The organism is Leucobacter albus, assembly GCF_039528015.1.
Lineage (GTDB): Bacteria > Actinomycetota > Actinomycetes > Actinomycetales > Microbacteriaceae > Leucobacter > Leucobacter albus.
This window is the reverse complement of the sequence record NZ_BAAAKZ010000003.1, coordinates 814,702-871,588: the sequence shown is the minus strand read 5'-3', so window position 1 is coordinate 871,588 and position 56,887 is coordinate 814,702. Positions and strand designations below refer to the sequence as shown.

General features: G+C 67.0%; 52 protein-coding genes and 1 pseudogene (2 of these 53 running past the window's edge). 35 read left to right on the top strand and 18 right to left on the bottom strand.

The genetic code is table 11. The features are described 5' to 3' along the window. The 5 genes from ABD115_RS07620 to ABD115_RS07600 form a co-directional block, all read left to right on the top strand. Positions 1–4,958: the 3' portion of a DUF5979 domain-containing protein gene (locus ABD115_RS07620; RefSeq protein ID WP_343959816.1), read on the top strand. The gene continues 2,476 nt to the left of window position 1, outside the view; the window shows 4,958 of its 7,434 coding nt (coding positions 2,477–7,434); its start codon lies off the left edge, out of view; its stop codon occupies positions 4,956–4,958. 200 nt (positions 4,959–5,158) lie between these two features. Continuing rightward, positions 5,159–7,432, top strand: coding sequence for a preprotein translocase subunit SecA (locus ABD115_RS07615; protein WP_343959814.1), 2,274 nt, complete (start codon positions 5,159–5,161; stop codon positions 7,430–7,432). A gap of 70 nt (positions 7,433–7,502) precedes the next feature. Continuing rightward, positions 7,503–7,796, top strand: coding sequence for a helix-turn-helix domain-containing protein (locus ABD115_RS07610; RefSeq protein WP_343959812.1), 294 nt, complete (start codon positions 7,503–7,505; stop codon positions 7,794–7,796). 32 nt (positions 7,797–7,828) lie between these two features. Then, a complete protein-coding gene (locus ABD115_RS07605) occupies positions 7,829–9,259 on the top strand; it encodes a type II toxin-antitoxin system HipA family toxin (RefSeq protein WP_343959810.1) in 1,431 nt (476 codons plus the stop codon). 255 nt (positions 9,260–9,514) lie between these two features. Beyond that, complete coding sequence (locus ABD115_RS07600) at positions 9,515–10,945, top strand: APC family permease (protein WP_343959808.1); 1,431 nt, start codon at positions 9,515–9,517, stop codon at positions 10,943–10,945. A gap of 9 nt (positions 10,946–10,954) precedes the next feature. On the opposite strand, the gene ABD115_RS07595 is transcribed toward ABD115_RS07600, so the two are convergent. Continuing rightward, positions 10,955–11,599 (bottom strand): TetR/AcrR family transcriptional regulator, encoded by a 645-nt coding sequence (locus tag ABD115_RS07595; protein WP_343959806.1) that lies wholly within the window; start codon positions 11,597–11,599, stop codon positions 10,955–10,957. Positions 11,600–11,676: 77 nt separating this feature from the next. On the opposite strand from ABD115_RS07595, the gene hisD reads away from it, so the two are divergent. The 7 genes from hisD to ABD115_RS07560 all read left to right on the top strand — a co-directional run bounded on the left by hisD (position 11,677) and on the right by ABD115_RS07560 (position 19,961). Next, complete coding sequence (hisD, locus tag ABD115_RS07590) at positions 11,677–12,987, top strand: histidinol dehydrogenase (protein WP_343959804.1); 1,311 nt, start codon at positions 11,677–11,679, stop codon at positions 12,985–12,987. A 298-nt stretch (positions 12,988–13,285) separates the two neighbouring features. Further along, positions 13,286–14,233, top strand: a complete 948-nt coding sequence (locus ABD115_RS07585; protein WP_343959802.1) for an NUDIX hydrolase — start codon at positions 13,286–13,288, stop codon at positions 14,231–14,233. A 76-nt stretch (positions 14,234–14,309) separates the two neighbouring features. Continuing rightward, a complete protein-coding gene (nadA, locus tag ABD115_RS07580) occupies positions 14,310–15,680 on the top strand; it encodes a quinolinate synthase NadA (RefSeq protein WP_343959800.1) in 1,371 nt (456 codons plus the stop codon). Further along, positions 15,677–17,446 (top strand): L-aspartate oxidase, encoded by a 1,770-nt coding sequence (locus ABD115_RS07575; protein WP_343959798.1) that lies wholly within the window; start codon positions 15,677–15,679, stop codon positions 17,444–17,446. Before nadA ends, ABD115_RS07575 begins: the two co-directional genes overlap by 4 nt. Next, the gene (gene nadC, locus ABD115_RS07570; protein ID WP_343959796.1) at positions 17,440–18,288 is read left to right on the top strand and encodes a carboxylating nicotinate-nucleotide diphosphorylase; all 849 of its coding nucleotides are present in this window, start codon (positions 17,440–17,442) and stop codon (positions 18,286–18,288) included. The genes ABD115_RS07575 and nadC overlap by 7 nt, the downstream gene beginning before the upstream one ends. Beyond that, positions 18,285–19,520 (top strand): cysteine desulfurase family protein, encoded by a 1,236-nt coding sequence (locus ABD115_RS07565; RefSeq protein WP_343959794.1) that lies wholly within the window; start codon positions 18,285–18,287, stop codon positions 19,518–19,520. The genes nadC and ABD115_RS07565 overlap by 4 nt, the downstream gene beginning before the upstream one ends. A gap of 81 nt (positions 19,521–19,601) precedes the next feature. Continuing rightward, complete coding sequence (locus ABD115_RS07560) at positions 19,602–19,961, top strand: helix-turn-helix domain-containing protein (RefSeq protein ID WP_343959792.1); 360 nt, start codon at positions 19,602–19,604, stop codon at positions 19,959–19,961. Positions 19,962–19,986: 25 nt separating this feature from the next. Here ABD115_RS07560 and ABD115_RS07555 read toward each other — a convergent pair whose 3' ends face one another. Continuing rightward, a complete protein-coding gene (locus ABD115_RS07555) occupies positions 19,987–21,018 on the bottom strand; it encodes an EamA family transporter (RefSeq protein ID WP_343959790.1) in 1,032 nt (343 codons plus the stop codon). A gap of 78 nt (positions 21,019–21,096) precedes the next feature. On the opposite strand from ABD115_RS07555, the gene ABD115_RS07550 reads away from it, so the two are divergent. Beyond that, entirely contained in the window at positions 21,097–22,002 is a 906-nt protein-coding gene (locus ABD115_RS07550; RefSeq protein ID WP_343959788.1) for a LysR family transcriptional regulator, read from the top strand. 28 nt (positions 22,003–22,030) lie between these two features. Here the strand turns inward: ABD115_RS07550 and ABD115_RS07545 are convergent, their stop codons facing one another. Both ABD115_RS07545 and ABD115_RS07540 read right to left on the bottom strand, forming a co-directional pair. Next, positions 22,031–23,662, bottom strand: coding sequence for an ABC-F family ATP-binding cassette domain-containing protein (locus tag ABD115_RS07545; protein WP_343959786.1), 1,632 nt, complete (start codon positions 23,660–23,662; stop codon positions 22,031–22,033). 401 nt (positions 23,663–24,063) lie between these two features. Then, on the bottom strand, positions 24,064–24,717 hold the full coding sequence (locus ABD115_RS07540; protein ID WP_343959784.1) for a TetR/AcrR family transcriptional regulator: 654 nt from the start codon (positions 24,715–24,717) through the stop codon (positions 24,064–24,066). Between the two features lie 85 nt (positions 24,718–24,802). Here ABD115_RS07540 and ABD115_RS07535 point away from each other — a divergent pair, with 85 nt between their 5' ends. Continuing rightward, positions 24,803–25,588, top strand: a complete 786-nt coding sequence (locus ABD115_RS07535) for an SDR family NAD(P)-dependent oxidoreductase (RefSeq protein ID WP_343959782.1) — start codon at positions 24,803–24,805, stop codon at positions 25,586–25,588. A gap of 76 nt (positions 25,589–25,664) precedes the next feature. Here the strand turns inward: ABD115_RS07535 and ABD115_RS07530 are convergent, their stop codons facing one another. Further along, complete coding sequence (locus tag ABD115_RS07530; protein ID WP_343959780.1) at positions 25,665–27,413, bottom strand: FAD-binding protein; 1,749 nt, start codon at positions 27,411–27,413, stop codon at positions 25,665–25,667. Between the two features lie 77 nt (positions 27,414–27,490). Between ABD115_RS07530 and ABD115_RS07525 the strand changes: the two genes are divergently transcribed. From ABD115_RS07525 to ABD115_RS07515, 3 genes are all read left to right on the top strand, one after another. After that, positions 27,491–28,444, top strand: coding sequence for a LysR family transcriptional regulator (locus tag ABD115_RS07525; RefSeq protein ID WP_343959778.1), 954 nt, complete (start codon positions 27,491–27,493; stop codon positions 28,442–28,444). A 91-nt stretch (positions 28,445–28,535) separates the two neighbouring features. Beyond that, positions 28,536–29,252, top strand: coding sequence for an SOS response-associated peptidase family protein (locus ABD115_RS07520; protein ID WP_343959776.1), 717 nt, complete (start codon positions 28,536–28,538; stop codon positions 29,250–29,252). 220 nt (positions 29,253–29,472) lie between these two features. Beyond that, complete coding sequence (locus ABD115_RS07515; protein WP_343959774.1) at positions 29,473–30,660, top strand: low temperature requirement protein A; 1,188 nt, start codon at positions 29,473–29,475, stop codon at positions 30,658–30,660. A gap of 37 nt (positions 30,661–30,697) precedes the next feature. Here the strand turns inward: ABD115_RS07515 and ABD115_RS07510 are convergent, their stop codons facing one another. Further along, positions 30,698–31,915 carry an aminotransferase class I/II-fold pyridoxal phosphate-dependent enzyme gene (locus ABD115_RS07510; protein ID WP_343959772.1) on the bottom strand — a complete coding sequence of 406 codons (1,218 nt, stop codon included), beginning with the start codon at positions 31,913–31,915 and terminating at the stop codon, positions 30,698–30,700. Between the two features lie 62 nt (positions 31,916–31,977). Here ABD115_RS07510 and ABD115_RS07505 point away from each other — a divergent pair, with 62 nt between their 5' ends. Then, positions 31,978–32,892, top strand: coding sequence for a GNAT family N-acetyltransferase (locus tag ABD115_RS07505; protein ID WP_343959770.1), 915 nt, complete (start codon positions 31,978–31,980; stop codon positions 32,890–32,892). A 46-nt stretch (positions 32,893–32,938) separates the two neighbouring features. Here the strand turns inward: ABD115_RS07505 and ABD115_RS07500 are convergent, their stop codons facing one another. Continuing rightward, the gene (locus ABD115_RS07500) at positions 32,939–34,195 is read right to left on the bottom strand and encodes an ATP-binding protein (protein WP_343959768.1); all 1,257 of its coding nucleotides are present in this window, start codon (positions 34,193–34,195) and stop codon (positions 32,939–32,941) included. Between the two features lie 379 nt (positions 34,196–34,574). Here ABD115_RS07500 and ABD115_RS07495 point away from each other — a divergent pair, with 379 nt between their 5' ends. The 3 genes from ABD115_RS07495 to ABD115_RS07485 all read left to right on the top strand — a co-directional run bounded on the left by ABD115_RS07495 (position 34,575) and on the right by ABD115_RS07485 (position 36,328). Next, entirely contained in the window at positions 34,575–35,318 is a 744-nt protein-coding gene (locus ABD115_RS07495) for an SDR family NAD(P)-dependent oxidoreductase (protein ID WP_343959766.1), read from the top strand. 118 nt (positions 35,319–35,436) lie between these two features. After that, on the top strand, positions 35,437–35,898 hold the full coding sequence (locus ABD115_RS07490; RefSeq protein ID WP_343959764.1) for a fluoride efflux transporter FluC: 462 nt from the start codon (positions 35,437–35,439) through the stop codon (positions 35,896–35,898). After that, positions 35,891–36,328: a CrcB family protein gene (locus tag ABD115_RS07485; RefSeq protein WP_343959762.1), complete on the top strand. Its 438-nt coding sequence runs from the start codon at positions 35,891–35,893 to the stop codon at positions 36,326–36,328. Before ABD115_RS07490 ends, ABD115_RS07485 begins: the two co-directional genes overlap by 8 nt. 19 nt (positions 36,329–36,347) lie before the next feature. Here ABD115_RS07485 and ABD115_RS07480 read toward each other — a convergent pair whose 3' ends face one another. Then, the gene (locus ABD115_RS07480; protein ID WP_343959760.1) at positions 36,348–36,635 is read right to left on the bottom strand and encodes a helix-turn-helix domain-containing protein; all 288 of its coding nucleotides are present in this window, start codon (positions 36,633–36,635) and stop codon (positions 36,348–36,350) included. Positions 36,636–36,743: 108 nt separating this feature from the next. After that, entirely contained in the window at positions 36,744–37,604 is an 861-nt protein-coding gene (locus ABD115_RS07475) for an NmrA family NAD(P)-binding protein (RefSeq protein WP_343959758.1), read from the bottom strand. A 63-nt stretch (positions 37,605–37,667) separates the two neighbouring features. Here ABD115_RS07475 and ABD115_RS07470 point away from each other — a divergent pair, with 63 nt between their 5' ends. From ABD115_RS07470 to ABD115_RS07445, 6 genes are all read left to right on the top strand, one after another. Further along, positions 37,668–38,003, top strand: a complete 336-nt coding sequence (locus ABD115_RS07470) for a winged helix-turn-helix transcriptional regulator (RefSeq protein WP_343959756.1) — start codon at positions 37,668–37,670, stop codon at positions 38,001–38,003. A 122-nt stretch (positions 38,004–38,125) separates the two neighbouring features. Then, positions 38,126–39,130 (top strand): hypothetical protein, encoded by a 1,005-nt coding sequence (locus ABD115_RS07465; protein WP_343959753.1) that lies wholly within the window; start codon positions 38,126–38,128, stop codon positions 39,128–39,130. A gap of 18 nt (positions 39,131–39,148) precedes the next feature. Continuing rightward, the gene (locus ABD115_RS07460; RefSeq protein ID WP_343959751.1) at positions 39,149–39,421 is read left to right on the top strand and encodes a hypothetical protein; all 273 of its coding nucleotides are present in this window, start codon (positions 39,149–39,151) and stop codon (positions 39,419–39,421) included. A gap of 170 nt (positions 39,422–39,591) precedes the next feature. Then, a complete protein-coding gene (locus ABD115_RS07455; protein ID WP_343959749.1) occupies positions 39,592–40,734 on the top strand; it encodes an RsbRD N-terminal domain-containing protein in 1,143 nt (380 codons plus the stop codon). A 210-nt stretch (positions 40,735–40,944) separates the two neighbouring features. Further along, on the top strand, positions 40,945–42,279 hold the full coding sequence (locus ABD115_RS07450; RefSeq protein ID WP_343959746.1) for an ArgE/DapE family deacylase: 1,335 nt from the start codon (positions 40,945–40,947) through the stop codon (positions 42,277–42,279). A gap of 99 nt (positions 42,280–42,378) precedes the next feature. Next, a complete protein-coding gene (locus ABD115_RS07445) occupies positions 42,379–43,023 on the top strand; it encodes a hypothetical protein (RefSeq protein ID WP_343959744.1) in 645 nt (214 codons plus the stop codon). 13 nt (positions 43,024–43,036) lie between these two features. Here the strand turns inward: ABD115_RS07445 and ABD115_RS07440 are convergent, their stop codons facing one another. Continuing rightward, positions 43,037–43,513 (bottom strand): SRPBCC domain-containing protein, encoded by a 477-nt coding sequence (locus ABD115_RS07440; RefSeq protein WP_343959742.1) that lies wholly within the window; start codon positions 43,511–43,513, stop codon positions 43,037–43,039. 16 nt (positions 43,514–43,529) lie between these two features. On the opposite strand from ABD115_RS07440, the gene ABD115_RS07435 reads away from it, so the two are divergent. Continuing rightward, a complete protein-coding gene (locus tag ABD115_RS07435; protein WP_343959740.1) occupies positions 43,530–43,865 on the top strand; it encodes an ArsR/SmtB family transcription factor in 336 nt (111 codons plus the stop codon). 56 nt (positions 43,866–43,921) lie between these two features. On the opposite strand, the gene ABD115_RS16610 is transcribed toward ABD115_RS07435, so the two are convergent. From ABD115_RS16610 to ABD115_RS16605, 3 genes and pseudogenes are all read right to left on the bottom strand, one after another. Then, positions 43,922–44,122, bottom strand: a complete 201-nt coding sequence (locus ABD115_RS16610; RefSeq protein ID WP_382389075.1) for a helix-turn-helix domain-containing protein — start codon at positions 44,120–44,122, stop codon at positions 43,922–43,924. Beyond that, positions 44,064–44,522 (bottom strand): AraC family ligand binding domain-containing protein, encoded by a 459-nt coding sequence (locus ABD115_RS07430; protein WP_343959738.1) that lies wholly within the window; start codon positions 44,520–44,522, stop codon positions 44,064–44,066. The genes ABD115_RS16610 and ABD115_RS07430 overlap by 59 nt, the downstream gene beginning before the upstream one ends. An 84-nt stretch (positions 44,523–44,606) precedes the next feature. Continuing rightward, positions 44,607–45,779, bottom strand: a pseudogene (locus tag ABD115_RS16605) (IS30 family transposase). A 190-nt stretch (positions 45,780–45,969) separates the two neighbouring features. Between ABD115_RS16605 and ABD115_RS07420 the strand changes: the two are divergent. Together ABD115_RS07420 and ABD115_RS07415 are read left to right on the top strand one after the other, a co-directional pair. Further along, positions 45,970–46,551 (top strand): type IV toxin-antitoxin system AbiEi family antitoxin domain-containing protein, encoded by a 582-nt coding sequence (locus tag ABD115_RS07420; RefSeq protein WP_343959734.1) that lies wholly within the window; start codon positions 45,970–45,972, stop codon positions 46,549–46,551. Then, positions 46,548–47,483 (top strand): nucleotidyl transferase AbiEii/AbiGii toxin family protein, encoded by a 936-nt coding sequence (locus tag ABD115_RS07415; protein WP_343959732.1) that lies wholly within the window; start codon positions 46,548–46,550, stop codon positions 47,481–47,483. Before ABD115_RS07420 ends, ABD115_RS07415 begins: the two co-directional genes overlap by 4 nt. 302 nt (positions 47,484–47,785) lie before the next feature. Here ABD115_RS07415 and ABD115_RS07410 read toward each other — a convergent pair whose 3' ends face one another. The 5 genes from ABD115_RS07410 to ABD115_RS07390 form a co-directional block, all read right to left on the bottom strand. Beyond that, entirely contained in the window at positions 47,786–48,202 is a 417-nt protein-coding gene (locus ABD115_RS07410) for a hypothetical protein (protein WP_343959729.1), read from the bottom strand. A gap of 116 nt (positions 48,203–48,318) precedes the next feature. After that, positions 48,319–48,483, bottom strand: coding sequence for a hypothetical protein (locus ABD115_RS07405; protein ID WP_343959727.1), 165 nt, complete (start codon positions 48,481–48,483; stop codon positions 48,319–48,321). After that, a complete protein-coding gene (locus tag ABD115_RS07400) occupies positions 48,484–49,743 on the bottom strand; it encodes an MFS transporter (RefSeq protein WP_343959725.1) in 1,260 nt (419 codons plus the stop codon). It abuts the gene before it with no gap. A 1,096-nt stretch (positions 49,744–50,839) separates the two neighbouring features. Further along, a complete protein-coding gene (locus ABD115_RS07395) occupies positions 50,840–51,214 on the bottom strand; it encodes a hypothetical protein (protein WP_343959723.1) in 375 nt (124 codons plus the stop codon). Beyond that, positions 51,207–51,755 (bottom strand): hypothetical protein, encoded by a 549-nt coding sequence (locus tag ABD115_RS07390; RefSeq protein WP_343959722.1) that lies wholly within the window; start codon positions 51,753–51,755, stop codon positions 51,207–51,209. Before ABD115_RS07390 ends, ABD115_RS07395 begins: the two co-directional genes overlap by 8 nt. A 102-nt stretch (positions 51,756–51,857) precedes the next feature. Here ABD115_RS07390 and ABD115_RS07385 point away from each other — a divergent pair, with 102 nt between their 5' ends. The 5 genes from ABD115_RS07385 to ABD115_RS07365 all read left to right on the top strand — a co-directional run. Then, positions 51,858–52,697 (top strand): helix-turn-helix domain-containing protein, encoded by an 840-nt coding sequence (locus tag ABD115_RS07385; protein ID WP_343959720.1) that lies wholly within the window; start codon positions 51,858–51,860, stop codon positions 52,695–52,697. A gap of 415 nt (positions 52,698–53,112) precedes the next feature. Beyond that, positions 53,113–53,727: a hypothetical protein gene (locus ABD115_RS07380; protein ID WP_343959718.1), complete on the top strand. Its 615-nt coding sequence runs from the start codon at positions 53,113–53,115 to the stop codon at positions 53,725–53,727. Then, positions 53,724–54,509: a hypothetical protein gene (locus tag ABD115_RS07375; RefSeq protein WP_343959716.1), complete on the top strand. Its 786-nt coding sequence runs from the start codon at positions 53,724–53,726 to the stop codon at positions 54,507–54,509. The genes ABD115_RS07380 and ABD115_RS07375 overlap by 4 nt, the downstream gene beginning before the upstream one ends. Before the next feature lie 108 nt (positions 54,510–54,617). After that, positions 54,618–55,811: a DUF4303 domain-containing protein gene (locus tag ABD115_RS07370; RefSeq protein ID WP_343959714.1), complete on the top strand. Its 1,194-nt coding sequence runs from the start codon at positions 54,618–54,620 to the stop codon at positions 55,809–55,811. 62 nt (positions 55,812–55,873) lie between these two features. After that, positions 55,874–56,887, top strand: partial view of a DUF3375 domain-containing protein gene (locus ABD115_RS07365; RefSeq protein WP_343959712.1) — the 5' portion only. The gene runs 528 nt beyond the window's last position; only the first 1,014 of its 1,542 coding nucleotides appear in the window; it begins with the start codon at positions 55,874–55,876; its stop codon lies beyond the right edge, outside the window.

The window sequence follows — 56,887 nt, the reverse complement described above, 5'->3', positions numbered from 1 at the left end:
TCACCTCGATTGATCTCTGGATCGGTGGCCAGTGGGTCCGCGCGACCAACGCGACCGAGCCGTTCTATACGAAGACCATGAGCGATATCGAGCTCACCGCAGACGAGCAGCGTGACGCGACCGCCGTGCGCATCGTGTTCGAGGAGAACCGAGACGGGCGCATTGGTGCCGGTGCTGACGCGCCAGCGCCAGGCTCGGGCCTCTGGAAGTCGATGGGCCGCGACCGCAAGGTCGACCTCGAGTGGGAGCTGCGCGACGTGCGCCGCAGCGACCCGGGCAAGGCCGTGATCGCGAGCGAGATCTTCAACGTCGCCGGCAAGCCCGGCCTCGTGAAGAACTGGGGCAGCGCGACCGGCGAGCAGCCGGGCGGCGGCACCGAGCACGATCAGGATGACGACGACATCACTATCGTGCCGCGCCCGCTCGGCGTGACGGTCTCCAAGGGCTGGAGCGGCGGCCCGCTCGGCGTTCCGCCGGGAGACGTGCCGGCAGAGTCGTACCCGACGAGCCGCGTCACCATCAAGGCGACGAACACCTCGCAGCAGAAGGTCGACCAGCTCTCGATCATCGATCCGGGTGATGGCAAGGAAAGCCCGTTCGAGATCTTCAACCTGTACGCGATCGTCGACGCACCGCACCCGGTGACGGGCGGCGACCCGAACAAGACCCTCGTGATACTGACGAAGGCCGACGGCTCGATCATCGACCCAGCTGGCATCGGCGGCCTCACGCCGGGCCAGGCAAAGGCGCTGACACCCGCAGAGCTCAAGGATGTCGTGAAGGTTGAGCTGCGCCACCAGGGGCGCATCGCGACCAAGGCGACGGCGACGCTGCAGCTCGACTTCCAGCTGCGCAAGACGCACCGTAGCGACCCGAATAAGCCTGTCACCACAGTCGACTCGCCCGTGAAGAACGGCACCGTCGGCAGCGTCACAGACCTGCTCGGGCTCGAGCAGGAGCACTCGGTCGAGGCGGCAGACGAGGCGCAGATTCGCCTCGACACGTTCGACCTCGCCGTGCAGACGACGAAGAAGTTCACGCCAGACAACCAGCGCGTTATCTGGGACGAGTCGGAGCCGGGGTACGAGCAACGCCTGTGGGACCCGATTCGCATGGATCTCACCGCACGCCCGTCGGGCACCGGGCGCACCGACAAGCTGGTCGTGACCGATTCCGGTGAGAACCGCGTGCCAGGCACACCGTCGGCGAAGAGCTTCTGGAACGCATTCAGCTTCGAGGGCTTCACGGGCGACACGCTCGAGGTGCCGACGCCCGTCACACACGTGCAGGCCGAGGTGCTGTACGGCGACTTCGAAACTGACATTCAGGGGTTTGGGCGTGCGCTGAACTTCACCCCCGATAACACGCCGCCGGCGGTTGACGGCTGGGTCAAGGGGAGCGACGCGCCCGTGAAGGCGGTCGATCGCAAGATCGAGGGTGCCGCTGCTGCGCTGCTCGCGAATATTCCCAACACCGACTACGACAAGATTCGCGGCATTCGCCTCACCTACACCAGGCTGAACGACGCGGGCGAGCGGCTCGCGTTCGAGAACCCGGCAAACCCCGAGGCGAAGATCGCTCTCGAGGTGAAGCGCCGCGCCTACCTGGTCTCCAACCCTGCCGAGCCGGTGCCCGACTCCGACGCGCAGATTAGCGCGCCCGGCGAGCCAGTGAAGAACCACGGCGGCGAGCTGCACAACACCGTTGACGCCGACGCCGAGAGCTACCTCAAGGGACCCGACTCAGGCAGCGGTGAGCCGGAGCCGCTGCTGACGGCGTCTGACGACGACACCGTGCGCTACACGTACCTCTCGGAGGGCATCGAGGTTGCGGTCGAGAAGACCCCGGTCGGTGCGCAGGCACCCGGCTCGGTGATCCCGTTCAAGCTGAAGACGACGAACACGGCAGAGCGCGTCGCCGACGCTGAAACGAACGAGAGTGCAGGCATCCTCGATCCGATCATCGTGGATCTGTTCCCGGTCGATGACAACCCGGTTGAGGCCGATCGGAAGCCGCTGCTGATCTTCGATCCCGACATGGAGGAGTCCAAGCGCTTTAGCTTCGCCCTCGAGAACGTCTACAGCGACGGGCCAAATGAGATTCCGGTAGACCCGAGCAAGGTGAAGGTCACCTATCTGGGCAAGAACCAGCAGCCCGTTGCTCCGGGCGGCGAGATCTTCGGCGTGAAGTTCGAGTTCCCCGAGGGCACCGTGCTCTACCCCGAAGAGGTGTACACGGTGACCGTGAACATGATGTTCCGGCCGGGAGTTGAGGCCGGGTCAGAGCACTCGCTCGAGAACCGCTTCTATGTCCAGTCACCGCACCAGGAGTTCGATAGCTGTAACTTCACGTCTTCAGATCACGGCAGCAAGGAGTGCTGGGCGGCGACCGAGGTCTACCCGACCGAGGCCGGGGCGCTGCGCGGCAAGAAGTACGTGCGCGCGAACGACCCCGAGCTCGGCACCGCGATTGTTGCGAACCCGAACTCGGTCGCAGAGTGCAAGCCGGCAATCGGCTCGGAGCCTGACGGCTTCTACGTAGGCAGCTGCGTTCCGATCACGAAGCCGCTCGGCATCGAGACGTGGCGCGAGGAACTGCAGAACACCGGCACGACGGCGATGGAGAAGGTCGTGACGATCGACTCGCTGCCGAAGGTCGGAGACCAGGGCGCGCTCGTGCTGTTGCCGCGTAACTCGGAGTGGCAGCCGACCTGGGTGGGTAACGTTGAGGTTGTCGAAGGCGCCGCGCCCGACGGCGTTGACTACCGCCACGACGTGACCCCCGAGCTGTTCTACTCCGATTCCGACAGCACGGCGTGCACGGCAGATTTGAAGCCGACCGAGACGCCGCAGTGCGACGGGTTCTGGAGGGCGCTCACGCCTGACGTCGACCCGACCACGGTGCGCCACGTGAAGAGCGTGTTCACCTTCCCAGCCGACAAGCGCTTCGCTCCAGGCGACCGCCTCGCGTACACCTTCGAAACTCGCACCCCGGCGCAGGCCCCGAAGATGACGGCAGACACTGTCGCGTGGAACTCGGTCGCAGTCGGCGCGCAGACGATCGGATCAGACGGAACCACGAAGGCGAGCGTGCTGCCCACCGAGGGCCTGCGCGTCGGCGTCGCACTCGCGAGCGGCCCGCTTGCCATCGAGAAGACCGTGACGGGCAACGGCGCGCACTTCGCCCCTGAGACCTTCGAGGTCGACGTGGTGTGCGAGGTGCCCGCCCGTGAGGGGTCTGAGGAGGGCCCCGTGAAGCTTGAGCCCGTCCGCGTGACGGTGACGGCCGGGGAGCCGGTGACGCTCGACGAGCAGTTCCCGTACGGCGCGAAGTGCCGTGTCGCAGAGGTGCCGGGCGCGAACGGCGAGACCTCCTCGGAGATTCCCGATGACACCGTGACGATCGGCCGAGACAAGGCCAACGTGCCCGTGCTGAAGCTCACGAACCGCTACGAGCTCGGCTCCTTCCAGGTCGCCAAGCGCGTTGATGGTGCCGAGAACCAGGCCGGCGACCCGATCGACTACGGGGCCTTCGAGGTCGCGGCGGAGTGCACGTTCCTCGGCGAGGAGATCGCGCTTGACCCAGCGTCGGCGGAGCTCACCGCTGGCGGTACCGCGTGGCTCGTCGACCAGCTGCCGATTGGCGCTCAGTGCAAGCTCACCGAGGTCGACGCGAAGGGCGGCTCAGCCGAGCTGAAGCAGGGGGACACGACCATTCCGCAGAACGAGGATGGCTCGTGGACGATCACGGTCACCGAAGACGCTGCGTCTGTGCCGGCGAACAACGCCGAGCTCGTGCTCACGAACACGATGCCGGTCGGCGCCATCGAGCTCTCCAAGGAGCTCGCCGGTGCCGGGGCCGGCGCGGTGTCTGACGCGACGAAGTTCTCGTTCGACGTGCTCTGCACGTTCGAGGGCAACGAGGTCTACTCCGCGACGCTCGAGCTCACGAAGGCCGAGGCCTTAGCAGGCAAGAAGCTCTCGATCGGGAAGCTGCCGGTAGGCGCCGAGTGCGGCATCGCCGAAACCGGTGCCGGCGGCGCGACCGCGACCGAGCTCGTCGACGGCGCGGGGGCGCCCGTCACCGGGCCCATCACCATCGGCGACACCGAGACCGTGAAACTCACAGCCGTGAACTTCTTCGACGCGGGCGTGTTGCACGTAGCGAAGGAGATCACGGGTGCCGGTGCCGAGCTCTGGGGTGCAGGCCCGTTCGAGGTCTCGCTCGCTTGCACGCTCGACGGTTCTGACGTGTCGATCCCCGGTGGTGCCGAGCGCGAGCTCACCGCGGAGAACGGCTTCGCAGGCGACTACTCCGACCTTCTTGTCGGAGCTGAGTGTGGTCTCACCGAGACCAACACCGGTGGCGCGACCACGAGCGAGATCGTCGATGCCGAGGGCGCGCCGATCACCGAGCCGATCGTTATCGGAGTGGACGAGGTCGCGCAGCTGCGCGTGATCAACACCTTCGACCTCGGTGGCCTCACCGTAAAGAAGGAGCTCACCGGGGCGGGCGCAAGCCTCGCTGGTGACAAGGTGTTCACCGTATCGCTTGAGTGCACCGTCGATCGCGGCGGCGTCGCCGCAGCGATCGAGATCCCGGGCGGCGCAGACCGCGAGCTGTCGAAGCAGAACGGTCTGACCGCGAGCTACGAGCAGCTGCCGGTCGGCGCGAAGTGTGAGCTGCGCGAAACCGGCACCGGCGGTGGAACCACGGTGTCGATCACGCCGAACGCCGGCGACATCAGGGTCGGCGCCGTGACCGTTGCCGCCGGGGCTGCGACGCAGCTCACCGTCGTGAACGAGTTTCCGGCGGTGCCGCCGACGCCGGGCGAGCCCGGGCTTCCCGGCACCGGTGGCTCGGCCCAGACTGGGTTGATCGTCGGTGGGGTCGCGCTGCTGCTGCTCGGCGCAACGCTCGTGGTGCTGCGAGTGCGCCGGTCGAGGAAAGACCAGTAGGGCTCGATAGCCCCGCCTTGCGCGGAACGTCAGCGGGCGGTGCTCCTTCGGGAGTGCCGCCCGTTTTTCGTTGGCGAGAACTCGCTGCGATTGCCGCGGCGACCCCGCTGGGCGCTGCCTCGACCGAGTGCGGCGCGAGGGCGCAGCACTCCGTGTCGCAGCGTTGCTGCACGCCCAGCCGCAGCGTATACAGTGCCGGTATGGCTTTCCTCACGCTCACCGATCGGCTCCCAGTCTGGCTGCGCCGCGTGATCGCTGCGCCCGGGGCGGTGAGCTTTTCTCGGCTAGCCGGCGGGGAACACCGTGAGCTGCTCACCGCGATCGCTGACGCGAGCAGCGATGCCCTCGGGCTCACGCCGACGCCCCAGCAGCTCACGGCGGCGGCAGCGCTGCTGGCTGGGCACGGCGTCGAGATGGATACCGGCGAGGGCAAGACCCTCGTGGGAGCGATGGCCGCAGCCGGGCTCGCGCTCCTCGGCCGACGTGCCCACGTGCTATCGGTGAACGACTATCTCGCACGGCGCGACGCGGCGTGGATGGGGCCGCTGTTCGACGCGCTCGGTGTCTCCGTCGCCGCGATCGGCCAGGGCACGGCCCACGTGGATCGACGCGAGGCGTACTGCGCCGACGTGCTCTACGCCCCGGTGAGCGAGGTGGGATACGACGTGCTCCGCAACGGGATCGCCTGGGCAGCGTCCGAGCGCCTCGACATCGACTTCGACGCGGTGATCGTCGACGAGGCCGACGCCGTGATGATCGACGAGGCGGTGTCGCCGCTCGTGCTCGCGGGCGAGACCGAGCGCACCGGCCAAGACTTCGGTGAAGAAGTCGCGATTGTGATGGCGCTCACCCCCGGGGTGGACTACGAGTGTGACGAGCACCGATCCACCGCCTTTCTCACCGACCGGGGCCTCGAAGCAGTCGAACGCTCGCTCGGCGGCGAAGACCTGTACGGGAGCTCTGACGGCGCGCGGCTCTCGCGCATCAACGTCGCGCTCATGGCCGTCGCGATCGCCGAGCGCGACGTTGACTACGTGGTGATGGATCGCGCGGTCAAGCTCGTGAGTGCAAGCAGGGGGCGGATCGCCCGAATGCAGCGCTGGCCCGACGGCTTGCACGCCGCGGTCGAAGCGAAGGAGGGTCTCGCCGCGTCGCGCCCCGGAACGATCCTCGACAGCTTGACCGTGCAGGAGCTACTGGGTCGGTATGCGCATCGCTCTGGCATGAGCGGCACGCTGGTTGCCGTGGCGCGCGAACTCGAGGAGTTCTACGGGATTCGAACGGGCCGGGTGGAGCGATCCGCGGCGAACGCGCGCGTGGATCACCCGCCGGTCGGCCTGCTCACTCGCGCAGAAAAACTCAGCGCCATCGTGGGTGAGGTCGGTGCGTGCCATTCGACGGGCCGGCCGGTGCTTGTCGGTACGCAGTCCGTTGACGAGTCGGAGGAGATCGCCTCGCTGCTTGCGGCGGCTGGCGTCAGCGCGCGGGTACTCAACGCCCGAAACGACGAAGCCGAGGCGGAGGTGATTTCTCGGGCCGGAGAACCGGGCGCGGTCACAATCTCGACCCAAATCTCTGGGCGCGGCACCGACATTCGGCTGGGTGGGGCGGCGGAGGAGCACCGGCGTGAAGTGGTCGCAGCCGGCGGGCTGAGCGTGCTTGCCAGCGGGATGTACCCGTCGCGCCGGCTCGACGCCCAGCTGCGGGGCAGGGCCGGCCGGCAGGGAGACCCGGGTTCGACACGGGTGTTTCTGTCGATGGACGATGATCTGGTCGCCGAGAATGCGCCGGGGTACCTGCGGCAGAGGTTCGCGCGATCCGGAAGCAGGCTCGGCAGCGGTGCGCTCGGCACCGCCCCGCTCGGCTCCGACGCGCTCGCGAAGATCGCGGCGACCTCGCAGGAGATCGCTGAGGCGATTCGCCTCGATCAGCATCGGGCGACCTGGGAATACAGTCTCGCGATCTCGCGGCAGCGTCGCACGGTACTCGAATACCGGGAAGAGATTCTTCTGAGCGGCGCAGGCGCAACCGGTGCCCGCGCCGCCGCTGCAGCAGTCGGGCGGCACGACGCCGACTTGCTCGCCGGTCTCGTGCGCGGATCGGGCGAGGCGGCGGCGCAGGCGGCCTGCCGCGACGTGACGCTGTGGCAACTCGACGAGCTCTGGAGCGAGCACCTCGAGCTGCTGAGCGAGCTCCGCGACGGCATTCACCTGCGGGTGCTCGGCGGCGAGCACCCGACCGATGCATTCCACCTGCAGGCGCTCAAAGAATTCGACGGCTTCTTCGCCACCCTCGACGAGCGGGTTGTGAGTGAGCTTCGCTTGCTCGACCCCGACGATCTTGGCGCTTCGGTAGCTGCGGCCGTGCGGCGACCGTCATCGACGTGGACGTACATGCTCATCGACAATCCGCTCGGGTCCAAGAGCGATCGGGCCGTGCGGGGGATGCAGCGGCTGCTGAAGATCAAACCATAGTAATTGCTAGCTATAGGTAGCAACTCTGGGGTATTTTGGTATCTATAGATAGCAACTACTAGGAGGCGTGATGGTCACCCGGTCATCGCTGTCGCGCGACAGGCAACTTGCCCAGTTCGGCGAGCACATTCGTGCGTGGCGGCAATTGCAGGGGCTCAGTGCCTCGGAGCTTGCGCGTCGGGCCAATGTCACGCGGGCGACCCTTCGCTCCGTGGAAGACGGCGTGGGGTCGCCGCGCTTTGACTCTGTCATGGCCGTGGTCGCAGCCCTCGGTTTCGCTGAGCATCTCGTCGCCTCCGCCGACCCACTGGGCACTGATGCCGGGCGGGCGCTCGCCTACCGAATGGCCAGTGGATCGTCATGATCGCCCTGCAGAACGACCTCGAGGTGGGGGTGGTGCTCGGCGACAACACGGTGGTCGCAGGGCGTCTGAGTGCGAGCTTCTACGGGGGACGTTCGCTCGGGGGCACGCGCTTTGCGTACGACCGCGATTATTTGCTGAACCCGGGGGCCTATGCCCTGGATCCGAAGCTCCCGCTCCGCGCTGGAACGTTTCAGTCCGGGGAAGACCGAAAGATTTTTGGTGCGTTCGAAGATCTCATGCCTGACGACTGGGGGCGACGGCTAATCCAAGCCGATTTGGCGCGCGAGGCAGGAACTCGAGCTCCAATCGGGGAGTTTGATTACCTCGCGCTGGCGAGCGATGCGACGCGACTGGGATCGGTGAGGTTTCGCACCATACCTGCCGGCCCGTGGCTTGGGGTAGCGAAACTCACTGAGCGCGGAATATCTGACATTGACGAGATCGCTGCGGCTGCTGCGCGTTTCGAACAGCACCAGGCGACAGATCGAGATTTGGAGCTCCTCGGCGCTCCCGGATCCTCGATCGGGGGCGCACGACCAAAGGTGTCAGTTTCCCTCGGGGGCCGACTTCGCATCATCAAGCTCCCGTCGGAGCGTGATTTCGGGATCGATGCGGAGGCTTGGGAGTACGTCGCAATGCGGCTCGCCTCGTTCGCTGGGATCAACGTGCAGCGCGGGAAGCTCGTCCGTGTCGGTGAGCAAAAGTCGAGTCTGGTTCTCGACCGGTTTGATCGCGGGTCTGAGGGTCAGCGACTTGGGTACATTTCCGCGCGCACTGCGATGGAACTTGGCGAGCAAGATCACGGCAGCGTGACCTATGAGCACCTTGCCGACACCGTGGGGGTGCTGGTCCCGGGTCGCCGGGAGCAGGGGGCGGACTTGTTCAAACGGGTCGCGCTCACCGTGCTGATCAACAACGTCGATGATCATTGGAAAAATCACGGGTTCCTGCGCGACTCGGTCGGCTGGGGATTGAGCCCAGCGTTTGATATCAACCCTTCACCTTCGCGCGGGGTCGTGTATTCGCGCCCGATCACGGCGGGTGACGATCCGCGCGCCCGCGATATTCGCAACCTGTTCAACAGCGCGGCAGCGTACGGGCTGCGGGCCGACGAAGGCGCCGGGCTCATCGGGCAGGTCGTTGCCGCGGTGAAGCAGTGGCCGGTCGTCGCCACCGACACGGGGATCAGCGTTGCTGAAATCGCGCGCATGTCGGTCGCGTTCGACGAGGATCAACTGGGTCATGCGGCCCGGATCGCAGGCAAAACGGGGCTCAACCGGGCAATTGTCGATCTCGGCGGCGCCCGACCTTCACATCTGGAGTCGGGGCGAGTGTCAGGCCCGGAGCGTGACAGCTCTGGCGCCCCCGACTCTCTGGGATCTCACGCTGCGCCGACCGTCTGGGTGCGCCCCCATGCCCGTGGAGGGAAGCGGGTGGAGGGGTTCCGGCGGAAGAAGCGCTGAGTGCCACGAAGGCACCGGCTAGGCGCCTGTCCGTAATCCCGGACGCGACTTAACAAATGATCAGGATATGCTTGAGCTCGCAGCTTATTGTGAGATGAGAAGGTCCGGGGGACACGCTCATCGCTGAGTTTTGGGTTGCGATGACCGCAGGCTGTCGGTTCGCCAGGCCTTCACTCATCATCAGCGCGGATGGCGGCAGCGATGCCAGCCTGACGCGTTCACCACGCATGTTCTCGTCATCACAAAGGAGGCGCTTTGAGTGCCACGCTGAACCGTCGACTCGGAGTCACCGGGATCGTCTTCATGGTCATTGCGGCGGCTGCGCCGATCACGGTCGTCGCAGCCAACTTCCCGCTCATCATCTCCGTTTCGGGCTCCGTCGGCGCGCCGACGATGATCCTCGTCGCGACGGCGATCCTGCTGCTGTTCTCGGTCGGATACGCCTGGATGACGCCGCGCGTGCCTGATGCGGGCGCCTTCTACTCCTACGTGCACCGTGGGCTCGGCCGCCGCGCTGGCCTCGGCACCGCCTCGATCGCGATGCTCTCGTACGTGCTGCTCACTGTCTCGATGACCTGCTACCTCGGCGTGCAGACGGTGAATCTGCTCGATCGCTCGGTTGGCTTCGCGCCGCCGTGGTGGATCGTCTCAGCAGTGATGCTCGTCATCGTCGGCCTGCTCGGCTACCGCGACATTGAGCTTTCGGCAAAGGTGCTCGGCGTCGTGCTCGTGCTCGAAGTGATCGCGGTGCTCGCGATCGACCTCGGCGTGCTGTTCTCAGGTAGCGAGCTCTCGGTGACGCCGCTTATTCCCTCGGAAGCACTCGTCGGCGCACCGGGCCTGGGGCTGCTCTTCGCGTTCCTTGGATTCTTTGGCTTTGAAGCGACCGCCGTGTTCCGCAACGAGGCGAAAGACCCAAACCGCACGATCCCACGAGCGACGTACATCGCCGTGTTCTCGGTCGGTGCACTTTACTTCTTCTCCGCGTGGCTCGTCATCGCTGGGCTCGGGGTTGACAACGCGGTCGCCGCGTCGACCGCAGCGCCCGACCAGGTCGTGATCGATCTTGCGGGGGCCGTCGTCGCGCCGATCGTCGCGGACATCGTGCAGGTGCTCGTCGTGACGAGCATGTTCGCGTGCATGCTCTCGTTCCACAACATCGTCACCCGCTACCTGTTCACCCTCGGCCAGCGCGGCGTGCTCCCCGCAAACCTCGCGACCGTGCACGAGAAGCATCGCGCGCCGTCGCGGGCATCGCTCTGGGTGAGCATCATCACCTCGGTCGTTGTCGTCGTCTCCGCCCTCGCCCAGCTCGACCCTGTGACCCAGATCTACACCTGGTACTCGGGCGCTGGTGCCGTAGGCGTGATCTGGATGATGACGCTCACGAGCGTCGCCGTGATCGCCTTTGGTCGCGCCCACCGCGGCACAGACGCCCCGTCCACCTGGGTCACGGTCTCGGCCGTGCTCGGCGGCATCGGCCTGCTGCTCGTGCTCGGGATCTCGGTGTGGAACCTGCCGTTCCTCGTCGGCGGGATTGTGCCGGCGTTCATCTGGGGCGGGATTCTCGTGCTCGCTTTCGTTGCGGGCCTGTTCTTGCCGAACCGACCGGGCACGCTCACGACCGAGGTCGATGCGATCGCCAGCGAAACCGCCGATTCCAGCGAAACCGCCGACGCACACTAGCCGCGAGCGCTAGCGGCGCGAACCGTCGTGCTCGAGCTCGGGGCAACTGAGCTCGAGCGCGGCGGTATGCAGCAGGGTGCTGAGCGCCCACTCGCCGCTCATCGACGCGTTGTCGCCGACGAGGTGAAGGGCGAGCCCGTCCTCAAGCGCGAGCAGCGTTCCCGCGACATCTGCGGCAGGCCGGGAGAGCGTGAACAACTGTTCGCGCACCCCATCCTCGATGATCCCGAGATACAGTGCGTGCTCGCTGTGCCACAGCCCGCTCATCGCCTCGGCGTGTGCGCTGTTGCGGCGGGCGAGTCCGTGCAGCTCGAACAGCGGGGCTACGAGGGCCGGATCAACGGCGGGCGGCAGCCCCGCCCTCGCGCAGGCGCGAAGCTTCTCGATGGGCCCAGACGCCGCGCGGGCGGCGCCCTCGCGATAGGCGAAGTAGTCGAGCACGAGTTCCCTGTGCACGCTCGCGATCAGCGTCGCCTGATCGGGGTAGTGATACGAAACCAGCGGGGGTGAGACGCCGGCCGCCGCGGCGAGCCTGCGGACACGCAAGCCCTCGACCCCAAACTCTGAGATCACCTCTCGGGCCGCAGCGAGCAGCCGCTCGCGACCCAACCCAGATCGTTTCCCAGCAGCCGGGAAGCTCGCGTCAGAATCCATGAGCCTCCAAGCTCTGTGCAACCGTCTTTTTCCACCCCAGCTTACGACCCGCACGCGCGGCCCCTGAAAGGAACACCATGAGCATCATGCAGATCACCGACCTTCGCGGAGCCGCGGACGCGGCCGCGTTCGCGATTCCCCGAGCCGCGGCCAGCGTCGCGAGCGCGAGCAAGGCCGTCGCCGAGATCATTGCCGACGTGCGTGCGCGCGGCACCGCAGCCGTACTCGACCTCACCGAGCGCTTCGACGGCGTGCGCACGGCGGCGCTGCGGGTGCCAGCCGAGGAGCTTGAGCGGGCCTGGGCCGAGGCGCCCGTGTCGCTGCGCGACGCGATCGAACTGTCTATCGCGCGTGTCACCGCCGGACACCGCGCGCAGTTGCCTGTCGCCGTAGCGACCGAGCTGGCTGCCGGCGCGGTGATCCGCCAAGAGTACCTTCCGGTGCAGCGCGTCGGCCTGTACGCGCCGGGCGGCCTCGCGGCCTACGCGTCGAGCGTGGTGATGAACGTCGTGCCGGCGCAGGTCGCAGGCGTCGAATCGATCGCGGTGGTCTCGCCGCCGAGCCGCGAGACCGGGCTCCCGGCGAACTCGGTACTCGCGGCCTGTGCCGCGCTCGGCGTGACCGAGGTGTACGCGATGGGCGGGGCGCAGGCGATCGCGGCGCTCGCGTACGGGCTTCCCGAGAGCGCCGATGGTGCCGCGCTCTCGCCCGTCGATGTCATCACCGGGCCGGGGAACGTCTTCGTAGCCGCAGCGAAGAACCTTGTACGCGGCGACGTCGGCATCGATGCGGTGGCAGGTCCCACCGAGATCATGGTGATCGCTGACGAGAGTGCGAACCCGGCGCACGTCGCGGCCGACCTGCTGAGCCAGGCCGAGCACGACCCGAACGCCGCGAGCGTGCTGCTTGCGACCTCGGAACGGCTTGCGGCGGCCGTGCAGCAGGAGCTGAGCGCCCGCGTTCTCGCCACCCAGAACTCGGAGCGAGCGCGCGCCGCCCTCAGCGCCGACCACTCGCAGATCGTGCTCGTCGACGATCTCGACACCGCGCTGCGCATCTCCGACCGGTACGGGGCCGAGCACCTGGAAATCATGACGGCGAACCCGCGCGAGGTAGCGTCGCGCGTGCGAAACGCTGGGGCTGTGTTTGTTGGCGCGTGGTCGCCGGTGTCGCTGGGGGACTACTGCGCCGGATCAAACCACGTGCTGCCCACCTCGGGCACCTCGCGCTTTGCCTCGGGGCTGAACACTCTGACGTTCCTGCGCCCCGTGCAGTTCATCGACTACTCGGAGGCGGCGCTGCGGGAGGTGTCGCCCCACGCGATCGCACTTGCGGGTGCCGAGGGGCTGCCCGCCCACGGGGACGCGATCGCGGCTCGGTTCGCGTAGCGATCGCGAGCGGGCCGGCGCGGCCACGTGCCGGCCCTGCTGCGGCCACGTGCCGGCCCTGCGCAATCCTCACGGAGCCAAGTAATCCATTCAGCCCCTGGTTGTGCGGATATTTGGCTCTCACTGGAGAACAAGGCTCATAACGGTTTGGTGCTGTCGAGTTTGACAGCGCGGCGCAGCGGCGTATGCTGAGTTAAAGTCACAATGACTTTAAGTCGCCGAGCGGTGCGGATTAAGTTCCCGAGGGATGCAAATCAGCCCCGAGCGGCCCAACCCCACAGCAGAAATCGGAGCGAGGATGCACTACCAGCGTGCAAGTGTCGCCGAGCGGCGCTACCTGCCACCCGCCGTCGCGGTCTCTGTCGTCGCATTTGCGCTGCGGCCCCCGTTTGATGCTGAACGCGGTGGCGTCGAGCGAGCCGAGCTCCGGGCCAATCCGAGCTCCGATCGCGAATCAGCTGAATCTGCCGTGCCAACGATCTGGCTGCCGCTTGTGCGCCGCACCCGGGCGCCGTTCCTTGGTGACTGGGCCCTGCCGGGTGGTCCGACCGAGTGGGACGAGACCCTCGCCGACACTGCGCTGCGCACGCTCCGGGCCGCGGCTGAGCGCGACCCGGGATACCTTGAACAGCTGTATTCCTTCGGCGGGGTCGAGCGGTCTGCGGAAGCGCAACGCCTCGTCACGATCGCCTACTGGGCGATGTACGGTGAGCATGAAATCGACGGCCCGCCTCACACCGCCACACCGATGCCTGCCGAACCAGCGCCCGATGATGCCAGTACGCCCACCACCACTGTGGCGCCAGGCAGGCCCCGCCGCTGGGACGATCCGCTCCCACCGCTCGCCGCACGCGAACGCGGCGACGCGGCCGCCGGTCAGACCGAGGCCGCGCTCGAGCAGCCTGCTGGCGAGAACGTCGCCTGGTTCTCGATCGACGCCCTCCCGCCGCTCGCGTTCGACCACGCAGAGATCATCGCCCACGCGGTTGCGCGGCTCCGCGCAAAGACCGAGTACGCCGCCGTCGCCCACCGCTTCCTCGGCCCCGAGTTCACGCTCGGGCAGCTCCGAGCGGTCACCGAGGCGGTGCTTGGCCAGCGCGTCGACCCCGCGAACTTCCGCCGCCAGGCCCTCGCCCGCGGCGGCCTCGTCGACACCGGCAGGCTCGAGCAGGGCGGGGCGCACCGCCCGGCGCGGCTCTACCGGCTGAGCGACACCGGCGCGCAGACACCGCAGCCGCCGCAGTAGCCCAAGCGCTGAACCGCGCGCCCCCAGACACCCCCTACTTCACATACCCACTTCACGAAACACAGAGGACGAACTCATGAGCAGCGTGCACGAACTCATCAGGGGCGCGGCCGCCCGCGAGACCGCGGCGGGCGACACGGCTGGCGGATCCGCCCGCGCGAATCGCACCGGCCCGGCGGGGCGACCGGCGACCGCGCCGCACCGCCGCCCGATCGCGCTGCGCGCCACGGGCGTGACGAGCTGCGACACCGAGCTCGCCGACGACCCGTGGGCGATCGACACGAAGCCCGGCTACGGCCCGGGCGCATCGGTCGGCGACGTGATTCCGGGGTCGGCGCCGCGACAGGGCCCGCTGCCCGCGCGCTACACGAACGCGAGCGACGAAGAACTCGACGAGTGGATCACCGCGGCGAAGACCGAGCTCGGCGAGCGCGTGCGCATCCTCGGGCACTTCTACCAGCGCGACGAGATCGTGAAGTACGCGGACTTCGTCGGTGACTCCTTCATGCTTGCGCAGGCCGCGAAGCAGCACCCTGAGGCAGAGTCGTTCGTCTTCTGCGGCGTGCACTTTATGGCGGAGACCGCCGACATTCTTTCGGGCCCCGAGCAGTCGGTGATCCTCCCGAATCTCGCCGCGGGCTGCTCCATGGCTGACATGGCGACGATCGAGCAGGTCGAGACCTGCTGGCAGGAGCTCACCGCGGCGCTCGGCCCGGCCGTCGAGGGTGAACTGCAGCCGGTGATCCCGGTCACCTACATGAACTCGTCTGCGGCGATCAAGGCGTTCTGCGGACGCAACGGCGGCATCGTCTGCACCTCCTCGAACGCCCGCACCGTGCTCGAGTGGGCGTTCGAGCGCGGCCAGCGCGTCGTGTTCTTCCCCGACCAGCACCTCGGCCGCAACACCGCGAAGGCGATGGGCATCACCGAAGACGTCATGCCGCTCTGGCGGCCGCACCTGCCGCTCGGCGGCAACACCGTCGAGCAGCTGCACGACTCGAAGGTGATCCTCTGGAACGGGTTCTGCTCGGTGCACAAGCGCTTCACGGTCGCGCAGATAGAGCAGGCGCGCGCCGACTACCCGGGCGTCAAGGTCATCGTGCACCCGGAGTGCCCGGCGCCCGTCGTCGAGGCGGCAGACGGTGCGGGGTCGACCGAGTATATTCGCAAGGAGATCGAGGCCGCGGCGCCCGGCACCGTCATCGCGGTCGGCACCGAGATCAACCTCGTGAACCGGCTGCAGCAGCAGCGCCCGGATCTCACGATCTTCTGCCTCGACCCCGTGGTGTGCCCGTGCTCGACGATGTATCGGATCCACCCCGCGTACCTCGCCTGGACCCTCGAGTCGCTGCTCGTCGGCCAGGTGCCGAACCAGATCAGCGTTGACGCGAACGTCGCAGACGACTCGCGCATCGCGCTCGAGCGGATGCTTGCGGCGAAGCCGTGATCCTCGTCATCGGGGCGGGCGTCGCGGGCCTGTCGTGCGCGCTCGCGGCGGTCGCTGCGGGGGCTGAGGTCGAGCTCGTGACACCCGGCAGGCTGCGGGGTGCGGCCGACGCCCTCGCCGGCGGCAATACCGCGATGGCGCAGGGCGGTGTTGCCGCCGCAGTTGGTGCGGGAGACACCGTCGACGCGCACCTCGCCGATACCCTCGCCGCGGGTGCGGGGCTCGTAAGCGAGGCAGCCGCGCGCGTGCTCGTGACCGACGGCGCGCGCAGCGTGCGCGGGTTGCTTGACGCCGGGCTCCCGGCGGATCGTGGCCCAGACGGCGAGCCGCTCCTCGGCCTCGAGGGCGCGCACGGCCGCCCGCGCATCTTGCACTCGGGCGGCGACCGCACGGGCGCAGCGCTGCACGTCTTCCTCACCGAGCGGGTGCTCGCGGCGGTCGCCGCCGGCGCGATCGTGCTGACGGAGTCGACGCGGGTTGAGTCGCTGCTTGTCGGCTCGGGGGCAGTGATCGGCGCCGCGCTCCGCTCCGGCAGTGGGATGCTCGAGCATCGCTCCGCCGACGCGGTCGTGCTCGCCACGGGCGGCTACGCTGGGATGTTTCCGCGCAACACGAACCACGTGGGGGCGCAGGGCGAGGGGATCCTCGTCGCCGCCCGCGCGGGCGCGATGGTCGCAGACCTCGAATTTGTGCAGTTCCACCCGACGGCGCTGGCGACGGGCGAGCTCGTCTCCGAGGCCGTGCGCGGCGCGGGTGCCGTGCTGCGTGACGCCGCCGGCCGGAGCATCATGGATGGCCGCCACCCGCTCGGCGACCTCGCGCCGCGCGACGTCGTCGCCCGCGAGCTACACCGGGTGCTGAGCGATGGCGCCGACGCCGTCTTTCTCGACGCCACCGGCATCGAACGCGAACGCGGCGCGGGCGCGCTCGGCCGCATGTTCCCCGGCATCTCCGCGGCCGTGGCGGCTGCGGGCCTCGACTGGGTGCGCGATCCGATTCCGGTGACGCCGGCCGCGCACTACACGATGGGCGGCGTCGCGAGCGATCTCGACGGACGCAGCACGTTGCCGGGCCTGTTCGTCGCCGGCGAGGTCGCGTCGACCGGCGTGCACGGAGCCAACCGGCTCGCCTCGAACTCGCTGCTCGAAGGGCTCGTGTTCGGGGAGCGCGCGGGCGTGGCGGCCACCGAGTTCGTTGCCGCCGGTGCGTCTCGGTGGGGGATCGGTGCCACGCTCGCCGAGCTGGCGCAGGGCGCTGAAACGCTCACGCCGCTGGCGGCGCGCGCCCCCGACGACAACGCGGTCGCACGTGCATCGGCCATCGGCGCCGATGAAGACGCCGCCGACGAAGGCGCCGCCGACGAAGACGCCTCCGTCGGCGAGGCCATCACCGCGCACCTCGGCATCGAGCGCGACGCCGCTGGCCTCGCCGCCGCGGCGGCCGTGTTTGACCAAGCCTCGGGCCCCCGAGCAGAGCTCGCCGCGCTGGTTTGTGCGTCGGCGCTCGCGCGCGAGGAGTCGCGCGGGGCGCACCAGCGCGCCGACTTCCCATCACCTGACCCGGCGCAGGCGCGGCGGCTCGGGTTCGTGGCGAGCCGCGTTGCCTCGCGACGCGCGCCCCAGCACACGCCACCCGACCCCGGCGCGCACCGCGGCGCACACCGTGGCGCGCACCGCGCCGACCCGCACGACGCGTCTCGCGACGCCTCCCGCGACGCCCCGCCAACCAACGCCGACACGCTCACGAAGGAGCCCGCAGCATGCTGACCCCGCAGATCATCACAGACGTCGTCGCCCGCGCTCTCGCCGAGGATGCGCCGTGGGGTGACCTCACCGTCACGCTCGCGATTCCCGAAGACGCAACTGTGTCGACCCGCGTCGTCGCGCGTGAGTCCGGTGTGTTTGCGGGCGGGCCGCTTATCGCCGAAACGTTCCGTCAGGTCGACCAGCGGATCGACGTCACGGAGCTTGCGCCAGAGGGAACCGCGTTCATCGCCGGCGACGTGCTCGCCCGCGTCGCGGGCCCGGCCCGCGGCGTGCTCACGGGGGAGCGCGTCGCGCTGAACTTCAGCCAGCGGATGAGTGGCATTGCGACGCTCACGTCGACGTTCGTCGCGCTCGTCGCGCACACGGGGGCCCGCATCGCCGACACCCGCAAGACCACCCCCGGGCTGCGCCCGCTTGAGAAGCACGCGGTCGCCGCTGGTGGTGGATCAAATCACCGCTTCGGTCTCTCCGACGCCATCATGGTGAAGGACAATCACCTCGCGGCGCTTGGCGCGGTCGATGCCGCGACGACGACCGCGGCGCTCGCGACCCTCAGGGAGCGCGCGGGCCACACGACCTCGATTGTCGTGGAGGTGGATCGCCTCGACCAGATCGAGCCCGTGCTCGCTGCGAACCCCACCGGGGTGCTACTCGATAACTTCACGCTCGATGAGCTGCGCGCGGGCGTCGAGATCATCGGCGACCGCGCGATCGCCGAGGCGAGCGGAGGCGTGAACCTCGACACCGTCGCGGGCATTGCCGAGACCGGCGTCGACGTGATCTCCGTCGGCCTGCTCACGCACGGTGCACGGGCGCTTGACCTCGGGCTCGACGCGGAATGAGCGGAGCAAGCTCGCCTGACGCCGCTTACCTCGACGTCGGCTACCTCGACGCCGCGGCAACCGCGCCGCTGCGGCCCGAGGCGCTGCGGGCGATGCTCGACGTCTGGGAGTCTGGCCAGGCGAACGCCTCGAGCGTGCACTCGCCGGGGTTTCGGGCGCGTGAACTCGTCGAGGGCGCACGCACACGCATCGCCCGGGCGCTTGGCGCTATGCCAGGCGAGGTGATCTTCACCTCGGGCGGCACCGAGGCCAACTCCCTCGCGATCGTCGGGCTCGCGCTCGCGCGCCCGCGCGGCAGACACATCGTGACGACGGCGATCGAACACTCCTCGGTGCTCGAATCGTGCCGCTACCTCGAGCGGGTGTTCGGCTTCGAACTCACCGTGCTTCCGGTTGACGCAGACGGGCTCGTCGATCAGGCGGCAGCCGCCCAGGCATTGCGGCCAGACACGACGCTCGTCTCGGTCGGGCTCGCGAACGGCGAGATCGGCACGGTCCAGTCACTTGGGGAGCTTGCGGACAGCGCCCGCGAGCTCGGGGTGACCGTGCACTCGGATGCGGTGCAGGCGGCGGCCTCGCTCCCCGTGTCGTTCGGCTCGAGCACGGCACCCAGCGCTGCGCCTGGTGCGCCCGCGGGCGTGGCTCCCGACCCCTCGGCCTGGCCAGGCCGCTCCGTCGACGCCATCACCGTTGCGTCACACAAGTTCGGCGGCCCGCAGGGCGTCGGGGCGCTCATTGTGCGCGGCCACCTGCAGCTCGAGTCGATCATTCACGGCGGCGGTCAGGAACGCGGGGCGCGATCCGGCACCGAAAACGTCGCGGGCATCGCGGGCTTCGCCGCCGCGGTGGCGGTCGCGACGGGGCAGATCGGATCCGCCGCGCTCGCGCTCATGGACAGCCGAGACGAGCTCATCGCGCGCGTGCTCGCCGAGGTGCCGGGCGCCGCGCTCACCGGCCACCCGAGCGAGCGGCTGCCCGGCCACGCCTCGTTCACGATCTCAGGCGTGAGCGGGGAGTCGCTGCTCGTCGCGCTCGACACGGCAGGCGTCGCGGTCTCGTCAGGGTCGGCGTGCGCCGCGGGCAAGTCGGAGCCGTCGCCGGTGCTGCTCGCACTCGGCCTGAGGGACGAGCTCGCGCAGACTGCGGTGCGGTTCAGCCTCGCCGATCCGCTCGCGCCCGAGACCCTCGACCGCATCATTCGAGTGCTCCGCTCCGAGGTGCTGCGGGGGTAATCATCAGTCTGGGCAGGTCGTGGAAGATTCCCCCGCCAAGACTCACAACAACCTTTAGGTTGTCGTCTTTAGTATTGCTGCATGGCAACGCTCACAGAACTCCTCGACGCAGCGGGCCCACACCCTGCTTCCCAGCGGGCAGAGTTCCTTGCTGCGCGGGACTTGCAGTTTCGCAAGCAGCTCGTGAGCTGGCGAATTGCGCGAGGCATTTCGCAGCAGGAACTGGGGGAGAGGATGGGCATCTCCCAACAGGCCGTCAACAAGTTTGAGCGTTACGACTCCGATCCAAAGCTCTCGTCGGTACGGCGCTATGCGAATGCGCTCGGGCTGCTGATTCAATACGAGATTATTGACGATAACCATCAGGGAGCGCAGGCGCCCGAGGATAACTCGGTAGCGCGGGGCACCGAGTCTGAACCCGTCGCTACGCATCGTGTGTAGGTGCGCTTCACCCCGGGGCCACGCCTCAGCGCCCCGGCCCGCGCTGAACTGGCCGGCGCTGAACCGACTCACGCTGAGCGGACTCCCGCCGACCCAGCCGCCGCGGCGGCGCAAGCTGACCCGCAAGCATCGCGGCGAGCGCGACTGCGAAGCCCGCGATCTGGATCGGTTCGAGCGCCTCTCCCGCCACGAGCACCCCGAGCGCGGCCGCGACAAGTGGCGACAGTAGCCCGAGCAGCGCCGTCGATGTGACGGGGAGCTGGCGAATGCCCGAGAACCAGATCGTGTAGCTCGCGAGCGCGCCGAAGAGCGCGAGCCAGGCGTAGCCGGCTAAGGCCTTCCCGTCGATGCCCTGCGGGATGCCGTCAATGAGCAGCGTCGGCACGAGCAGTACGAGCCCGGCCGCGGTGAGCTGCCAGCCCGCGAGCGCCATCGCAGAGACGCCGGCGGGCCTGCCCCAACGCTTGGTGAGTACGACGCCGAACGCCATCGATACCGCTCCGGCGAGACCGGCGAGGATGCCGACGGGAGAGAACCCCGCGCCGGGGCCGAGCACGACGAGCCCGACGCTAACGACGCCGACGATGCCCCACGCGAGCCGCCAGCCCGAGAGCTTCTCACCGAGGATAGCGACCGCGAGAAACGCGACAACGATGGGTTGGCCTGCCCCGAGGGTCGCCGCGACGCCACCAGGGAGGTGCTGTGCAGAGAGAAAGAGCAGCGGGAAGAAAGCCGCCATGTTCAGGGTGCCGAGCACGAGGCTCTTCCACCACCACGACCCGCGCGGCAGCGTGCGCGTGATGAGCAGCGCGATGATACCTGCGGGGAGCGATCGCATGAGCGCCGCGAACAGCGGATGCCCTTCGGGGAGCAGGTGCGTGGTGACGAGGTACGTGGTGCCCCAGATCGCGGGGGCGAGCGCCGTGAGCGCGATCAGGCCGAGGCGGCGAGGTGCCGGCGTGCTTGGCGCGTTCGCCGTGCCGGGGCGGTGCTGCGCGCCGTGGTGGATCGATGAGCCGGCAGATGCGGCCGGTGGGAGAGTTGGTGCTGTGTTCACTCGTTCATCGTCGCGTGACCTGTGACATGAGTCCAACGCATAGTTGTCATTGTTTCAATGAACTGAAATCATGAATGCATGGAGCTGCAGCAGATGCGATACGTCGTGGCGGTCGCCGAGGAGCGGAACTTCACCCGGGCGGCCGAGCGCTGCCGGGTCGTGCAGTCGGCGCTCAGTCACCAGATCAAAGCGCTCGAGCGCGAGCTCGGTGTTGAGCTCTTCGCCCGCACGAGCAGGCGCGTCGAGCTGACGGCAGCGGGCGAGGCGTTCCTGCCGCACGCCCGCGCGAGCTTGGAGTCGGCCGAGCGCGCCCACGCCGACGCCGCGGCCGCCGAGGGGGAGGTGCGAGGCTCCTTGACGATCGGCCTCATTCCGACGGTGACGGCCGTCGACGCCCCGGCAGCCCTCGCCGCGTTTCACCGCGCCCATCCGGCGGTGAAGATCGGGCTGCGCGGCGGCGGCAGCAACGAGTTCATCTCAGAGATCCTCGCCGGTCACATGGACGTCGCGGTGCTCGGGCTGCCTGAACATGTTGCGCCCGAGGGTGTTGCGAGCCGCGAGCTCGTGCGCGAGAAGTTCGTCGCCGTGGTGGCTGAGTCGCACCCGCTCGCGGGCCGCCGCGGCCTGAGCCTGCGCGACATCGCCGACGAGGCCTTCGTCGACTTTCCGGTGAGCACTCCGGGGCGCGCGCAGTCAGACCTCGCCTTCGCAGCAGCCGGAGTGCAGCGCGAGGTCGCGTTCGAAGTGATGGATCTCGGCATCGTGCTCGAACTCGTTCGCCACGGGCTCGTCATCGCGCTCTTGTCACCCGCGCTCGTCGCCGGTGTGCCGGGGCTTGCAACGGTCGATCTCGTCGACGGCCCCGGCCGGGTCGAATATCTCGCGTGGAGCGCGTTCAATCCGTCGCCCGCGGCCCTCGCGTTTCTCGCGTACCTCAATACCGCAAGCCCCCAGCGGCGGAGTGGCGGGGTGGTCGCGCCCTAAGCGCTCCGCCCCGCACGCCCCGATCGCCCTACACCGGAAGTTCCGCGAGCTGGCGCATGCGGCCCGCCTCGTCGAGCTCGATGATCGTGTCGATGCCGATCCGCCCGAGAAACTGGAAATCGTGGCTCACGACGACGAGTGCCCCGCGGTAGGCGTCGAGCGCCTCGGCGAGCTGCTCCACGCTCGCGATGTCGAGGTTGTTCGTTGGCTCGTCAAGCACGAGCAGCTGCGAGGGCGGGTCCGCGAGCAGGAGTTTCGCGAGCGACACCCTGAAACGTTCACCGCCTGAGAGGGTGCGCACCGGGCGATCCACGCTGTCGCCGCGCAGCAGCAGCCTCGCGAGCTGGTTGCGGATTGTGCCCGAGGGCGTGCCGGGCGCGACCGCCTGCACGTTCGCCATCGCGCTTGCGCTGTCGTCGAGCCCGTCGAGGCGCTGCGGGAGAAATCCCACGTGCTCAGTTGCGAGGCGGGCGATCGGGCGACCGGGATCCGCCACGGCCCCTGACACGAGCTGCGCGATGAGCGTCGACTTCCCGCTGCCGTTCGCCCCGATGATCGCCACCCGCTCGGGGCCCTGCACGATGATCGTGCGGCCCTCGTCCTCGAACTCGGCGATGCGCCGACCGCGCGGCACCCCGGGGTCGGGGAGCGTGAGATGGATGTGCTCCTCCACGCGCACCCTGGCGTCGGCGGCGTCGAGCGCTGATTGAGCCGCTTGCACTTTGTCGTCGAGGGTGTTGCGCATCGACCCTGCCGATTCCTGCGCACTGCTCGCGCGGCGGCCGGCGAGGATCTTCGGGATGCCGCCGTCTTTCTGCGTCTTCTTCGCGGTGCGCTCGCGGCGCGCGAGCTTCGTTTCGGCCTCGACGCGCTGCCGCTTCTCGGCTTTGAGCGTCTGCTGGGCGGTTCGGGCTTGCTGCAGCGCGGCTTCTTGCTCTTGCTCCTGGTGCGCCCGCCACTCGCTGTAGGGCCCGCCGAAGGTGGTGAGGTTGCCTGCGTGCAGCTCGGTCGTGTGCTCCATGCGCTCAAGGAGTTCGAGGTCGTGGCTCACGACGACGAGCGTGCCGGGCCACTCGTCGATGAACTCGGCGAGCCGCGCGCGCGTCTGCCGGTCGAGGTTGTTCGTCGGCTCGTCGAGCAGGGTGATCGCGGTGCGGCGGATCCGCAAGCCCGTGATCGCGATGAGCATCGCCTCCCCGCCAGACACCTCGGCGACGCGGCGATCGAGATCTGCCGCGGCGAAGCCGATGCGGCCGAGCGCCTCGTCGGCGCGCGACTCAATATCCCAGTCGTCGCCGATCGTGTCGAAGTGCGCTTCTGCGACGTCGCCGGATTCGACGGCGCGGATAGCGGTGAGCGTTGCGCTGATGCCGAGGAGGTCTGCGACCGTCGAGTCTCCCGACAGCGTGAGCGATTGGGCAAGGTACCCGACGTCGCCCGCGGTGTCGATGTGCCCGGAGGTGGGGGTGAGCTCGCCCGCGATGAGGCGGAGTAGCGTCGACTTCCCGGCGCCGTTTCGGCCGACGAGCCCGGTGCGGCCTGGCAGGAACGACCCGTTCACGCGATTCAGCGCGATCGTGCCGTCGGGCCACTCGAACGTGAGCTCGCGCAGCGAGATCGCCGACTTCTGGCCGGCCTTCGTGTTGGATGAGTGCAACATGGTGAGGGCATCCCTCTTTCCTCGGCGACGGGTGTGGGTCGCCGGAATGGTGTTCAAACAGTGTGCCTGTGAGTCGTCGAACGCCGGTCACGACCAACGTGTGACAGCTGGTGTGATGCTCAGAACGGCAGATCTGCGTCGGGTGAGCTGCGGGGCAGATCATCGCGGGAAGCAGATGTGCGCGGGCCAGATCAGAACGGCGCAAATCAGCGCGGTGTGGATCAGTGCCGTATGGATCGGCGAGGTGTGGATCGGCGTCGACGGTTCACGTCGAATCGCACCGGGGCGGTCAGCGTGCGGGGTGTGCCCGGCCTAGCTGGCGGCGGCGGTAGCGCGGAGGCTAAAAGCCATCCACCTCAATCATCTCCATGCGCAAGAGAATAACACAGGAATGTTTGGGTTCAGTCGGCGAGCCCGCGCGAGAGGCGCGCAAACACTTCCTGCGCGAGCCTGGCCGGCGTGCCGCCTGACCCGTCGGGGTCGGCGTCGCCCGCGGCCCAGTGCTCGAGCCCGAGGCGGATCGCGTCTGAGGCGACGGTCGCGAGGAGCCGCACCTCGAACGGGTCAGCATCTGGCCCGCAGATCTCGGTGAGGATGGGCCGAAGCCTTGCCTCGGAGTCGAAGTTCACGCGGTGCCAGGCGGCGCGCAGCAGCGGGGTTTCGGCGACGGTGCGAAGCACGCCGCGGGTGACGCGCAGCTCTTCGCGATCCGCCGCTGTCTTGGGCACGAGCACCTCGTCGATGAGGCGCGGGAAGAGCTCGAGTGGATCCTTCTCGGCAGCGCTCGTGAGCAGGTCGACCCAGTTGTCGGCGCCTGAGGTGAGCAGCGGCGTGATCGCCTCTTCTTTCGCGCCGAAGTAGCGGTAGAAGGTGCGCAGCGAGATGCCCGCGGCCTCGGCGATCTCCTCGGCGGTGACATTCTCTGGGCCCTGCTCGGCGAACAGGTGCGCGGCCGCGCGGGCAATCTCGAGCCGCGTGCGCTCGCGGCGTCGCTCGGCGAGCGTGCGTGCGGGGGCCGCGCCGTCGGCTCCGAGGGAATACTCCGAGGGTTCCATGGTTATAGTGTATGTCACAACGTGCCAAACTGGCACGACGTGCCACACTTCGTGCAGGGGTGTGGCTTGAGCGAAAGGACACACCATGAATCGCTACGAAGGTCGCCGCGCACTCGTTACCGGGGGTGGCTCCGGAATCGGGCAGGCCACCGTGCTGCGCATGCTCTCGGAGGGCGGCCGCGTGGTCGCCGCCGACATGAGCGAGGCAGGGCTCGCCGACACGGTCACCAAGGCTGGCGACGCCGCCGACCGGCTTCACACCGTGGTGCTCAACGTTGCAGACGAGGCGTCGGTCCAGGCAGGGGTTGCGAGCGCCGTTGAGTGGCTCGGCGGGCTCGACGCACTCGTGAACGCGGCGGGCATTCTCCGCTCCTCGCACACGCAGGAGACGACGGTCGACTCGTTCGAGCAGGTGCTGCGCGTGAACCTCGTCGGCGCGTTCGTAGTGATCCGCGAGTCGATCGCAGCGCTCAAGGAGGGCAACGGGGCTGCGGTCGTGAACTTCAGCTCGACATCGGCTGACTTCGCGCACCCCTACATGGCGGCCTACGCCGCATCAAAGGGCGGCGTGCAGTCGATGACGCACGCGCTCGCTTCGGAGTACTCGAAGAGCGGGATTCGTTTCACCGCGGTGCAGCCCGGCTCGATCTCGTCGGGCATGACCGATGGTTCTGGCCAGAGCGGTCAGAACCGCGGCCCCGGCCTGCCGGAGGACGCGGACATGTCGCTGTTCATGAAGATGAGCCCCGTGCTCGGTTCGGGCTACGCCGGCCCCGAGTCGGTGGCGAGCGTCGTCGCGATGCTCGCGAGCGACGACGGCAAATTCATCACCGGCACCGAGGTGCGCATCGACGGCGGCACCCACTTCTAAGCGGTTGCGGCACAGGGCGGTGCGGGCGGGGGAGTGATCCCACCGCCCGCACCGCCCCATCGCTTCCCGGGCTCAGTTACTCCGCGAGCTTCCCAACGGGGGAGTCATCGATCCGCTGCTCGGCGAGCTCGCGGAACGAATCAGGCGCGTTGGCTGCCGGTTCGAATGTGACGCCGAGGCCCGGCGACCAGACCATGTTGCCGCGGAACTCGTCGTTCTGCTCGGGGAAGTCGGAGCGGTTGTGCGCGCCGCGGGTCTCCTTGCGTGCGAGCGCGCTCTCGATCGTTGCGCGCGCGGCCAGCATCGAGCCGTACAGGTCGAAGGCGTGAGCGAGGTCGTCGAAGCCTGCGATGTCTGGGTGCGCGGTGAGGTTCTTCACGCGCGCCTCGAGCTCGTTGAGCTTCACGAGCCCGGCGGTGAGGCCCTCCTCGCTGCGCACGACACCAACGTGCTCGGTCATGATGTTGCGCAGCTGGCGCTGCAGCAGGCGCGGGCTCTCCTCGCCCGTTCCGGTGAGCAGCTGCTGCATCTCGCCGCGCGCCTCGGCGACGGCCGCGGGGTCGCGGTGCACCGAGGTGAGGCCGGTGATGTACTCGGCTGCGTCGCCGCCGGTCAAGCGCCCGTAGACGAGTAGCTCGATGAGCGAGTTGCCGCCGAGGCGGTTCGCGCCGTGCAGGCCGGAAGCGGCCTCGCCGATCGCGTAGAGCCCGTCGACGCCGGTCGCGTGCTCCTCCGCGCTCACCCAGACTCCACCCATCGAGTAGTGCGCGGTCGGCGCAATCTCGATGGGGTGCTGCGTGATGTCGAGCATCTGCAGGTCGATGAGGTTGCGGTACACGCGGGGGAGCTTCTCGAGAATGTGCTCGCGCGACAGGTGCGAGACGTCAAGGTAGACGCCACCGTTTGCGGTGCCGCGGCCCTCCGCGATCTCGGTGTAGCTTGCGAGCGCGACGCGGTCGCGGGTCGAGAGCTCCATGCGCTCGGGGTCGTACTTCTCCATGTAGCGCTCTCCGAGGGCGTTGCGCAGAATGCCGCCCTCGCCGCGTGCCGCCTCCGAGACGAGCAGGCCTGCCGCGTCAGCCGGTTCGAGGATGCCTGATGGGTGGAACTGCACGAGCTCTGCATCGCGGATCCGCGCGCCCGCGAGCGCCGCGAGCCGGAACGAGTCGCCAGTGTTCTCGTCGCGCCTGGATGAGGTGTTGCGCCAGATGCGCGTGTGGCCGCCAGCGGCGAGGATCACGGCGTCTGCGTGGATCACGACCGGGGTGCCGTCGACGATGTCGAAGCCGTACGCGCCGAAGACGCGCCCGTCGCCGACGAGCAGGCGGGTGATGTAGATCGAGTCGATGATCGGCACCTGCAGCTCCTGCGCGCGGCGAAGCAGTGTGCGCTGAATCTCGAGGCCCGTGTAGTCGCCGGCGTAGGCGGTGCGGCGGTAGAGGTGGGCGCCAAAGAAGCGCTGGCTGATGCGGCCGTCGGCCTCGCGCGCGAACGGCATGCCCCAGCGCTCGAGGTCTTCGATGCCGCGAGCTGCGTTCTTCGCGACGATCTCGACGATGTGCGGATCGGCGAGGAAGTAGGACTCCCGAAGCGTGTCTGCCGCATGCTGCTGCCAGCTGTCTTCGGGGTCCATGGTGCCGAGCGCCGCGTTGATGCCGCCGGCCGCGAGGGTGGTGTGCGCGTCGTGCTTGCGACGCTTGCCAACCGCGAGCACCTGCACGCCGCGTTCGGCGAGTTCGATCGAGGCGCGAAGGCCAGCGCCCCCCGTGCCGATCACGAGGGCTGAGGTGGATATGAGACGTTCGTGGGTGCCTGTTGCGGTCATGAGAGCTACGTTAGATAAAAGAGAATGATCCTTCCAATGAATAGTTATCATCGTCACGATGCAGTTAGGCTATGAACATGAACCTCGAACAGCTTCGCGGTTTCGCGGAAATCGCTCAGACCAGCCATTTCACCCGTGCCGCCGAACGGCTGCACGTCACCCAGCCATCGCTGAGCCGGCAGATCGCGGCCCTCGAATCAGACCTCGGCGTGGAGCTGTTTCACAGGGCGCGCGGCAACGTCACGCTCACGGCCGCAGGCGAGCGGCTGCTTCCGATTGCCAAGCGCATGCTCGCCGACGCGCACACCGCCGAGAGCATGATGGCCGAACTCGCGGGGCTGCAGACCGGCCGGGTGCGCATCGGCGCGACGCCGACGCTCTGCACGAGCCTCGTCGTCGAGGTCGTTTCTGAGTATCGGAAGCGATACCCCGGCGTCGATATCGAGATCCTCGAGCGGGGCTCAAAAAGCCTCATTGCGGCGCTCGTCGAGGGCCAGCTTGACCTCGCGCTCATCGTCACGAGCGTGCCATCGGAGGCTGATCGCGCGGTGCTCGAGCGCGAGCCGATCCTCTCCGAGCAGCTCGTCGTCGCGTCTGCAGCAGACAAGGCGTGGCCGAAGCGGCTGAAGACCCCGGTTGCCCTCGAAGCCCTCGCCGAGGAGCCGCAGATCATGTTCCCAGCGAACTACGACCTGCGCGCCGCGCTCGACGCTGAGTTTCGTGATCTCGGACTCACGCCCAAGGTCGCCGTCGAGGGCGTCGAGATGGATGCCGCGCTGCGGTTTGCCGAACGCGGCCTCGGGGTCGTCGTCGTGCCCGCCATGGTTGCCGTCGAGCGCCCGACGCTCAGGGTCGCCCCGATCGCGGCCCCCGGCATTGCCCGCACCGTGAGCATCGCGCGCAGGCACGACATGGCCCCCACCCACGCAGCCGAGGCGATGCGCTCACTCGTGCGCGAGGTCGCAGACCACTTCGCGTCTGACGATGACCGCCTCACGCGGCTCGTGCGCCGCGTGGGCGTGGTCGAGTAGCCGCCTACCGTGGTGCGCGGGCCAGGGGGGTCGACCCGGGCGCTCGACCCGGGCGCTCGACCGTGTCGGCATCGCAAACTACACTGGCGGCATGTGTGCAGGCTATGGACTGGCGCCCTCGGGGCCGAACTCGCGGCGAGACGAGCGGCCGGGGCTGCGCGGCCCGATCCCTCCCGGGGATACTCCGGCGGGCTTCGCGCTGATCGAACAGTGGATCGCCGACCGGGGCGGCAAAGCGAGCATCACGGGGCGCAACGCGCTGAATCTCAACCCGCTCATTCGCGAGATCGACGGTGAGCGCGAGTTCGAGCTCGGGTGGTGGTGGCTGCACGTCGGGGGAGCGCCCGCGAAGTACACGGCGTTTAACGCGCGGGCCGACCGGCTGCTGCAGAGCTGGAAGACGCCGTTTCAGCACCGCGCGATCCTGCCGGCTACCTGGTACGTCGAGAAGGGCGTGCGGTTCGAGCTGCCCGACGGCGAGGAGTTCGGCATGGCCGCGGTGACCGCTCCCGGCCTCATGCCCGACGGCACCGACGTGCGGAGCTACTCGCTCGTGACCCGCGACGCGCTCGGCACCGCCGCGACCGTGCACGACCGGATGCCGCTCGTGTTGCCCCGCGAGCTGCACGACGAGTGGCTCGCAGCTGACCGTGAGGGCGATGCGTCACTCGTTGCGCGTGCGCTTTCGGTCTCGGAAGAGATCTCGCACTTGCTGGCCGCTCAGGCCGCTGCGGATACCCCGGCATCCGCACCCGCCAAGCGACAGGCCAAAGCCTTTGCGCCCGCCGAGCCGCCCACGCTGTTCTAGGGTGCCCCTGCTGCTCAGGGAAGCGCAGCGCCTCGAGCAGGTCGCTGACAGTCGTTGAGGTTGCTCGGTTCCCTCGCACACCCGCAGTTTCCTCCGAAACTACCCAGTTACCTCCTGAAGTAACCGGGTGGTCTCGGGGGCAAGTGGAGGGTTGAAGACTGGCCACGGCCCGAAACCCAGCCTCGATTAGGATTTTCGAAGACAAACTGAGGAGCCGCACATGCGTACTGCCGAGTACACCCGCCGTCTCGGGGTTCCCAAGATGCGCGCGCGTGATCCGCTCGAAGTGTTCCGGTCGTCGAGCCCACTCGAACTGTTTCTCGACCTCGTGTTCGCGATTGCGGTGTCGCTCGCATCGGCGCAGCTCTTCCAAGCCGAAACCACCGCGCACATCGGCGAGGGGATCGTCGCCTACCTCATGGTCTTTTTCGCCGTGTGGTGGGCCTGGATGAACTTCACCTGGTTTGCGAGCGCATTCGATTCCGACGACTGGTGCTATCGGGTGCTCACGCTCACCCAGATGGCGGGGGCGATCGTGCTCGCGGTGGGGGCAACCCCAGCCATGGTCGACGGAGACTTCGGGCTCATCATCGGCGGGTACGTCGTGATGCGGCTCGCGCTCGTCGCGCAGTGGATCAGGGTGGCGTGCAGCCACTCCTCGGTTCGGCGCACCGCCCTGCGATTCGCGGCAGGCATCAGCGTCGTCCAGGTGCTGTGGGTGCTGTTCGCGTTCGTGCCAGACCACCTGTCGAAGTTGATCTTCTGCGTCCTCGTCATCGCGGAGCTCTCCGTTCCGGCATTCGCCGAGAGCGCGGGTCGAACCCCCTGGCACCCGGGGCATATTGTCGACCGATTCGGCTCCTTCACCCTGATCGTGCTCGCCGAATCGGTGCTCGCTGCGACCACCGCCGCCGCGAACGCGATTGAACAGGCGACGCACCTCAGAGACTTCGTGTTGATCGGCCTCAGCGGGTTCGCGCTCGCCGCCGGCATGTGGTGGGTCTACTTCTCCACCGACGCGCGTGCCTGGCTGCAGAGCCGACGAAACGCGCTCACGTTCGGCATCGGCCACTACCTCGTGTTCGCCGCCGCCGGCGCGTTCTCAACTGGAATCAAGGTGCTGTTGGACTTCGAGGCCGGCCGCGCCGCGGTGACGGGTGCCGAGGCAATGCTGTTGCTGGCGGTGCCGGTCGCGGTCTTCGTACTGGGCGTGTGGGCGCTTATCCTGAGGCGCCACCTCACAAGCTTGCAGAGCGCATGTTTCGTGCTCGGGGCCGGTCTCATCGCGGCCTGCCCGCTGCTCTCGGAGGCCTGGGTCGCGCCGCCCGTCGCAGCCCTCGCAGCCGCGGGGGTCATGGCCGCACTCGTTGTCGTGATCGAGGTTTCTGGAGTGCGGCAGCGCGCCTGACGCCAAACGCCTAGACCCGCGTCGAGATGCGGCCCCCTCAGCGCACGAGTCGTGTCTCGAGCCGCTCGATCGCGGTGGCGAGCGTCTGATCGTTCTTCACGAATGTGAAGCGCACCCAGTTCGCGAGCGCTTCTGCGGTCGCCGACCCCTCGCGGCAGAACGCCGAGAGTGGCACGCACGCGACCCCAACAGCGCCGGGCAGCCAGCGCGCGAACGCCGCACCGTCGGGCACATCGGCGCTGAGAAACGGCGTCGCGTCTGCGCACACGAAGTAGGTGCCCTCGGGTCGCACCGAGGAAAACCCCACGCGGCTGAGGCTCGCGAGCAGCAGTTCGCGGCGGGCGTCGAGTGTCTCGCGAAGCGAGGCGATATCGGCGTCTCCGCCAACGAGCGCCCGAGCAATCGCCGGCTGGAAAGGAGCGCCGCCCGAGTAGGTGAGAAACTGTTTGACCGCGAGCACCGCCTCGATGAGCTGCGCGGGCCCCGTCACCCAGCCGATCTTCCAGCCCGTCAGCGAAAACGTCTTGCCAGACGAGGAGACGGTGAGCGTGCGCTCGCGCATTCCGGGCAGCGTGGCGATGGGGGTGTGTGTTGCACCATCGAACACGAGGTGCTCGTACACCTCGTCGGTGATGACGAGCGCGTCGACCCGCTCTGCGGCGTCGGCGATGAGGCCGAGTTCTTCGCGCGTGAGCACCGTTCCCGTCGGGTTGTGCGGGGTGTTCACGAGAATGAGTTTCGTGGCGGGGGTGACGGCAGTTTCGAGCGCTGCGCGATCCACCGCGAAGCCACGCGTGCTCGGCACGAGCGGCACCGTAACGTGCGTCGCGCCAGCCATCGCGATCGCCGCGGCGTGCGAATCGTAGAACGGCTCGAGGGTGACGACCTCGTCGCCCGGGCCGGCGAGCGCGAGAATCGCGGCGGTGAGCGCCTCGGTTGCGCCCGCGGTCACGAGCACCTCGGTTGCGGGGTCGAGCTCGATGCCGTAGTGGCGCGACTGGTGCGCGGCGATCGCCTCGCGCAGTGCCACGATGCCGCGGCCCGGCGGGTACTGATTCTCGCCCGAGCGGATCGCGTCGATCGCCGCCTCGCGGATCCACTGCGGGCCGTCGTCGTCGGGGAATCCCTGGCCAAGGTTCGCGGCCCCGGTCGCTGCGGCGAGCGCACTCATCTCCGCGAAGATCGTCGGGCGAACGCTCCCGTCGCCGCTTGCGAGCCCCGCCGCCACTGCCACATCTTTCCACCGTGAAGTCATACCCACCAGAATAGGAGGTGAGGCGCCAGCTTCGGGCGCACGTGACGGAAGATGGCACGCCGATGACTCAGATCGAGCAGCGCGACCCCTTCGAAGCGCTCTCCGCAGAGCCGAGCCCGCTCGCCCCGCTCTGGCTCGCGCTGTTTGATCACCACGTCTCGACCGGCGCCGCCGGGATGGTGACGAGGCCGCGCGAGGGGAGCTGGCCGCGGCGACGCGACCACTACCGTGACACGATCTCGGGTTCGCCCCGCGCGTCGCTGTGGATCGCGACCGACGATGGCACGCCGGTTGGCTACGCGCTGAGCTTCGAAGACTCGCTGGGCGGATCGGATGCGCTTGGCGGATCGGGTGCGCAGGTCGGATCGGCCGATGCGGCAAGCTCACGCATCGAAGTGCTTGAGACGCTGTCATTGCTGCCGGAGACCCGTGGTCAGGGTCTCGGCGCTCGGCTTGTCTCGATCGTTGAGGGCGCGGCCACGGCCCGCGGGATCGAGCGTGTTGCGATCGATGTGATGGGTGGAAACGACCGTGCGCTGCGGTTCTACACCCGCGCAGGGTACGCCCCTTACTCGAAGACGTGGATGCGTTCGGTGCACCCCGCTCCCGGCGTGGTGCCGCCGGCGCTCGGCGACACGAGCGATGCGGAGGAGGTGTTTGCCGCGTTGGGAGTCTCGCTCACGCAGACCGGCCACAGCGACGACACGTGGGTGACTGCGTCGAGCGTCGTCATGCTCGACGTTGCCGCGGGCGCGGTGCCTCCTGTGGGTGCCGGTGGCGTTTCTGCCGGCGGTCGTGCCTTCGAATTCGCGCGGTGGATCGCCGAGCTCAATCGCGGGATCGACCTCCTTGCCGAGGCTGGCTATTGGACAGTGTGGGCGGAGTCCCGCGTGAGCGAAAGTGCAGAGGCGCTCGGCGATGCGCTCATAGCGCGAGGCTTCAGCCACGGCATGACGCGGGTGCTGAAGTGGCGCTAGTCGCATACTGGTGGTGCAGTGCCACTTCGAGCCCCGGGAGATGCGCCTAGTTGCGCCAGAGAGTCGACAGCGGCAGCGCCCAGAGGCGGTCCCCAAACGAGTGAGCCCGTTGGCCAGTGTGCAGCACGACGCCGGCCACGAATTGGTCTCCCACGCGGTCGCGAAGGTAGCGGAGCCCGGCGAAGTCGGCGTGCCCAGGGCTTGAGGATGCCTTGACCTCAATACCCGCGATACTTCGGCTGCGATCCTCAACAATGAAGTCGACTTCGCGGTTCTCGTCGTCGCGGTAGTGGAACATGCGGGTCGAACGTGTTGACCATGTACTCTGCTTTGCAAGTTCGCCCGCTACGAAGCCTTCGAGCAGCCCTCCAGTGATCGTGGAGGAGATGGCAGCCTCGAGCGCGTCGAGTTCCACGCCCGCAAGGTGCGCTGCGAGGCCGGTGTCGCTGAGTGACACCTTGGGTGTAGACACGGCTCGATTTGCAATATTGTTTGACCACCCCGGAATCGATCTGGTGAGAAACACGCTTTGCAAAGCGTGGAGATATGCCGGGATGGACCGCGCCGGAATATCGATGTCGCGACCGATTCGCGCCGCAACAAACTCGCTGGAATTGCGCGCAGCAATGACATTCAAGAGCGTTTCCAAACGATCGGGGTACAGAATGCCGGTGATGTCAGTCGTGTCCTTAGTTAGTAGGCGCTCGGTGTATGCCCTGAGCCACCGATCGCGCGAGCGCGCTGTGCGACGACGCGCCTCGGGAAAGGATGGCGTGATCGCCAGCTGGAGATACTTGCGTCGGTCGATGTCGGACTGTTCCGGTGGCTGGCCTCGTGTTGGAAGCTCCCAGAGGAACGAGACAAAGTCGGCCTTGCGGCCCTCGAGTTCGTCTTGGCTGAACCCTTCCAGTTGGATCGTCTCAGCGCGTCCCGCGAGCGACTCGTGAGCCCCGCGCAAAGACAACAGATTGGCGGAGCCCGTGGCGATGAAACGGCCTGGCCTACGGTCCCTGTCCACATTTGCTTTGAGGGACGTCAATAGCTCTGGAACCCGCTGAATTTCGTCGACCGCGAGAATGCCTTCCGGGAACTGTGCGGCGAACCCATCGGGGTCGGCCTGAGCTGCGTTCCGGTCTCCAAGGTCGTCGAGGTTGACCACGCGAGCATGCTTATCTTCGATCAGTTGACCCATCAACGTGCTCTTGCCGACTTGGCGGGCCCCGCTGATGATCGTGATTGGCGTGTCGGAGAGTGTCTCCTGCGCGAGCCCGGCGACGTTTCGCGGCACGAAATTTGTCTTCATGGCGTCGAGACTAGCCCGCGGTTCGCACAAATACGAGCCCCGGTTGCCGATTCCCGGGTTTCTGGTCGCCGATTCCCGGGTGACACGTTGCCGATTTCCGGGTTCAACACTGCCGATTTCCGGGTTGATCAACGCGTAATGACGAGAGAATGACCGCGCGGAGGATACGCTCGGACCAATTACATGCAATGTAGCATGCGTGCCTGTGAAAGTGCATCCTGGTCAGGGCTTTTTGAATTGGCCATGATGGAGTTAACGCCGTAAGGGCGCTCCGGAGGTCTCGGGTTGAGCTCGATGCCATACGCATCCTGATCCCCGCCCCGGAGCCTTGCCCTGAGCGTGTGCCCTCGGGCGACTCCCGAGCGCGCTGGTCTGTTTCATGAGGGTCCCAGGATGCAGGCCAAGCAGTGATGCCGGTGCAGCGATTGTCGATCGCCTCGGCGATCGCGTCGCTTACACCAACACGAACGTGACCGAGGAGGCCGCCATCGAAGCCGTCGTCGCGGCAACTGTCGAGCGCTTCGGCAAGCTCGACATCATGTTTAACAACGCCGGCGCACAGGGTGGCCAGGCTCCGATCATGGAGATTGGTCAGGCGGGCTTCGAGAAAACCCTGTCGCTACTCAGCAGCTCGGTGATGTTCGGCCACAAGTACGCCGCGCGCCAATTCAAGACGCAGGGCGGCGATGGATCAATCATCTCGACCGCCTCAGCCGCCGCATTCCAGGGTGGTTGGTCGGCCGCGGCCTACACCGTGGCGAAGCACGGAGTTGTCGGCATCGTGAAGCAAGCGACGCCTGAGCTCGCGCCGCTCGGTATCCGCTCCAACGCCATCGCATCCGGAATCATTATGACCCCGATCATGTCGCGCGGCTTCGGGATTCCGGAGGAGAACGCGGCAGAGTTTGTCGCCTACCTCTCGGAGAAACTTGGGCCGACGCAGCCCAGCGGCCGCGTTGGCACGCCGGAGGACATCGCGAAGGCGGCAGTGTTCCTCGCGAGCGACCTGTCGGAGTTCGTGAACGGCGTCGTGCTCCCTGTGGATGGTGGCATCACGAGCACCAACCTGGGTAGCTTCACCGACGACCTCACCGCCGCCGGTGTGGCGCACCTCGGCCGCTAACGACTGGGTGCCGCCGGGCACCAATCGCTCACTACCTACGCACTGAAGCCAGGCTCCACGCAACGTGGGCCTGGCTTCAGTGCTGCCTGGATGGGTATTGCACGCGTAGGATCGACGCGTGGGTAAGTCATCTCGAGCGAGCGGCGCGCCAGGCGCTCTGACGTTTTCGACCCTCGCACTCGTCGGCCTTGGCGGCGCGGTCGGAACCCTCGCCCGCTACCTGCTCGGCGTCGCCCTTCCGTGGAGCGGCACCGTGAGCACGTTCGTGATAAATATTGTGGGTTCGTTCGCGCTTGGCCTGCTCGTCTCTGCTCTCGCGGGCCGGGCCCCGCGCCTCCAACTGCTGCTCGGAACGGGGTTCTGCGGCGGGTTCACGACATACAGCGCCCTCGCCGTTGGGGTCGCGGAGCTCGCTCGACTCGGCAGCGCCGGGGGAGCGCTCGCCCTCGCGCTCGGCACCGTTGTCGCCGCCGCACTGGCGACGGTCGCCGGAGTCTGGATCGGCACGGTGTGGATCGGCACGGCGCCGATCACAGGCCGTCGCAACAGTACTGCCGGGTCGGCGGCGAACCGTGAGTGAGCTCAGCCTGTTCGGCGCGCTCCTCGTCGCCCTTGGTGGTGGTCTCGGATCCACCGTTCGCTTCGCGCTCGACACCTGGGTGACCCGCCTCGCGCGCCGCCGCGCGGACGCGCCCGCGAAGGCGTTCTTCCCGTGGGGGATCACGCTCGTGAACGTCAGCGGATCGTTACTACTCGGCCTGCTCGTCGGCGTGCTCGGCGCGGCACCGGATTCGCTCGTCGTGCCAGCTGCCGCCGCGCACCCGGCATGGCTCGGGCTCGGCGTTGGCCTCCTCGGCGGGTTCACGACCTTGAGCACTGCGAGCCTCGACACCGTGCGGCTCGCGCGCGCCGGAAGGCTTGCTGCGGCCGCGCTCAACGCGCTCGGCACCCTGGGCGTCGCGGTGCTCTTCGCGCTGGCGGGGGTACTGCTTGGCCCAACGTTCGCGTAGCCATACGGGGCGGCGCCTGTCAGCGGGCGCGCTTCTTCGCGAGCCGACCCGCGCGCAGCCTCCCAATGTCGCTGGCAAGCGGGTCGAGAGCGTCGACCACGGTGTCGAGCATTCCAAGCGCTCTGAGTATTTGCATTGTGTTGCCGAGCGATACGCCCGGATGACCCGTTTCGAGCTTACGTAGCGTGTCTCGGGTGATTTCAGCGCGCTCAGCCACCTGTTGTGCGGTGAGGCCGAGCACCATGCGCCAGCCGCGCACGTGCTCGCCAAACTCGACTCGTTGGCGGTCTATCCGGTATCCGGCCACAGCACAGCTCCCTTGCTCGAGTAATGCCGACTACCCTATGCGTATCTTGGTGATAAGGCGAGGGTAGTCGGCATTGGGTACTCGAAGCTTGGAGGGAAGGGGAGCCCGTTAGCCGCGCAACCCGTTGAGCCACGCGACGAGGCTCCGGGGCTCGACGCCGAGGCGGGCGGCAGCGCCGGTCTCAGGGGCGAACGTGAAGTCGGTCTCCGCGCCGAGTGCCGTGTAGAGGCCCGCGACGCCTGCCGCGGGGCCCTCGCCGAGCAGCGGGGCGATGCTCTTGCCGAACTCTGCGGGTGTGACCTGCTCGAAGCTCACCGGGGTGCCGAAGGCCTCCGCGAAGGCTTCAGCGAGCTCGGGTCCAGTTGCCGGGGGAACGTGGCCGACGCCGACGGTGCCCGTGACCGACGGATCGCGAAGCAGGGCGACGATCGCATCGGCGACGTCGAGGTGCGATGCCCACGAGACCGCGAAGTCGGGGCGCACGGGGTACCGCAGCACCCCTTGTTCGCGCACGCCGGCCTGCACGTGCGGCAGCAGGAGGTTCTCAAGGAAGAGGCGCGGGGCGACCACCGCGGTCGAAATGCCGGTTGCGACCGCGCCATCGATGAGCTGCGCGAGCGCGGAGTCTGGCGCGACCTGCAGCCTGGTGCCGGGGGCGTCGACGATCGATCCACTTGTCGAGATCACGACGCGACCGGGCCGCGCTTCGCCGAGCGCCGTGACGACGGCGCGCGCGATCTCGAGCCGCGTTTCTTCCGTGCCGAGCGGCAGGTGCACGAACACCGAGTCTGCGCCCTGGTACGCGGCGGTGAGCTGCTCGGCGGAGGTGGCGTCAACGGCGAGGCTGTTCGCGCCGGGAATTGACTGGCCGAGGCGGCTGAGCGCGATCGGCTGCTCGCCGAGGGCGATGAGGGCATCGAGAACGGGGGATCCTTGGGCGCCTGTCGCGCCGTGAACAACTGAGGTCATGCATCAATAGTGCAGACAATGCATCAGTTACATCAACTGCACTGTTGGGGTATTCTTCAAGTTATGCAAAATGAGCTTCCAGAATGCGGTGTCGCGCGCTTCCTCGTGCTGCTCGAGGGGCCGTGGGCGACCCTCATTGTGCGCGAGCTGCTGCACGGCCCCCTTCGTTTCGGGCAGCTGCGCGAGGCGCTTCCCGGGATCAGCCCGCACACCCTCACGAGCAGGCTCCGTCAGTTCGAGGCGCACGCGCTCGTGACGCGCACGGTGTACGCCGAGGTGCCGCCGCGCGTCGAGTACGAGCTCACACCGCTCGGGCAGCAGCTGCGAACGGTGCTCGATGCGATGGCCGAGTGGGCGCTCACGGTACCCGCGGTGGCCGATCGTGAGGGAGCGCTGTGATGGGTGGTCGCCGTCGTTGGAGGAACATTGCTGGGGGGTCGCTCGGGCGCCGCATCGCTCTATGCAGTGTCGCCGGCGCCCTCACGGCGGGGTCGCTGGTCGGGTGTGCAACGGGTGATGCGGTGCACGATCAATTCGCCAGAGAGTTCTCGCGAGACCCAGCAGTCGTCGAGCTCGATCTGTCGAGCGCCGACAACCAGGCGTTCACCGGGGGCGTCGGTGGCGAGGTGTCGCTGCGCGACGACATCACGGATGCCGAGCTTCGCGCCTTCGGCGAGCGCGTTCGCGAGTTCGCGGTGGATCATGACACCCGCGTTTTGGGCTCCGCAGGGCCGTCGAACGTGCGGATCTCGGTGCTCTTTGACGGTTGGCGGGTTCCGGTGCTGCTCGACGAGGCACAGGGCGACGCGCTCCTCGATGCGACGAAAGAGCTGCGAGGCGATTCTCGCGTCGATGCCGTGGTGTTCAACTCCGTCGAGTTCACCACGGTTGTAGATAGCGCCACGATTGAGATCGCCGATGGTGACACGGCGTTCGCAATGCTCGCCGAGAGCCCCGGCCTCTTCGCTCAGCTCGCCCCGAGCCCGACGCTGACGGTCACGACGCAGCCCGGCGCCGCGGCGCGCGTCGTGCTTGCCGGTGCGCCCGGCCCCTGGCTCGGCTCGGCCCGCGCCGCATACGACGGCCTCACCGCGGAGCTCGCGCTCACCGGGTTCGAGGCCGACCAGGAGGCCGCGACGATCACGCTTGCCAACGAGGCTGATCTCGCACGCGCCGAAGCGCTCGCGCGGGCCGCGCTGCAGGGATCCACCCTCGCCGTCACCTTTCAGAGCGACCTCGTGACGCTGTTCCCCGGCGCGACCGGGGGCGCGGCACGCGCACTGCTCGCGGAACTCCCGGAGAACGCCAGGGCAGCGCTCGAGTCTGTGTGGACTGATGACCGAGCGCTCAAGCTCGGCGCCACCGATACGGCAGCAGTTGCCGCGCTGGCGCGCGCGATCGACGGGGCTGGCGCTGGCGGCGCTGGCGGCGGGGCCGAGCCGCTGAGCCCCGTCACGATCCACACGGGGGATCAGAGCGAGCCGGCGCTCTCCATCCAGGGCGCCCCGGGTCAGCTCGTGGCTTAGGCCACGGTCGGTGTCGCGTTGAGCGCTCGGGGAGAGGTGGCCCGGGTCGCGCTCCTGCCCGGCTCGTCGCTTGAGCTCGCGCTGGAGGAGCGGCCCACGCAGGCCGACCTCGCCGACTATGCCGCGGCCTTGAAGCCGCTCGCCGAACCCGGCGACCGGGTCTGCATTGACGCAGCCAGTGGCGGGTCGTTCTGCGTGATCGCTGCACCGCAGCTGTCAGACGCCGAGCTGAACGACCGCGCGAAACGGGCAGGTGCCCCGTTTATCGAGGCATGGAACGAACGCCCGTGAGCGCGGGAACAGCGAAATTTGCTGTCGAATAGCGACGTGATCTTCACTCTCTGGTCGTTCTGACGTGGACATTTTCCCGCGGCAATTGTTGAAGCAGCCGATATCGGAATCCGCGCTGGCTGCCGCTGTGGGGGCGCTGGGGATGCCCTCGCATCCTGCACAATAGGGGAATGCAGAATTCGGGGTGGCAGCAGCTGATCGCACGGGTGCATGCCCAGATTCCGCAGTTGCTCGCGGACTTCCTGACCGAGCTCGAACAGCACGACGACTACCGCGAGCACGCCGTGAACTCGCAAGACGTCGAGCACACCGCGACGCAGGCGTTCGAGATCTTCCTTGAGCGGCTCGAGACAACTGATCCGCTGCCGCACGGCGCGGAGTTCGCAGACCGCCTTGGACGCCGCAGAGCCCGCCAGGGCGTACCATTCGCGTCATTTCTTGAGGCGGTGCGGATCAACTTTCGTGTCCTGTGGCGCGCGCTCGAACGAGCCGCGCAGCCCGATCTCCTCGCCGTGCTCGTGGAGAACGGCGAACGCGTGTTGGCGGTCGTTGAGTGGTACGCGACCGAGGTGCAGCGCGCGTACCTCGCCGAGGCAGAACTGCTTGAACGGCAGCACCGCAGCACCAGGGAACGCGCCATCGCGCGGCTGTTCTCCGAGCGGCTCACCGCGGCCGATGCGGCCGAGGTTGCGGCGACCCTCGGCGTCGAATCGGGGGCCGAGTACGAGTTTCTCGCCATGCACACTGGTGCCGGGCACGGCTCAGAGTCAGCTTCGAGTGGCCCTCGACCGCCGGCCGGATCGCTCGCCTACGACGACGGTGAGCACGTATTTTGGTTCCGCCAGCGTCGCGGGCAGGCAACTTTGCCGGACGGCGACCCCAGCCTCAGCGGCGTGTATCTCGCGCGGGTGCCGGGGCTCGCTGCGCTCAATCGCGCGGCGGCGCTCACGAAGCGGATCGCGGTGTCGGTAGACGGTGAAGCCGCTGGGCGGGCTGACGGGACTGCGCCGCCGCGGATCCACACCCTCGTCACCGCGTTTGGCGCGCTCGCGTCTGACGCGATCGGTGAGGCCGTCGCGGGCTTCGAGTACGAGCTGCTCGGCAGCTTCGCCGAGGCGCCAGACGACGAGCGGGAGCGCCTCACAGCTACCGTGCGCACCTTCGTCGAGTGTGGATCGGTGCAGCGCACGTCGGAGGCGCTGTTTTTGCACCGCAACACGGTGTTCAACAGGCTGAAGCAGTTCGAATCGCTGACGGGGCTCGACGTGACGGTGCCGCGAGACGCAGTCGTCGCGCTCGTGCTGCTGCGCTGACGAGCTGCACTGACCAGCTGCACTGACCAGCTGCTGCTCTCGCTGTAGTCGCTGTCGGAATGCACAGCGCCCGGCTTGGTTCGTGAGCGAACGCCCACTGACATGCGCGGCCGCCGGGCGTAGCGTCGAAGCAGCATCGACGTTTACGCACGCCGCGGCTCCGCCTGTGCGCGGCTCCCGGCGGGCACGACCCCAGGAGACAGCAGCGCAATGAGCACCCACGAACCGACCACGCAGCAGCACGTTCAGCAGCAGCTCACGCAGGAGCAGGCCGACCGCATTCTCGCGGCGGTCGACGCGCAGTTCGACGACCAGCTCGCCCGCACCGCGGAGCTCGTCGCGGCGCCGTCGCTGCGCGCCGGTGAGGAGGCTGCGCAGGATCTCATCGAACGCCACTACCGCGAGCTCGGGCTCGAGGTCGACCGGTGGGCGATCGGATCAGACGAACTGGAGGCGCACCCCGGCTACGGTAAGGCGACCGTTGACTACAGCACGATGACGAACGTCGTCGGCACGTATGCGCCGAGCGTCGAGGCTGGCCGCTCCCTGATTCTCAACGGCCACATCGACGTCGTGCCCGAGGGCCCCGAGTCGCAGTGGTCGCGCTCGCCGTGGGATGCGCGCGTCGAGGGCGACTGGATGTACGGTCGCGGTGCGGGCGACATGAAGGCGGGGCTCATCGCGAACCTGGCCGCGTTTCGCGCGGTGCGCGCAGCGGGGCTCGAGCTCACTGGGCGCGTGCACCTGCAGTCAGTGGTCGAGGAGGAGTGCACCGGAAACGGGTCGCTCGCGGCGCTCCTACGCGGCTACACCGCAGACGCCGTCATTATCTCGGAACCCGAAGAGGATGCGCTCGTGCGCGCCAACGTTGGTGTGCTGTGGGGCACGATCCGCGTGAGTGGCAGCCCGACGCACCCGCGCGAGATGGCGAGCGGGTTCAACGCGATCGACGCCGCCTACGACGTGATTCGCGCGCTGCGTGTGCTCGAAGCACGCTGGAACGCGGAGCAGGGCGAGCATCGCTACTTCCAGGATCTTGATCACCCCATCAACTTCAACATCGGCGGCATCACGGGCGGCGACTGGCCGTCGAGCGTGCCAGCGTGGTGCGAGTTGCGTGTGCGAATCGCGACCTACCCCGGCGTCACCGCCGACGACGCGTGGGCTGCGGTCACCGAGTGCGTTGCCGCTGAGGCGAGCGACGACTCGCGCCACCCGGCCTTCGCTGTCGAACTCACCCCCGACGGGTTCTACGCAGAGGGCTACGTGCTCGAGCCAGGCAGCGAGGCGGAGGCGCTGCTCGAAGAGACTCACCGAACCGTGTTTGGGAAAGACCTCACGAGCTTCACGACCCCCGGGTACCTCGATGGGCGGGTGTTTGTGAACTACGGGAATATCCCGACGCTTGTCTATGGCCCGATCTCAGAAAACATCCACGGCTTCGACGAGCGGGTGAGCATCGAATCGATCAGGCGCTGCACGAAGTCGATGGCGCTGTACCTCGCGTCGTGGTGCGGGGTGGTTGAGGCCGCTTCGGCAGCGTAGCCGGTTCTCAGGAAATGCATCGATAGGCTCGGAGGGCCCGCCCCGACCGGGGCGTGGCCCGCCTGCCGACCAAGCCGGCGACGAGCAGATGGAGAAATCGTGCAGCACCGCGACGAGTTGACTCCGCAGGAGGCGGCGATCTCGGCACTGCGTGCGGCGGGGTGGCGCTGGGTGCCGCGGGGTGCCCACGAGCCTGTCGCGCCTGCGGATGGCGGCGTCGACGAGCCGAGCAGCGAGCCCTGCTGGCAGCAGAACGTGGCGCTGACGGCGTGGCAGCGGTCGTACGACGAGCTTGCGAGCGAAGACGAGAGCGTCTGGTTTCTCGCAGTCGCAGACTACGGTGAGCACGGCGCGGGGAGCGATGCGTTTGCGTGGAACGCGTTCGAACGATTGAGCCTCGAGGGCGCGGTCGATGCCGATGAACGAGCCGCGGTGACGCGCTTCTGGGCGCGGCATCACCCGATCATGCTGTCGGTTCGCGGAGCCTACAGCTACCTCGCCCTGCGCGATGACGGCGCGGTTGTGTTCGGTGAAGAACCCGAGTTCGAAGCAACGACCACCGTCGCTGGCAGTGTTGAGCAACTGCTCGAGTCGATTGCGTATTGGGGGTCGGTGATCACGCCCGAAGCTTCCCAGTCGGCCTCGCCGGCCTCGGCGGCCTCGCCTGCCTCGCCGGGCATCGCTGGCCCCGATTCGCTGCGGGAATTGATGCGCCTACTCTTCGGCGAGGGTGCCCGGCCCTGAGTGGGTAGGGCGTCTACCGGTAGAACCCGTCGCGCAGGTTGATGCCGTGCTCGACCCACGCCTTGAGCGCGGCGAGCATGCCCGTCCACCCCTCACAGTTGCCGAACGCTGCCTTCGCGCCCACTGCCGTTGCCTGCCACGAGCTCTCGGTGATGGTGACGAGCGTGCGGGTGTCGTTGTCCACTGGCTCAAACTCGAAGACAACCCTGGTGACGCCGCGCGTATCGGTCGTCGACTCGTTCTCCCACTCGATCACTATGCGCTGGGGCGGCGTGGCCTCGGCGACAGTGACGGGGAACTCACCTGGGAAATCGGCGAAGTCCCACTGCGCGACAGTGTTCGATTCGAGACGGCCCTTCGCGCCGCCCGTGGTGAAGTAACGCGAGAGCTGAGAGGGGTCTGCGACCGCTTCGTACACCTCGGCGCGCGGGCGCGAGACGCGCCCGGATACGGTGAATGTGAGTTCTGAGAGTGCGTCATTGCTATTCATGTTGTAATTTTACAACATGACCAATCGAGCTGTCGATGACGAGATTGATGATCGAGTCTTTAAGGCGCTGGCGTCGCCAGTGCGCCGTCGCATGCTCGATGCGTTGAAGCTGTCGCCCCACACGACTGGGTCGCTCTGCGCACTCTTACCAGAGATCGACCGCACCACGGTGCTGCAACACCTCCGCGTGCTCGAGGCCGCGGAACTGGTCACCGGTAGAAAGGTCGGCCGCGTGCGGCACCTGGCGCTCGCGCCGCTGCCGATCAAGCGGATTCATGACCGGTGGATCAGTGGTTATATGGACGCGGCCGTCGGGTTGCTCGATGAGCTCTCGTCGCCTGAGGACGCCTGAGGGTCTGTCGCCCCTTTGCGGCGGTGCCCGGCCCAGCAGTGCGAGCGTATCTACGATCAGTGGATGGCCGCCGCGGGCGTCGCCGGGGCGCGCCTTCGGTAGTCGCTGGGGGAAACGCCCCAGTGGGCCGAGAAGCGGCGGCTCGCGTAACTCGGATCAGACCAGCCAACTGTGCGGCCGGTCGCGGCGACAGTGAGCTCAGTCGTGCGCAGCAGATACGCCATCCGCTCGGCGCGGAGTCGCTGGAGATGCGTCATCGGGCCAACGCCGAGGTCGGCGCGGAAGGCGCGTACGAGCTGCGACGCCGAGGTGTTGAGGGTGGATCGCTGGGCCCATCGCACCCGCCAGCTCGGGCGAGGCGCTGAGCGTCGCGAGCAGCCCGGTGGTGAGGTACACGTTTGTGAGCTCAAGCTCGGGGAGCGCGCGGTGTGCGTGCCAACCTTCCGGGCCAAGAATGATGAGTGTTCCTGGTGTGAGCGGGTGGACGCCGGCCTCGGTGAAGTGCTCCCCGTTGCCTGCGGTGAGGAGTGCGACCTCCGCGAATTCGTGCGAGTGGGCGGTCATATCGTTGCGCACCACAATGAGCTCGGCCGCGAGCACCGCGGCCGGATCGGCGAAGACCTCGGCCTCAGACAGGGAATGCAGTGTGTCGTTCACACCGACAGGCTCAGTTCGTCCATGTCTTGGCGCGTCAACTCGACGCCAGCGTTCACGAGTTCCGTGGCGCGGGCAATGGCGGTTTCAGGGGGTTAGCGCAACACCTTGGATGAGTTCGTCTAGCTTCTCACCCGGCGTCGCGAATTCCAACGTTTTCCGTGGGCGAATGTTGAGCAGCCACTGTGTTCTCGCGAGGTCTTCATTGCTGACCTCGTTGAAATCAGTGCCTTTGGAATAGACGTCTCGGACGAGGCCGTTCAGGTTCTCGTTCGTGCCGCGCTGCCAGGGCGAGTGCGGGTCGCAGAAGTAGAACGCGCAATCGTTCGTGACCATGAAGGCCGCATGCTCGGCCATTTCTTGCCCATGGTCCCACGTGATCGAGCGCAGCAGGTCTTCTGGGAGATCGGTGACCATGTCTCGCATGGCATCGAGCACGGTTCGGGAATTTTTTGCTCCGGGGAGCCTGCCAAGAAGCGCGAACCTGGTTTGACGTTCCACAAGAGTGACAATGCCAGAGTTGTTCGGGCCAACGACCAAGGCGCCCTCTCAATGCCCAGGAACTGCCCGGTCCTGGACCTCCGCAGGCCGGTCCGAGAGGCGGGCCCCGTCAAGCCAGGGCCGGCTCGACCTGCGCGGAAGCTTTGACTGTGGCTTCCTGCCAGTCCGGCCAGAGCGCAACGCTTTCACGACGGTGAGCTCGTGACGGAGCGCTCCTTTGCCCTGCATGTACAAGGCCTGGTAAATCGCTTCGTGTGACACGTGCATCTGCGGTCGGTCGGGGACGTCTCGTTTGAGTTGTCCCGCGACTTGCTGCGGGGAGAACTTCAAATTCAAGCGTGTCACAACCTCAGCCCGAAGTCTCGAATCCGACAGCTTCCCGGGACGTTCGCGGCCACGCTCCGCGGCCGCGAGATAGTGAGCGACTTCGGCATCGTAATGATTCACCTTCCAATGCTCCTGCTGGTGTGCGTGTATCTCCCGTGACACCGTCGACGGGGAGACGCCGAGCTCGCGTGAGATTGCTCTCACTCCCAGTGGCGGCACCAACGATAACGCAGCTTGAATGTACGACCGGTCAGCGAGCGTGAGTCGACGATACGTCGCAGGCCTCAAATGAGGTACGGCTCGGGGTATTTGAGCGAGGCCGCCTGTCCGGCCCATCATCAGCTTCATGCCAGCAAGTTTCGCCCAGTTCTGGATGGTTGCGTAAGAGACCCCGGTTATAGCGGCCGCAGACAGCAGAGACTCGGGTCCCATGCTGTGGCTGAGCGAGCATCGGCTTGAGTTGATGTTTGAAGCTGCGCCCACGCTGGCGTGATGGCGCGGCTGAATGGCTATGCCGACCTGTAGATCGGTGCGCACTCGGGCGGTGAGCGCGGAGGGTGGCGGGCGGAAAAGGCAACAGGTACAATGTATGTGTAACCGTTCCTGTTCGATTGGAGGCGACATGAACACTGCATTTCTGCCAGACATGCTGGGATACAAAGATCTCGCAGCCGCAGGGCTAACGCGCAGACATTTTGAACGCTTGATCGAACTCGCGGAATACGATCGGATCGCACCGGGGCAGTTCTTACGAGCCGGCGCGACGGATGACACCACCGCAGCGTGGATGGCAATTGCTGGAAAACGCCCCCAAGCAACTCTCTGTCTGCTGACGGCACTGTCGCTACATGATCTCACCGATGAGATCCCTGCACGGAGCAATATCGCAATCCCTCGAGGGGCGAAGCCATTGACGGTCTGGAGCGCACCGATCAGTTGGCACCATTTCGACGCGGGGACTTTCGAAATCGGCCGAACAGAACACGCTCTGCCTGGCGGGCGCAACATCGGGTTGTACTCCGCGGAACGCACGATCATCGATCTCTTTCGCCTCAGTCATGAGTGGGGTATCGATCTTGCCGTCGAAGCACTGAAACGATGGCTTCGAGAGCGAGGAAACAGCCCGGCAAAGTTGCTCGCCATGGCCAAGCACTTCCCGAAAGGCAAGCCCGCGCTCCAAAACGCACTGGAGATACTGCTATGACACCGAACATCCAACGCGGTACTCCAGCCGGCGACGCAGCGCTGGCGCTCCGGCGGCTCGCGCGTGACTCGGGCTCGGACGTGCAGGAGCTGCAGACACTCTACGTGCTTGAGGCCTTGCTCGCTCGAATCGCTGTGTCGGCCCATCGGGACGATTTTGTGTTGAAGGGTGGCGTGCTTCTGGCAGCATTTGCCGCACGCCGCCCCAAAAAGGACATCGACCTGCAAGCTACCGGGTTCTCGAACGATGCTGCGGTTGTGACTGAACTGGTCCGCGCAGTTGTGGCGCACGATCTCTCCGATGGTGTGGTCTTCGACGCGGATAGCGTCACAACCTCCAGCATTCGTGACGGCGACATTGACGAGTATGCTGGCGTTCGCGTGCGACTCGTCGGGCGGCTCGGCCGTGCCCGGCTTACTGTTGGTATCGATGTCAATTTCGGCGATCCGATCTGGCCTTCACCGCAGCTCATCGAGATGCCCCGCATTTTGCCGCTCGACCAGCCGCCAGTTCTGCTTCTTGGATATCCGCTGGCAATGGTGCTTGCAGAGAAAATCGTCACCGCAATTGACCGCGGTGAGGGCAACACGCGCTGGCGGGATTTCGCTGACGTCTATACGCTCGCACGCCTTCATGCGGTTGAAGCCGAGGCGCTACGCAAATCGCTAGAGACCGTGGCGGCCTACCGGGGCGTGGATCTTACGCCGTTGTTGCCGATGCTGAACCATATGCCAGAGCGTGCACAACCAAAGTGGCGGGTCTGGCGCACACGCGTCAACCGACAGCGTGAGCTACCTGAGGTTTTCGTGAAGGTACTCGATGCAGTTGCACATTTCAGCGATCCCGTGTTGAAGGGGCTCGCAAAAGGAAACTGGAACACTGCCACGCAAAGGTGGGAAACTGAAGTTCACGGCTCCACCGTCGGCAAGTGACCCCGGGCGCGACCCTCGAGATCGCAACTCCCGACGCTCCCGGCGGGGCAGCTGGATGGACGACAACACATAAGAAATCCTTACACGTTGGAATTGCGAGAGCCGGATCGATCCGGTCCACAGTGCCCACCAACAATATCGACGCAACAGCCGCATGCGGCAACCATGCCCAAAGCGCTGTCGCGGCTCACGCTCAAAGTTTGACGACAGAATATCCAAGCGGACTATTGTGCAAGTCACGGCTGCGCGCTTGCCAGTCCAGCGCGTCAGGCCACGGATCTAGTAGCCACGTAATCGTGTAGCTACGGGGTCTCAGAAGCTTCACGGTCAGAATCACGTTCGGTCTTCGCAAGGTCCATGGCAAATAGTCCGCCGCCGATGCCGCCGATGCCGCCGATTCCCGTCATGAGCAGGAAGTCGGGCAACACCCCAAGGTCGAATCCGAGGGTGATCACCCCAAGTGCAGTGGTGAGGATGCCCACGCCGACCATGCGTCGAGCGATGCGATACCGGCGTGCGGGAGGGTCGGAGATAGTTTGCGCCCGCCCTCCGCGACGGTCGAGAACCATCAGTACGGCCACGAGAATCGCAGCCGCCGCACAAGCGGCCACTCCCAGAAGCGGTTGATCAAGTGCAGCGAAAACGAGGGTCGCACCGATTGCCAGAGCGCCAATAGACCACATGGCCACGTTGATGGCTGAGAGGCGTGCACGCTGCATAGCTCCAACCTCTCCTCTTTGATGCCGCCCAAAGCGCGGTATCACCGACATCGTGGCCACGCCCCGGTGCAGGCAGCCTAGAACGCCGACCTGAGGAGGCCGTGAGAACTGCGAGTTTAGCGACGCTCCTCCGAGCGCTCGGTAGACGCGCGGGCAGCGCCCGTCGGCACCACCCGCCAAGCCACAACCCCAAGCACCACACACAGCACCGCTGCGATCACGACGGCGGCGACCGACCCGAGCAGCGCGATCCTGAGGGCGTTGCCGAGCTCGTTCGACATCTAGGCGATGGCTCCGGCTGAGCCAGCCCGATCGGGCGACAGCGCCGACACCGCAGTGTCCGCGACGAGAGCGAACGAAATGCCAAACCCGAAGCTCGCGACAACGGTGGCCGCAACAAACCAGCCGATACCATGCGCGGTGATCGTCGCCAGCAGCAGGGCGAGGCCGGCGGCCATCGTGAAGTGGCACAGCACGAGCGCTGCGCGCGCGCCGATCCGCTCGGTGAGCCGCGGCGTGAGAATGCACGTGACAGTGAGCACGACCGCTCCCGGCAGCGCGAGGAGCGCGGCCGTGAGCACCGGCAGCCCGAGTACCGACTGCAGATACATGCCGCCGAGATACGCCGACGCCGACCACGCGAACAGCGTGAGCAGCCCGGTCGCGATCGCGATAGCGAACAGGCGCGACTTGAAAAGACTCAGATCGACGAGCGGCAGCGGAATGCGCGCCTGCCGCCGCAGAAACAGCATGAGGATCGCAGCCCCGGCGATCCCGACCCCGCCACCGACCCACGTCGGCCCCTCGGTCGCGAGCGACTTCACCGCGTATACGACGGCGAGGAGCCCGGCCGCAGAGAGCGCGATGCTCGCGAGGTCGACGCGCCCCGAACCAGCCCGCGCGCCGCGCCGCAGCACGATCGGTGCGAAGACGACCACGAGCACCACGACGGGCACGTTGATGAGAAACACGGAGCCCCAGTCGAAGAAGCTCAGCAGTACGCCGCCGATGACGGGGCCGATGGCGAACCCGGCGGCGAACGTTGCCGCGTAGATCCCGATCGCGGTCGAGCGCTGCCGCAGATCGAGGAACAGCTCAGACAACACCCCGAGGCCCGACGGTAGGAGCGTCGCCCCGCCAATGCCCATGAGCACCCGGAACCCGATCAGCCACTCGGGCGTGGGGGAGAACGCGGCCCCGGCCGAGCCGATGCCGAAGACGATCGCGCCGAGCATGATCAGCTTTCTGCGCCCGTACCTGTCGCCGAGGTTGCCGAAGGTGATGAGCAGCGCGCCGACGGCGAAGCCGTAGCTGTCGAGAATCCAGAGCGCCTGGCCCGCAGTCGGCGCGAGCGCGTTCGTGAGCGTTGGCATAACGAGATAGAGGATCGAGCCGTCCATCGAGATGAGCAGCGCCGGCCCGAGCACGAGCAGCAGGCCGAACCAGGACCGGCGGTCGGCGCGCGGGGATAGGTGCTGGGCGGGGCGCTCGGATGGACGCCGGGCAGGAGCGACGGGGATCGATGGCGATGAGGTGTTCACCCTTCGATCATCGGGGCCGAGATCTCAGCGAGCCAGGCCTGCGCCGTGGGTACCACTGAGAGGGGCAGGCAGCGGCACAGCGCTGAGAGAGGATATCCCTCGCCGACGCCTGCAATCCTTGAATAACTATATGCTCGCACCCTAAAGCAAGCTTCCCCAATTGTGTCGGCCCCTGCTCGACTGCAGGTTGCGCTCTCAGCGTTGAGAAAACTGCAACAGTGCAGCAAACTCAAGGAGCACGCAAAGCTAAGTTATCCATCCTTGTTAGGAACGATTGGGAGTAGCTACCGCGTTCTTCGAGCTGCGACTCGAATCCAGATCATGCCCAGAAGCACTCGCTTGGAGAATTACGGGTGTATCCCTCAACAAATTCCCGCACCTAGGTGCCGAGGGATACTTTGTATTGTTCAAATCCCTGAGAGCTGACCGAAAATGGTGACTCGGCCCGGGGGATCCAGGATCCGCTGGTACCTGACCTAACGGATAATCTGGCGTGAGTGTACTTATCTCTGATGCCTGAAACCCGAAGTGCTTCTCGAACTCGCGTTGGGCTCGGATCTGAGGTGAGCCACTTGCAGCTCCAAGTGACGTCTTGAACACGAGCTGCTGAAGTAAGTCGTCTAGTCCCGGTCGGACTTGACCACGTCGCTGTCTTACTTGGCTGCGTACGCCCACTCACGCGCAAGGGGCGAGGGTACCGTTGAACTGTCGACCGGGGATATCCGACGCGGTAGCTAAAACGCTGAGCCCCACCAGCAGGTAGACCGCAGCGAGATGATTGGGTGCTAGCACCGACGCGATTCCCCCGTGGCGAATTGTGGGGCGTGAGGAGCGGTTTTCGAGGAACTCTCATCTCTGGTATCTCGCTGCCTAGTTCGAAGCGGTCGCTTGCAAGATTCGGACGCGATTCGTGGCTCGCCTGATCGTCTCGCCCGAATCCACGATCGATGCAGCTCAGCGTCGACGCCGTATCTGGTGAGAAGTGCGTTGGCATGGGACATCAAGAATGGCGGTTGGGATTTGGAGGGTGGTGACCCTCATGCTCCCCGAGGTTTTCGTCAATCTAGATTGTTCGCGATGTTCCGAGGAACTACAACTAGTCGCGGATATCCAATCGGTCCAGTCCGTCCAAGAGTTCGGAAAACACGTGGACTGCTCCTGAAGCAGACCTACGGGCAAGCTCCACAACTCTAGGTATGAGCTCTGATGCGGACAGCCCACTTTCGAGATCTGTCGCCATTCCTGCTGTGGGTCTCGACTCAATCTTGTCGACATACTCCTCAACCGCTGGGTTCCAGACCCCAAAAAAATAAGGCAGTCGACCATCGTTATCCACCGATCCCACTACGAATTCATACTTCCCAACCGCAGCGCTAAAAATGGTGTCCTCACTGGCCCAAACCAACTGTTCGGCTTCCGTTTGGGCGATTGCCCTCTTAATCAGTGCATCCCACTCATCTGAACTAAACACGTGCATCTTCTCCTAACTGGTACCGGTCACTCGCGATCAACCCAGAGATCTCGACCGTCAATGACGAAACAGCAACTCCCACGGCTTTCGCGGTTCGAGCCACGTCGGCGTTGGGTCTTCCGACAATTGATGATTTGGCATCAAGCGCCTTTGAAGAGGTTTCAGTCAGACGGGTCTGTAATGGGCCATGATCCGGTTCGAGGTTTCCCAAAATCGCCTCTGCTTCTTTTGCAACATAGCTGAAACGAAGAAGCGCGCGATGCGCAACCTCGCGGTCGTTGCTGTCAATAGCGAAGTCGATATCAGCGACCACTATTTGCATTTGGTTGACAACCGCGGAGAGTTGATCGGTGTTTAGCTTTTTGCGTGCTCTGTTCAACTCAGCGGTTGCTGTTTCGGACGCAGATTTTGTCTTTTTGAGCTGCCAAAACGCTATGGCGAAGCCAAACACTGTGAGGGCAAGGCCGAGCCAGTCATGCCAACCTGGCCCTGAATTGGGGTCCCAAAGCACTGCGTTGAGAACCCAAGTAGCGGCAACCATGTCCCTCTGACTCTAGCATTCTCCTGTGTGCCGCCCCTTTGCGCCGTGGGTACCCCTGACAGGGGCAGGCAGCGGCACAGCGCTCGCGCCTACGCTGGGGGCATGCGAACTGACACGCTCGGCGCGTTCCTGAAGAACCGCAGGGACCGGATGTCCCCGGATGCCGCTGGCCTGCGCTCGTACGGCACCGTGCGCCGCGTGCCGGGCCTGCGCCGCGAGGAGCTCGCGATGCTCGCCGGTGTGAGCGTCGGCTACTACACGCGCCTCGAGCAGGATCAGTCGGGCACCGCGTCACCGCAAGTGCTCGACGCGTTGGCGCGCTCGCTGCGCCTCGACGCGACCGAGTCGGCGCACCTGCACAACCTCGCGCACCGCTCCGGGCTGTCGTGCCTCGAGGAGCCCGACGCTGAGACTCTCGCGCCGCGCGCTTCGGCGTTGCTTTCGGCGCTGGGGGAGAGCGTTCCCGCGATTGTGCTCGGCAGGCGCGGCGACATTCTCGCGTGGAACCGTGTCGGGCACGCGCTCGCGTCGGGGCACCTGCCGTTTGGTGCGCCGGTGGATCCCGCGACGAGGCCCTCAATGGCCCGCATGTTCTTTTTGGATCCGCGCCAGCGCGAGCTGTACCGCAACTGGGAGGAGCTTGCGCGGATCCACATCGGGTACCTGCGGCTCACCTCTGGGCGCTACCCGAGCGATGCGACGCTCGCCCGACTCATCGGCGAGCTCAGCATGCACAGCCCCGACTTCGCTAGGCTCTGGGCGACCGGCGAGGTCGCCGACTGCACGAGCGGGCCGATGCTGCTGAACCACCCGGCGCTCGGCAACATCGACGTCGATTACCAGGTGTGGCTGCAGCCAGACAGCCCCGACCACCGGCTCGAGGTGTACACCCCGCGTGACGATGCCGCGCGGGCGGCGCTGGGGGCGCTGGCGTCGCAGTAGCTGGCGTCGGTGGGCAAAAGGCGTGACAGGGATCCTCGGATTCGGAGAAGAAGCCAAACTTTCACGACTTACCGTGGAGGCATGAGGCGCCCGTCGGTCGTGCAGGCCGGCCTTGTACGCGGGTGTCACGCATATCTAGCGAACGGGTGACATGGGTGCTCATGATGAGGCAGCACAAGAGCCGGAGCCAGGGTCGGAGCGCGACCCGGAGCTGGCGCCGACTTCGGTGCGGGACAGGATAATCGCGGCTGCGCGCCCAATGGGCGGCCTCCCCGCGGAGGCATTCATGGCGATGCGCGAGGAGGAAATCTTTTAGCCGCGGGAGGGCTGAACTCCGCGAGGTGGTCGCGTGCGCGAGCCCACGATTGCAGAACGGACTGTTGACTTATCTCTTCATCAAGACGAACATAAACGTATGATCACGAGCACTCGCGATGCGGCAGAAATTCTTGGCGTAACACAACGCCAAGTGCAGAACGCCGTGCGAGAGGGCTTGCTCGCTTCACACCGGTTCGGCAATTCACTGGGCGTCTACGAGCGGCAGGTGTTCGCATTGCGTCGCATGAGACTCGCTGGGCGGCGTTGGGAGGGAGCGACGCTAGTCGCAGCCCTGGACGTGCTCTCAGGGCTGCCGGTGACCACCCTCCACGGGTCACAGCTGAGCCGCCTCAAAGCGAGGCTCCGCACGATGCCCGATGCTGGGCTTGCCGGGCATGTGCTCGCCGGCAAAGCCAGCCTGTACCGGGCAGGTGCAGATCGGGGGAGGGAATCGGACACGATCTTCGCCGGGCAGGCAGCGCTTGTCGGTGGCGGGACATCGGTGATTGTTGAGCCGGATGCTAATCGGTTAGTTGCCTCCCTAGGGTTCACACCAGACCCCGAAGGGAACGTAATCGCAATCGATGGGGATCCTCGGCATTATGACGTCATTGCGGCCCTTGTCTACACCGTCTACGGCGCGACCCGCGAGCGTTCTGCGGGCGCTCGTTTGCTCAGAGAACGGCGCAGCGAAAGCCTCCCGATGCGATGAACGAACGCCCACAGCGAGTCGTTTCCGAGCCGTACCGTGGCGCGTGGCTTGACCGGCCGTGGGCAGTCGTTTCTGAGCTCTCCGAGCTGCTCCCGCCGTTTTCATGGACGCTCATTGGCGGGCTGATGGTGCAGGTGCAGGCATACCTCTATGGAGTCCCGGCGTCACGCGTGACGGACGATGTTGATGCGATATTGCACCTCGAAACCAGTGCAGTAACGTTCGCCGGCGTAGGGCGGTTGTTGCAATCACGCGGGTTCTCTCTTGTGCACTCCCAGAACCACGCGTACCGCTTCCGGCGTGACGCAGACAAGATCGATGTGATGGTCGCCGATCGGTACGCAGCGTCGAGGAGCCCGACTCACGACCGGCGCCAGCTCCTTGGCGTCCCAGGCGGTACTCGTGCACTCTCAAACACATCGAACGTCACGCTGCGCGACCATGCTGGTGTAGACGTCGCCAGGTTCTCACTTCCGTCGCTCAAGGGTGCGTTCGTCCTCAAAGGCGCTGCCTATCTCGTCGACCAGCGAGATCGCGACCGCCATGTTGAAGATGGCATCACCCTGCTCGCGTGCGTTTCACACGTTCAGGAGATTCGTGAGGGGCTCACCTTCCAAAGTAGGCGCCGCATCAGAGCGCTCCTGCGCGCGATTGCCAGCAGCCGCGAGTCGTGGCTATCGCTCGAGCCCGATACGCAGGCAAGAGCGCGCTTGAACCTCCCGGAGATGGAAGCCGCGTTCGACGTTAGCGGGACCGACAATTCCTGGAAGCCCCTTCGCTAACGCCCTGGCGGTGCTATTGACTGAGGCTCAAAAGCACCGCCGCGAACCCGGTCGCTACGATGAATGCGACGCACCGAAGCCCGCCCCACCACTCGGAGGAGACCACGCATGGCGATGGACACCCAAGCCCTCGTGACGGCCGCGGCCGCGCAGCTCGTCGACGCCGTGCGATCAGTGCGCGAAGAGCACCCCGGCGAGACGATCTACGGTGCGGTGTTCCACGAGTTCTACGGCGACGGCACGGTGATCTACTGGCCGATGGTCACCGTCGGCACCGAGGAAACGCTTGCCGAGGTCGTGGCGAGCCACACGGACCAACACGGGGCCGAGCCCGGCCTCGCCGAGTCGCTGCGCTGGTCTGGGCCCGACCTGGCGCACAGTTTCGACCTGGTGCACAGCTTCGACCCTTCGCCGGAGCTGCAGGCCCTCGCAGACGGGGTGCAGGCCGCGGCGGGAAGCGGGGCGAAGTGGGAGCGCCAGTACGAGCGCTGGCTGCGGTGCTTCCCGAAGGCGGCCAAGCTCGCGCGGAAGGAGCTTGTCGCTGAGGGGATCGTGCCGAAGGCCTTTGTCGCGGTCGCCGCCGACGAGGCGGGCGAACTCATCCCGCTGAGCCTCACGAAGGCGCAGCTTGTCGCGAACTTCCCCGAGTACGACGCGGCGGAGCAGGAGCGGCGAAGGCTTGCCGCGCTCCCGGTGGCTGAGCGCATTGCCGAGTTGCTGCCCGAGGCAGTCGCCCCGCGCTACCAGGGCCCGCTCATCGGCGAGCACGAGGCCTTACTCGCCGCGTGCGGCGAGGCGGCACTGCCGGCGCTCGTGAGCGTCGTGCGCCACGAGACCCTCGCGCGCGGAGACGTCGTCGCTGCGCGCCTGCTCGCCGAGATCAACATCGACACCCCCGAGGTCGTCGTGGCGCTCGAGGGTCTCATGCTGAGGCGCAAGGCGCGAGGCAACTCCCGGGCGTGGGCGGCGAGCGCGCTCGCGCGACTCGGTCGCTCAGACCTCATTCTTGAGCGGGTCGCCGAGCTCCCGGTCGACGTCGTCACGCGGGGGATCGCCGACCCGCTGAGCTCGTTCCGCGATCGCGGCGCGCACCGCCCGCTCGACTACGCGCCGCTCGAACAGGTGCTGCGCGACCACCCCGAACTCGAGTCAGCCTTCGAAGAGGAGCTCAGGCCAGGCAGTGGCTACTGCGCGCTCGCCCCGGGCGAGATCCCGACGGCGAAAGCGGCGCTCGATTCGCGGTGGCAGGTCGTGCGGGTGCACGCGGCGGCCGTGCTCGAAGACGTTGGCGTCAGCTCGTAGCTGCGCCCCGCCCGGGGCCCCACGTGTCAAGCGCACCGCCTGCCCGACGGTATCCTTGGTAAGTGACAAGCTCCCGTTCAGAAACTGCCTACCAGCGCGCGCTGGCTGCGTTCAAGAACCCGACGCTCGATCTGCTGCACGGCAGGTATGCCCCGTTCGTGGTCTCCGTGCTGTCGGTGATGTTCACCGCCGAGCGCCAGACGGTGCCGATCTCTGACGCCCACATCGAGGTCGGCAACTTCGTCGATGAGTTGAGCGCGGCGGGTTACGACTTTGATGAGCGCCGCCTGCCGAACGGTAGCGGCCGCGACATCTGCCGCTACTGGGCCCGCGTCGGGTGGCTCGTGCCACAGATTCACGAGGGGGTCGAACTGTATCGGCTCTCGGCGCAGGCCGTCGGCGCGCTCGAAATCGCTGGCCGCGCGGGCGCCGGCCGCGCGAAGGTGTCGCGCTCGCGAGTGCGCACGCTCCTCGAATCGGTGGATCAGCTCACCCAGCGCGCCGAAGACGACCCCGAGAAACGCCTCGCCAGGCTCAAGGCAGAGCGCGCGGCGCTCGACGCCGAGATCGCGCTGCTTGAGGACGACGACGTGCCGTTCGACCCGATCGACGACGACCAGTTGCTCGAAGACACCGAGAACGTGCTGCACCTCGCCCGCGAACTGCCGGCGGATTTCGTGCGCGTCGCCGAGTCGATCAACGCGATGCAGCGCGACGTCATCGCCGAGCTGCGCCGCGACGAGCGGCCGACGGGCGACGTGCTGCGGGAGTACCTGCGCCGCGGCGAACACGTCATGGAGGCCACGCCCGAGGGTCGTGCGTTCGCTGGCGCGCTGAAGCTCATTGGCGATCCCGAGCACATCGACCAGCTCACTGAACAGCTGCAGTCGATCCTCGGCCGCCCGTTCACCAGGCTCATGAGCGCCGAGCAGCGCGGAGAGCTGCGCGCGATCGCGAAGCGCGTCGAGCAGGGCGTCGAAGAGGTACTGAACGCGCAGCGCCGCGCCTCGCACGTCATCACGACGCAGGTGCGCACGCACGACCCGATCCGCGACCGCGAGGTCGATGGGTTGCTG

Excerpts from the sequence above, each read along its gene's own strand:
- ABD115_RS07510 (WP_343959772.1), bottom strand. The coding sequence starts at position 31,915 with ATGACTTCACGGTGGAAAGATGTGGCAGTGGCGGCGGGGCTCGCAAGC.
- ABD115_RS07610 (WP_343959812.1), top strand. The coding sequence starts at position 7,503 with ATGGTCACCCGGTCATCGCTGTCGCGCGACAGGCAACTTGCCCAGTTC.
- ABD115_RS07415 (WP_343959732.1), top strand. The coding sequence starts at position 46,548 with ATGACACCGAACATCCAACGCGGTACTCCAGCCGGCGACGCAGCGCTG.
- ABD115_RS07585 (WP_343959802.1), top strand. The coding sequence starts at position 13,286 with ATGCACTACCAGCGTGCAAGTGTCGCCGAGCGGCGCTACCTGCCACCC.
- ABD115_RS07495 (WP_343959766.1), top strand. The coding sequence starts at position 34,575 with ATGAGGGTCCCAGGATGCAGGCCAAGCAGTGATGCCGGTGCAGCGATT.
- ABD115_RS07390 (WP_343959722.1), bottom strand. The coding sequence starts at position 51,755 with ATGGTTGCCGCTACTTGGGTTCTCAACGCAGTGCTTTGGGACCCCAAT.
- ABD115_RS07595 (WP_343959806.1), bottom strand. The coding sequence starts at position 11,599 with ATGGATTCTGACGCGAGCTTCCCGGCTGCTGGGAAACGATCTGGGTTG.
- ABD115_RS07560 (WP_343959792.1), top strand. The coding sequence starts at position 19,602 with ATGGCAACGCTCACAGAACTCCTCGACGCAGCGGGCCCACACCCTGCT.
- ABD115_RS07515 (WP_343959774.1), top strand. The coding sequence starts at position 29,473 with ATGCGTACTGCCGAGTACACCCGCCGTCTCGGGGTTCCCAAGATGCGC.
- ABD115_RS07520 (WP_343959776.1), top strand. The coding sequence starts at position 28,536 with ATGTGTGCAGGCTATGGACTGGCGCCCTCGGGGCCGAACTCGCGGCGA.
- ABD115_RS07380 (WP_343959718.1), top strand. The coding sequence starts at position 53,113 with ATGATCACGAGCACTCGCGATGCGGCAGAAATTCTTGGCGTAACACAA.
- ABD115_RS07435 (WP_343959740.1), top strand. The coding sequence starts at position 43,530 with ATGACCAATCGAGCTGTCGATGACGAGATTGATGATCGAGTCTTTAAG.
- ABD115_RS07405 (WP_343959727.1), bottom strand. The coding sequence starts at position 48,483 with ATGTCGAACGAGCTCGGCAACGCCCTCAGGATCGCGCTGCTCGGGTCG.
- ABD115_RS07370 (WP_343959714.1), top strand. The coding sequence starts at position 54,618 with ATGGCGATGGACACCCAAGCCCTCGTGACGGCCGCGGCCGCGCAGCTC.
- ABD115_RS07565 (WP_343959794.1), top strand. The coding sequence starts at position 18,285 with ATGAGCGGAGCAAGCTCGCCTGACGCCGCTTACCTCGACGTCGGCTAC.
- ABD115_RS07455 (WP_343959749.1), top strand. The coding sequence starts at position 39,592 with ATGCAGAATTCGGGGTGGCAGCAGCTGATCGCACGGGTGCATGCCCAG.
- ABD115_RS07545 (WP_343959786.1), bottom strand. The coding sequence starts at position 23,662 with ATGTTGCACTCATCCAACACGAAGGCCGGCCAGAAGTCGGCGATCTCG.
- ABD115_RS07505 (WP_343959770.1), top strand. The coding sequence starts at position 31,978 with ATGACTCAGATCGAGCAGCGCGACCCCTTCGAAGCGCTCTCCGCAGAG.
- hisD (WP_343959804.1), top strand. The coding sequence starts at position 11,677 with ATGAGCATCATGCAGATCACCGACCTTCGCGGAGCCGCGGACGCGGCC.
- ABD115_RS07410 (WP_343959729.1), bottom strand. The coding sequence starts at position 48,202 with ATGCAGCGTGCACGCCTCTCAGCCATCAACGTGGCCATGTGGTCTATT.
- ABD115_RS07525 (WP_343959778.1), top strand. The coding sequence starts at position 27,491 with ATGAACCTCGAACAGCTTCGCGGTTTCGCGGAAATCGCTCAGACCAGC.
- ABD115_RS07450 (WP_343959746.1), top strand. The coding sequence starts at position 40,945 with ATGAGCACCCACGAACCGACCACGCAGCAGCACGTTCAGCAGCAGCTC.
- ABD115_RS07420 (WP_343959734.1), top strand. The coding sequence starts at position 45,970 with ATGAACACTGCATTTCTGCCAGACATGCTGGGATACAAAGATCTCGCA.
- ABD115_RS07500 (WP_343959768.1), bottom strand. The coding sequence starts at position 34,195 with ATGAAGACAAATTTCGTGCCGCGAAACGTCGCCGGGCTCGCGCAGGAG.
- ABD115_RS07385 (WP_343959720.1), top strand. The coding sequence starts at position 51,858 with ATGCGAACTGACACGCTCGGCGCGTTCCTGAAGAACCGCAGGGACCGG.
- ABD115_RS07550 (WP_343959788.1), top strand. The coding sequence starts at position 21,097 with ATGGAGCTGCAGCAGATGCGATACGTCGTGGCGGTCGCCGAGGAGCGG.
- ABD115_RS07540 (WP_343959784.1), bottom strand. The coding sequence starts at position 24,717 with ATGGAACCCTCGGAGTATTCCCTCGGAGCCGACGGCGCGGCCCCCGCA.
- ABD115_RS07535 (WP_343959782.1), top strand. The coding sequence starts at position 24,803 with ATGAATCGCTACGAAGGTCGCCGCGCACTCGTTACCGGGGGTGGCTCC.
- ABD115_RS07440 (WP_343959742.1), bottom strand. The coding sequence starts at position 43,513 with ATGAATAGCAATGACGCACTCTCAGAACTCACATTCACCGTATCCGGG.
- ABD115_RS07470 (WP_343959756.1), top strand. The coding sequence starts at position 37,668 with ATGCAAAATGAGCTTCCAGAATGCGGTGTCGCGCGCTTCCTCGTGCTG.
- ABD115_RS07375 (WP_343959716.1), top strand. The coding sequence starts at position 53,724 with ATGAACGAACGCCCACAGCGAGTCGTTTCCGAGCCGTACCGTGGCGCG.
- ABD115_RS07530 (WP_343959780.1), bottom strand. The coding sequence starts at position 27,413 with ATGACCGCAACAGGCACCCACGAACGTCTCATATCCACCTCAGCCCTC.
- nadC (WP_343959796.1), top strand. The coding sequence starts at position 17,440 with ATGCTGACCCCGCAGATCATCACAGACGTCGTCGCCCGCGCTCTCGCC.
- ABD115_RS16610 (WP_382389075.1), bottom strand. The coding sequence starts at position 44,122 with ATGACGCATCTCCAGCGACTCCGCGCCGAGCGGATGGCGTATCTGCTG.
- nadA (WP_343959800.1), top strand. The coding sequence starts at position 14,310 with ATGAGCAGCGTGCACGAACTCATCAGGGGCGCGGCCGCCCGCGAGACC.
- ABD115_RS07615 (WP_343959814.1), top strand. The coding sequence starts at position 5,159 with ATGGCTTTCCTCACGCTCACCGATCGGCTCCCAGTCTGGCTGCGCCGC.
- ABD115_RS07475 (WP_343959758.1), bottom strand. The coding sequence starts at position 37,604 with ATGACCTCAGTTGTTCACGGCGCGACAGGCGCCCAAGGATCCCCCGTT.